The organism is Neochlamydia sp. EPS4, assembly GCF_000813665.1.
GTDB lineage: Bacteria > Chlamydiota > Chlamydiia > Chlamydiales > Parachlamydiaceae > Neochlamydia.
In genome coordinates this window covers 1-57,671 of sequence record NZ_JSDQ01000038.1, presented here as the reverse complement: position 1 = coordinate 57,671, position 57,671 = coordinate 1, and the positions used below count along the sequence as shown (strand labels likewise).

The window sequence follows — 57,671 nt, the reverse complement described above, 5'->3', positions numbered from 1 at the left end:
CACATTAAGAGGCGGTTGATATCTACAAGATAAGAGCAGTAATTAGTGAGGGTAAAATATCTTTTTTCCTCGGTTTTCCACTTAAATTCTAAAGGAGAAAGAGAGGTAACTTGAGTAAAGATTTGGCTGAAGATTGCATAGACTTTTTCTGTCTCTGAAAGCTTTTCTTCTAGCTTATAAATCCTATCTAAAATAAAAGCCTGCTTATTAACATCTGTATGAGGAGCATGCATCTTACCTATTTGCTTATAAAGGGAAGGCATGATTTCCGTAACCAGCAAATGTCGCCATCTTGTACAAACGCTAGATAAGGAAGGGTTAACACAAGCTTCTAAAATAGGGGCTAGTATCTCATTAGGTAATTGTTCTAAGTTGATGGAAGAAATAGGATTCATTATACCGCCTTTTGTAATAAGTTTTATTTATGCTTTTATTAGCTAATAATCTAGAAATATATCTAAAAGAAAACAAATTTACAAGAAAATAAGGAAGTAATTTATTTAGATTATCAAGTGTAAAAGTTTTACATGAACCTATCCCGATAATATTGAAAAATTTAAACTTGTGATGTAAGGTCTTCTTTTTTAGAAAGGAAAAGACTTATGCTAGGACGATTTGAAGGATTTACAGATATTCAATGGATAATTTTAAAACAGTTTTTGCCACAGAGCCCTCCAAAAAATTTAAAGGGAAAGCCTCATACTCCCTGGAGAAAGATTTGTAACAGCTTACTTTGGATTGTGGCTACCGGCTCGCGTGATTGTGATCTTCCTAAAAGCCCGAACTGAGAATCAAGATCTGCCACTCTTCGATGGTTAGGTAGATGGCAAGAAGATGGCACGTTAAATAGAATCCTACAAACCTTGCTTGATACAGCCGACCTTGCCGGAAAGTTAGATTGGCAACTTCTAGCAGCTGACGGCTTTTTTCAGCGCGGAAGGGAGGGGGCGAGAGATTGATTTAAGGATATAAAGGAAAAGGAGCGACCACTTATTGATTAGTAGAAGGAAAGGGCTGACCTGTAGCTTTTAAGAACAGGGCTGCCAATGGAGATAAACGCCAAATGGTGGAACCTTTAATTAATCAAATTCAGCATCGCAAAGATAAGATAAAACATGGATTAGAGCTTTTTCCTCTAGTTGAAGCAGATAAAAGAGATGATGCTGAGTACTTAAGGGATAGATTATTAATACGAAAATTTTTTCCGTAAATTTATAGGCGGAAAAAGCCTGGGAAAATGGCTAAAGAAGGCTAGCTTTACTTTAAAAAGAGTGAGATAGCAAGTTGAACGAGCAATATCTTGGCTGTAAAGAAAATTTCGGCGTCTCATAGCTAAAGGGGAAAGAAAAGTAAAATATGGGCAAGCATTTCTTACCATTTACTTAATAGGTTTTTGGATGGATCAATTAGTGAGCTAGGCTCATGCTATCTAGGCTTGTCGCCACCTCAAGAAAATGATTTGAATAAGGCTCATTGACTGGCTGGCTGCTACCTATTCTTTCCATGGAGAAGTTAGTGATACTAGAGACAACGGTCCTAAAAAGATTCCCATTCCATTTAACTTACTATCTTTTTACTAGTTTCTTTGATGATTTACACTAGGGTTAGCTTATGAAGAGTCCTCAAAAAGGGGAGCTTCTAAAGCCTTTTCTAGCAAGCATGCAGATAAATTTTCCCGCTTGCATTAGATCCTTAGTAAGCAATACTTTTAAAACTTAACAGGAAACACCTGCTAATCTTTAAATTTTTAGCCTTTCCCCTCTTCCCTTCTTTACAAATAAAGATTGCGTGGAGCCTTACTAAAAATGTTTATGAGCGACTTAAGAGTTAGTAGAGTATTTTAAAAATAGAAGCACAAAGTGCTCTTCCTTATAGATGAAAACTCTTTGAAAAAATAAAAACCTTACTTAAAATAAGCCTTGATTGTTACCTTAACAATCAATATTTATATCTAATCTTTACTTTGAAAATAATGAATAAATGTACGGACAAAGACCCTTTTTTAAATAGCCAAGCTTTAAGCCTTAATAATATGATGGTAGCAGAGAGAGGGGCAGGCAAATGGAGACGAATCGTTATAAAATGGAACCAAGTCTGTCCTCACGATTCTACAGCCAGAATCCAGCATTGTTATGCCGCGGTTATTCATACCAAAAATATGAATATTTATGGGGATGATGAAAAATCACTTTTAGCTTGGAAATTTGGGGCACTCACTCTCTTCAGCCCAATTTTTTATATAACCAAAACTATTTTTCATCTTTTTTTTCCGTTATCTATTTACAAGTATTACACTCTTGAAAAAAAGAACTGGGAAGCACTAAAGGTAAGGGCTAAACACCATCCATTAAACCTTTCGCCTTCTCTTCACCAAAAACAACCAAAGATAATAAAAATCATTTTAAAAAACTGCTTAGATATTTGTAGAACTCCTCTTTATGCTTTGACTATTTCTATTGCATCTTTAGGAACCCTTATTTTATCCCTTTTTAATTCGAACTACTTATATGAAGGGCGAGAAATTCTAGGAAATTTACAGTTATCTCTTAATTGGGAACAGCGAAAACCTTATTATTTTGAAACCATAGCTCCATGTATGCTCCCTATTGATAACCTGCAAGATGTTGCCTCTAGACGCTCCTACACACAACGTGATACGGATTATGAAGGTCCACCAGGTACTCTTGTGCATGGGCTTAATAATTTGGCGCGCTGCCATGTTCTTTATTGGAAAAGTTTTAACAAGAAAGAAAAAACTATTAAGCCTTATAGGAGCAGATTTTTAGAGAAAAAATCTTTATAAATTTGATAAAGTCTTAAAAAACAGGAAGGACTAAATCTCTTAACTTAAGCCGCTTTACTTGTATTGTTTTAACAATCAAAGTAAAGCCAAACAAGGTAGTAATAGTGCAAACCACTAAACCTGATGTAGAAAGAGGTATGTGGTAGACAGTTAAAATATGGCGTGCCAGGGCGACACCTATAACTGAGGCTAGACTACCTAAAGCAGCAGCTAAAAATAACAACATTTTAAGATTGTGAGTTATAAGCCTAGCTGTTAATACAGGCCCCGTAATAAAAGCCAATACCATTAAAACCCCCACCGCTCTAAAAGCTCCCATCGTAGTAGCTGCCACCTGAACCATGAGTAAATAATTAAAGAACACCGTCGATATTCCTAAAGCTTTGGATAGATAGGGATCAAAGGTAGTAATCTTAAATTCTTTAATAAACAAAATGATTGAAAGAACATTTAAAAACACAATAACCCATACAAATTTACAATCTTCCTTTTGCAAAGCATCTACATTTCCCATTACGACTTCTATACCTACATGGGCATTACGTGTCAACAAGGTAACTAACACGATTCCTAAGGCGAATAAGCTGGTAAATACAATGCCCATGCTGGCGTCTTCTTGTAGGCGGGCAATTTTAGTCAGGCAGTCAGTTAATAAAGCAGTCAATAAGCCTACAGCCAATGAAGCCAAAAGCATGATTTTAATATCAATAGGAGAATAATAAGCCTCATTTTCTAATAAACTGTTTTGCGTCAATACAAAAGTAATCACAATCCCTAATAAGATTGTATGAGATAAAGAATTGGCTAGCATTGTCATTTTACGCAAAACCAGAAAAGTTCCTACTAAAGCTGCTGAAATGGCCACGCCTATTAACACAACCATTTGAATTTCATCCGAAACCATTTCACTTAAAGAAATTTTACCAACAATAAAACTGTATAGACGCACGAACAGCTGCAGAAAAAAGCCAAAAAAGTTTTGATTGGTATAGGGATTGAAATAGGTAGAGTTTATACTATTCATAAGTTAATTTGGGCAGGAATAAGTTGATGATGCGGGTCTTGCTTGGGATCATTTAATAATATGATTAATTTATCTTCCAACTCAGGAGTGATAACATGCTCCATCTCTTCAGCATTCAAGTGTACTTTTTCTGCCCCTATTCCTAGATAGTCTACCAGATAAACCTCCCAAAGGCGATGCAAGCGAACAATTTTAGCCGCCCAAACATTTCCTTCTTTGGTTAGCTGATAAGCTTTCTTGCCAGCTTTTACCATCCAGCCATTGCGTACAAGCCGCCAGAGAGCAAAACGCAAATATAGCTTGGAAGCACTTTGATGCTTAGCAATTTGCTCAAAAGATACAGGATGGGGCCCTTGAATACGCCAAATAGCTTTAAGAAGATTTTCACACATGCAGCGGTGGCGGAATTTGGCTATGCGTAGTACCCGTAAAAGCACACCTCGCTCAGGAGCTAATAGAAGGGAAAGCAAGCAAATACAAGAGGAGACTAAAACAACCATGGGACCTGTAGGAAGCGCTAGCCGAGCTGAAGGATAAAGAGAAGCTAAATAGTTAGAAATTTCTATGGAAAGATAATTGCCCAAATACCCACTAATCAACCCAAAACAGGCTGCCCAAACAAACATTATTGAAAGCCTGTTCGTGTATTGCCGAGCTGCCGCTGCAGGGCTAATCAACATAGCAGACATTAATACTACACCTACTGAACGAATGCCAATTACCACGGCTAAAACGATCAAGACAAAAATAATAGCATCGATTCCTGAGACATTTATTCCTAGACTTTTGGCATAATCTTTATTAAATAAAATAGTTTGTATCTCTTTATAAAGAAAGATAAGGGTTAAAGTAATCAATAATGCCAAAGTCCCATAAACGAATATATGGATATCTGTCATGGTAGCAGCTTGGCCGTAAAGATAGACTTGCGCCTGTCGATAAAGAGTGGAAAAAGAAAATTGAACTTGGCTAGCCAACGTTAGGCCTATCCCAAAAAAAGCCGCTAAAATAAAACACAATGCTGAATCGCTAGGGACCTTTAGAGAGTTTTCTAACCAGCGAATAGCCCACAGGCCTCCTAAAGCTGTCAGTCCAGCGGCTACCATAATCAGGCTGGCCACCACCATCTCTTGATCTTCACCTAGGTGAAGTATTCCTGCCAAAATAACACCTATCATCACACCTGGGTAGGCTGCATGTGAAAGACTCTCTCCTAGTAAAGACTCTTTACGTAAAAAAACTAATACACCTACTAGAGAAGCTCCTAAACACATCAGCATCGAACCAATTGTAGGAGCTCTAAGAACAGCGTCGGTAAAATAATAGTAAGGTGAGTTAGCAAATAACATATGTTTATGAAGCAGCTCCCTTGATTTTATCTTGGGATAATTTCACTGCTTCATCAAATAAAGAAAAGCTTTTGCCATAGGTAGCTTGTAAATTATCAGCTTTGAATATTTTTTCCACAGGACCACATGCGACTAAACGCATATTAAGTAATATGGCCCAATCAAAGTAATTTTCAACATTGTTTAAATCATGATGGACAATAAAAACACTTTTTCCTTGAGCTTTCAGTTGAATTAGAATTTTCATAATAATTTTTTCTGTGGCTATATCTATACCAGCAAAAGGTTCATCCATAAAATATAAATCTGCTTCTTGCAACATAGCACGAGCAATGAATACCCGTTGTTGCTGCCCACCTGATAGCTGGCTAATTTGCCGATCGGCATAAGCTCCCATTCCAACCATTTCTAGATAGCGATTGGCAGCCATTCGATCTGCTTTACGCGGCCATCTCAATAAGCCTAGCCTTCCATAACATCCCATTAAAACCAAATCGCGCACTGTAATGGGAAAATCCCAATCTACACTTTGACGCTGGGGAATATAAGCAATCCTTTTACGGGCTTCTTTTAAAGGCAAACCAAAAAATTCAATTTTTCCTGAAATAGGTTTTACTAGCCCTAGAGCAGATTTTATAAGAGTACTTTTGCCAGCGCCGTTAGGACCTAGAATACCTACAAGCAAACCTGGAGGCACTTTTAAATTAATATCCCATAGTACAGGTGTTTTGTCATAGTTAACGGTAAGCTGATGAGCTTCTAGTACGGAAGGTTGTGTCTGCGCTTTTTTCATCCATCAACCTTTAAGCATTTTTTAATCCAATCGGCATCATGTTGAATCATTTTCTGATAAGTTTCCCCGCTAGAACCAGCAGCACCCATAGCATCAGCATAGAGACAACAAGGAGCAATAGTGATGTTTAATCCTTTTTCCTTACCTGCTGAAATGATTTTACGCAGAGAATCCTTGCTAACATTAGATTCTGGAAAAATAACCTGTATTCTATGTTTAGAAAGATAATCTATAATCTCTTGGATATGGCTGGTACTCAATTGACTCTCAGGTGCTAAACCTTCTGGGGACGCAACCCTTTGAACCCATTTCCCATTTATTCTCTCTTCTTGTGTAGCTAGATAAGCTCTGGCAAAATAGTTAAATGCATCATGACTGGTTACTAAGTAACGCCTCTCAGAAGGAATTAACCCTAGCTCGTATTTAATCTCTTGATCACTCTGAAGTAAATCCTGCATAAGTTTTTCACCATTAGTATGAAATACATCAGCGTGCATGGGATCATTAATGCTTAATACTTCAACAATATAGGGAATGATTTTTGCCCATATAGCCATGTCCATCCAGATATGAGGATCAATCTGCCCTTGACTATAAATAACTAAAGAAGGGTAATCTTTAATTATCTTATTTCCTAAACCCACTGCCTTTTTATTACTCTCTAAGAATCTTTGTAAGCTGGGTCCATGCTCTAAACCTAATCCATTGTAAAACACCACATCCGCATAAGCTAACTTTTCATCATCCCCTTTCACAAGCTGATAAGTATGTGGATCTAAATCTCCTCTCATTAGGGTTAAATTATCGACATGTTCTCCCCCTACTTGTTGCACGATATCGCCAATCATGGCAATGGTCGACAAAGCTTTAATTTTACCATTCTTTAGACCAAAGCCCTCTCTTTCTATACGACGATGTTGGTCCTCAGAGGTACAAGCTACCATCAGAAACACGCTCATCCATATACCCATTTGTAGCCACGATTTCATGAATTTTGCTCCTGAGCCATTTGACGCAAAAAACTAAAGGTATAGATGCCTTGATTGCAACCAGACGTAAAATAAATGCGTAAAGCATAATGCCCTACCCTTTCAATCGTAGAGACCCGCAGCTCGTCGCGATTAGTTTTTTTATCCCCTACTTTGTTTTCTACGCTTTTTTCTATACATCCAGCACAAGGACAACGACGTTGCAAATCAGACAAATAGAAGTCTGCCATTAAGCCATCGCTCCATTGCAAAGTAAAGGTAGCTGGATCTTTTTGAAAAAACTTTTCCACTTCCGCAGTTTCACGCTTTTTTATTTCTACTAATTGTTCCATTACTTTCTTTGCTAAATTTATAAAAATCTTACTAATCGCTTGGGCGTCTGGGGTCTTTTCCTCAAAAAGTGAGTTCCCCTTATCGCCACTATGGGAAATTTCAGAGCTTATCGGGATTTGGCCTAGAAGAGAAAAGCCTGCTTCTTTAGCTAAACGCCCCCCTCCCCCTTGACCCAAAGGATAAACACGTTTTAAATTTGGGGAGATCTGATAATAACTCATGTTTTCTATAACACCTATGATAGGAATTTTCATTTGATAAAACAGGTCCATGGCTTTTCTTACATCCATTAATGCAACTTCTTGGGGAGTTGTCACCAAGATGGCAGCATTCAATTGAGCATTTTGGCTCAAGGTTAGTTGAATGTCACCCGTTCCCGGTGGAAAATCAATTAATAAAAAATCTATTTCTCCCCAATCTACATTTTTAATGAATTGTTGAACAATAGTGTTAGCTATGGGAGCACGAATGGCTGCAGCTTCATCTTCGCGCCTAAAATAAGCCATGGATATAACCTTAACTCCCTGGCATATAGCTGGTAGAATACGTTCATTGCATTGCTCAGGCATTTTATCTTCGGGTAACATGCGACGGATGGAAGGACCGTAAATATCAGCATCCAGTATTCCCACCTTAAAGCCTAAATCCTTTAAAGCTCTTGCAAGGTTAACTGTGACGCATGATTTTCCAACTCCGCCTTTCCCAGCAGCAATACCAATAATAGCATGCACAAAATTTGCTGAAGCCTTAGAAGTAGCTGGAAACATAGGTAGTGGCATGATGCACCTAGCATATAAGGTTTTACAGACAAAGGAAGTCGCTAGCCATTCTTTAAAAGCATATAGTACTAAATGAACAGATTACCTTCAAACTTTTAAAAAAACATATTCTTACTCTACTATTATTTGTACGGGTAGTAATGAGGCAGAAATTATATGTTTATGAATAAATTTTAGGTTGCACAAAATTCATATAAATCTATAATTTTCATTAGTAAATAAAGAAATCAAAACTTTTCCTCTTCCCGCTCCCCTATAAACAAAGTTTAGGAAAAATCAAGGTTTCGGAACGCAATAAAAACCAGCGTTATTTATAACTCTAACGAAAAATAAAAATTAAGTAGGTATATCAATGAGTACAAACTCAAAATCCGATTCAAAACAATTGGAAAGTCTTATTCAAACGGCTGTTAAGAAGTTAGGTGCCAAGAAGGAAAATGATATTTGTCGCTACATTCCTTCTTCAACAGGTGGCTACATCCATCATTTTACCATGCGTAAAATGAAAACAGAAGATCCTGAACAGCTCACTGATATGATTTTAAAATACATTATCAATGTTGACAAACCCTCTCCTGTAACACCCAAGCAACGAGCTGCTAGAGGCTCACGCAAGCGTAGAGACCAGATTCTATTTTCCAAACAGGACATTGAACGCATGTTAAACATGGCCCGCTTAGCAGGTGATAAAGAAATGATTCGTAAACTAACCCCAAAAAAAGACTTACGTTCTATTAAGAGAGAGCTCATTGCATCAATCAGGCACGGTAAAGTTGAACAAGACCTTTGGACATCTTATGTTGAAGCCATCAGCTTAAACAATAATCTTGCTGCCTCTGCCAACTCCTTGGCCCCTCAATATAGCTAAATCATTAGGCCTTCGAAATGTACATGATTACTTATGCTTCGAAGGCTTTTCATCCACTTATCTTCTCTTTTATATTTTTAGCTTTTAAACCTAGCCGTGCTCAATCACAAAATTAAACATATTTTGTCTCTTTTCTAGATTTTCTTTTAAACACCTTAGCAAAGCTCCTTTCCGCTTCTAAGAGCTTTACATTTACTCCTAACAAAAGTTCAAAAGATTGCTATATAGTGAAAGATAGACTCAACCCTGTTTTCAAACAATTCTTCAACCTATCAAAGGTTAACAAGGCCATATTATTAGATAGATAAACCCATTTTGTCTAAATGCTTTTTAAATCCTACGGATTGCAGAATTTCAGCGTAAATTATAAACCTAACAAAAAAGCCAACCCATAGCCTATTATACGCTTTTGAGCTACTTCTTATGCAGCTCCCTAATTTATAATATCTCTCTCGTTAAGCAGAGAGATATCTTTTAGAGGGTTGGGTATGCAGACTAAGTTTTTTTAAAGCGTATTATTTAAGGTTTAGCAAAAGCTTTTTTGCTTTAACCTACTTTGTGGAGCCACGTTGATGTAGGTTATTTTAACAAAATGGAAGTAAGTTGTGGATCATCGCCCTCTTTCCAACCCCTTATCCTTTCCCTTCTTTACTCTTGCCTATTAATTAAAAATGTTTTACATTGTGCATTCTCATTATAAACAAAAGTGTTTTTTATTAAATTCTTAAGTGTTACAAGTGGATGCTAATTAAGCACATATAACGCTTATTTTACAATCAGAGGTTTTGATATATGGCACAAAATGCTGGACAAGAATTTAGTAAGGCGCGGTCATTTTTTTGGCCCGTCCATAACTATGAGCTTAAAAAGCTTTTACCTATGTTCTTGATGTTTTTCTTTATTTCTTTTAACTATACTATCCTGCGTGATACAAAAGATACGCTAATTGTAACAGCTTCTGGAGCTGAAACCCTCCCTTTCTTAAAAGTATGGGGTGTGGTTCCTGGTGCAATTATTTTCATGCTCTTGTATGCTAAGCTAAGCAATATTCTTAGCAAAGAGGCCCTTTTTTATACGGTCCTTGCACCATTCTTGGTCTTTTTCGCTCTTTTTGCTTTTGTTCTCTATCCCAATAGAGAGATTCTTCATCCCACGACCTCAGCAGATTATTTGCGGTCAATCCTACCTGCAGGTTTAAGCGGCTTAGTCGCTTGCTATAGAGATTGGACATTTTCTCTGTTTTATATCTTAGCAGAACTATGGGGAAGCGCCGTGTTATCTTTGATGTTTTGGGGCTTTGCCAATGATATCATGCGTGTAACTGAAGCGAAGCGTTTTTATACTCTACTTGGCCTTGGAGCAAACGTTGCTTTGCTTGTTTCTGGCCCTACGATTGTCTATTTTTCTAACATCCAGAGCCGCATTCCCGCTGGTGTAGATCCATGGCAAGTTTCTCTTAACTATCTAATGACTTTTGTTGTTTTAGCTGGTGTATCGGTGCTTGGCATTTACTATTGGATGAATAGAAACGTTTTGACAGATCCACGCTTCTACAACCCAGAAGAAGAAAAGAAAGGAAAAAAATCTAAACCTAAAATGGGTATTTTAGAAAGTTTTGCTTTCCTAGCTAAATCCAAGTACATCCTCTGCATTGCTTTGCTTGTCATTTCTTATGGTATTTGCATTAATTTAGTTGAAGTAACTTGGAAAGGACAACTTAAGCTACAATACAAAAATCCTAATGATTACAATGCTTTTATGGGCATGTTTTCTACCATCACAGGATTGGTGACAATTATAATGATGTTCTTAGGCGGTTGGATTACCCGCAAAAAAGGCTGGGGCTTTGCCGCTATGGCAACACCTATTGTTTTATTAATAACAGGGATCGGTTTCTTTTCTTTTGTTATATTTAAGGACCACCTTGCCGGCTTCATTAGCTACTTTGGCACTACTCCACTCATGCTAGCAGTAATCTTTGGCATGATACAAAATATTATGAGTAAATCGACGAAATACTCTTTATTTGATCCTACCAAGGAGATGGCTTACATTCCTCTTGACCAAGAATCTAAGGTCAAAGGCAAGGCTGCTATTGATGTGGTTGGTGCGCGTCTTGGTAAATCTGGAGGTTCTTTTATTCAACAAGGTCTGCTTGTTGCCTTAGGATCGCTAGCCGCCATCACTCCTTATGTAGCTATCATTATGACCTTCTTTATCCTTATTTGGTTAGCGGCAGTAAGATCGCTAAACCGCCAATTTATAGCTTTAACTCATGAAAAAACTGATACTTCTGAAGGGTCTACTCTGGTAGAAACAGAGGGAACTGCAAAAATATCGGGTTAATTTAAAGCTTGGCCTTAATGCAAGCCACCTGCTTGAACCTCTGTTCAAGCAGGTGGCTTTCTTATTTATGGAAGATTTAAAAGAAATCAATATCTATCATTTGTTTATCTAGCCACTTTTCTTAGGCCATGCATTCTATAGACACAGCTAGCACTAGATAAGATAGATAATAACAATAGATTTATTGATTAGAGTTTACTTATATAACCACTGATCAAGCCTTTTTAGACTTCAAGGGTAACCGCATCGATTAAAGTTGGGTTAAGCGACAACTTGGAGTTCTCTTTCAATTTTATAGACAGAATGACCTTTTCTTTGTTATCCTATCTGCTTACCCTTTTCTATCAAATGAAAGCTTTAAATAAGGAAACGAATTGTCATGGAAAAACAAAAGCGCTGGCAATTATATCTGATATTAGCGGTCATCTTTTTGACGCTATTCAACATTTTGCCAACAATTTTTTACTATACTAAACCTCTTAAATCCCCTATCGACGCAACTCGTGCCCAAAAAATTGCTGTTGCTATCGCCAATAGGACGAATGAACTTGAGCAGGATGCTACTGATTGGCTGCATTCGTTTGCTAAGCTACTAGGTGTAAAGCCTCGATCTATCGAGCTACAAAAAAACAATCCTCAATATGTCGAAGTAAATTTTAGTAATGCGCAAGATGCTTCTCTTTTCAGGCGTTTTTTACCTAGAGCTGGAGCATTAATCCCGTTTGTGCCTGCTCAACTCGAGCTGTATCCTCAGGTAGATGAGCAAAACACACAAGTCATCGTTTCTCGAAAAGTAAACATTCATTTTAATCCTCAAGATTTACAAGAATTTTTTCAGTATGCTTACAAACAAAATGCCGAGGGACAAATTACTGACTTTTATCGTCAATTAGTTGAAGACCGCGTGGCCCAGTTAGCTCTAGCTTTTGGCAGCACAAGCAAACCAGCCACTCTTTTGCAAGCAATTAAAGATAATCCTACTAGCTCTTACGATGATCTTGTGCTCAATCTTGCCACTGAAATTGTAGAAGCAAATAAAGCCTTACAAGCTAATCAGGCAATGGCTAAACGTTATTTTGCTAGCTTTACACAGATGGGTGCTCCCTCTAAGGATAATCTAGTTAGCAAATTTTTATCTCGCGCAGAAGCTCTGAAGGCAGGCTTAGGAGCTAAGAAAGAAACCTTGACTCAAGAAATAAAAAAAGCTGAAGAGAGCAAGCAAACAGTTGATTCTAGCCAACGACAAGCTTTAACTCTTTTAGAAGGACAACGCCATACTTTAAGCCAAGCCATTTCTATCCTTCATCAGCGGGCAGCTGATTTTAAAGTTAGCCAACAAGCTTTAACGCCAGAAAAAGTTAAAGATTTAATCCAAACTAGCCAAAAAGCCTCTAAAGCTAATGATAAGTTACAAATAGTCTCTCTAGATGGAAGTAATCCTTTTGTCCAAGGGCTGGTTATTGATTGGTCAAATGAGAAAATCTTTCTTCAACTTTATCCAGATATTCAAGCCATCCGCCAAGCTCCTAGCAAAGATGAAGAAGCTGATGTCCAGAGAGATAAAATAAACAATTTAATAATCAACGATATAGCACGTGCAGGCCGTTTAACGGATGAAAATTTAATACCTTGGGAAGAGACTTTTGGTGTTAATCTTTCCCAATTAACCAATCCTCGCAGTTTTTTAGCGTTAAATTTAACAGCCGTTGCTAAAAAACAAATCCAGCAACTGCTGAATCAGTTAGAAGAAATATGGCTACCAAAACATACTGAGCTAACCCGTGAAGCCTATCCTCTGAGAGACTATGCTTCGTATACAAAATCAAAGCCTGAAGAGCAAAAGCTAGGCTTACTCGTATACGCACCTTCTGCACAGCAGAGCCCTACCTTACCAGGTTTTAACAATGGCTCTATCTATGTGATTGCTAGAGGAATGGATAGCATCATGCAAAAATATCGCCAAATGCCCGATTCTCCTGAAAAACAAGAGTTTCTTCATGATATCGAGCAGCTGCATTATACCTTGCAAGCAAATGGTTTCGTAGGCTATTCAGGGGCCACCTTCGGATTGCCTGCCGAATTTAGCAAAGATTATATTTTTGAGCTTAATGATTACTATGATACCTTGCTTAAAGCTACACGCGAAGATTTCTATGCTAAAGGCAGCAAGCGTCACGCTTTGCTAGACTTTACAGATGTCGAGCAGCGCATGCTAGCTATAAACGCTATCGAAGATCATCAGCAAGAAGACTTACTTAAATGGGAAGAAGAATATCGCTCTGCTCAGGTAGACTTGGATATTACTAACCATTATCTAGTTCCTGCCCCTACCAAAAACCCCTACTGGCAAAATTTCAAGCTTAGCATCGCAAAATTTTTCCGCGGTGATGATCGCAAGATTCTTAAGCTTGGCTTAGATCTTTCTGGGGGTAAAACAGTGCGCATAGGCCTCAGAGACCAAAATGGGCGAGAAGTCACCAATCCTGAAGATTTAAAGCAAGCTGTTAATGAATTATATACACGTATTAACAAAATGGGGGTCTCAGAACGTACCATTCATCTAGAAGGCAATAACATTGTTTTAGACTTTCCTGGCTCGCAGAACATGTCAGCTACGGATCTTGTTAAAGCTTCTGCCATGTATTTTCATGTAGTCAACGAGAAATTTACTCCTAACAATCCTGCTTTAAAAGAGGCTGTCAACCAGTTTTTACAAAATGTATGGAATGAAGCGGTAGTTACTAATCGTACAGACATTGATAGTGTGAATGAAATTGCCTGGCATCACTTAGGAGGTGACTTGGCTACAGGTGAGCTGACAGGCCCACGTTCAGAATATGCCACTCTGCTTTATGAGAGCGGCTTGCGCCTAGCTGATCCTAAGCATAAGGAAGTAAGCAATACTTACAACGATACGCTTTCTTCAGTAGCCATTTTACGTGGTAAGGATTTCTCAGAATGGAATAACCAAGCCCATCCCTTGCTAATAGTTTTCCACCATTATGCATTAGAAGGTTCTAGCCTAACAAACATTCAAGTGGGCTATGATTCTTCTGAAGGAAATACACTTTCCTTCAGTGTAAAAAGCTCATATGATGGTTCACGCATAGGCAGCCCACGCGATGACTTTTATACCTGGACCTCACAATTTGCCGAAGATAAAATTGTCGGCACTCCCAAAGAAAGTTATTCTCGAGGCAAAGGGTGGCGTATGGCAGTGGTTTTAAATGGGACGATCATAAGCTCGCCCAGCCTTCGTGCCGCTCTAAAAGATTCTGCGCAGATTACTGGTCGCTTCACCCAACGTGAAGTTAATCAACTAGCTGCCGACTTAAAAGCTGGATCATTAAGCTTTACACCAAAAATTCTTTCAGAAGAAAATGTAAGCCCTGAACTAGGTCAAGAAGAACGCACTCGAGGAGTAGTAGCCTCTGTTGTAGCACTTACTTTGGTGGTTATCGCTATGATTGGCTATTATCACTTCGCTGGAGTAGTCGCTTCTACAGCTGTTCTTTTTAACATCCTCATCCTTTGGGGAGGGATGCAAAATATCGGCCAGCCCTTAACATTGCCAGGACTGGCGGGTATTGTCCTCACCATTGGTATGGCAGTCGATGCGAATGTGCTAGTTTTTGAAAGAATTCGTGAAGAGTTTAAGCAATCCGGACGTTTAGCTTCAGCTATTCAAGCCGGCTATCGTAAAGCTTTTAGTGCTATTGTTGATTCTAATATCACCACTATCATTGCTGCCCTCATTCTTATTCAATTTGATTCTGGACCCGTCAAAGGTTTTGCTGTAACTTTAATCATTGGGATTATCTCCTCTATGTTCACGGCCCTGTTCATGACGCGTTACTTTTTTGCTGGGTGGGTACAAAATCCTAAGCATAAATCCTTGTCTATGTCCCAGCTAATCGGCAATACTCACTTTGATTTCTTAAAGCATGCTAGAAAAGCTATAATAATCTCTTTAGCTATGATAGCAATAGGAGGCTATTTTTTCTCTGTGCAATATAAAACAATGTTGGGTATGGACTTTACGGGCGGTTATTCATTAAATGTTGAACTTGAAGAAAAGCCGGAGGAAGTAAACTATCGTCAGTTGGCAGCAGAAGCTTTACTCACCCATGGAGCCACTGCTAATGATTTCCAGTTGCGCACCTTAAGTAAGCCTAATCAATTACGTATCCAATTAGCCACAAGCATGGAACAAAAAGGCCATCCTTTTTATCAATTGCCGGAAACCTTCGTGGAAGACAAGTTTGCTCATGAATACCAAAAAAATCCTCGAATTGTTTGGCTGGTTAATACTTTAACAGATGCAGGATTAAATGTAGCTTCTTCACAATTGGACCAGTTGCATACTCATTGGACAGTCATTAGTGGTCAGTTTTCCGAGGCCATGCGTAACAATGCGGTCATCGGTTTAACCATTGCTTTAGCAAGTATTTTGCTATACATTACCTTCCGCTTTGAATTTAAATTTGCCCTAGGAGCTGTAGTAGGGCTAACCCATGATGTGATTATTACTCTAGGTATTTTGGCAATCTTTCAAGCAATGGGCTTTGCCGTCCAGATTGATTTGCAGGTTGTAGGAGCCATTATGACAATTATTGGTTACTCTTTAAATGATACAATCATTGTATTTGATAGAATTCGCGAAGATATGAGGCTTATGCGTAAAATGAAGTTTAAGGATATTGTCAATCATGCTTTAAACATTACTTTGAGCCGTACGCTCATGACCTCGGGTACTACTCTACTAGTCTTGCTATCATTAGTATTGCTAGGAGGCCATTCTATCTTTGCTTTCTCACTAGTTATGACGATTGGTGTCATAGTTGGTACACTCTCTTCACTATTTATCGCATCCCCAGTAATGCTTTATATTCACAACCGTGAAATAAAAAAATTAGAAGAGGAAATGCATCCTACCAGAAGACTATCTTCTTAGAAAGAAGGCTCTTTTAAGAGCCTTTTATTGCTTAAACAACTCCCTAAAATCACTTGGCTAAAGGGATCTTTTTGGAGTTGTTTAAGCTTCTAAGGGTCCAGTATATGACCTTCTTTTTTATAGCAAAATTCCTTCAAGTAAATAAGCCTACCGCCGATAACTTCATAGACGTCCATGGATATTTGCAAAAGAGTTCGGAATTATGGTTTTTAATAACTCCTTGAGTGTGAAAGTTAAAAAAACTCTTAGTTTTTAAATTTACCCATCGATTAGCTAAGAGCTTTTTCCCTTTCTTTCATAATTTTTTATGCAAAAACAACCTCTTTAGTAATTATTAAGAAAAGGGCAAAAGATGAAAGCGGCAACCTTTTGAATATGAGGCCAATAAACTCAAACTTCTTAGGTTAAAATGAAGCTATCCCTGCTGCATAGAGAATCGATAAAAAATGCTCAACCTTTCTCTTTTCTGCTTAGTCATACACTGCTCGTATAGATTTCTTGACAAGAGCTTTTTATAAAGCTAGAATGAAGATTATCATCACCAGGACCATAACTGAATGCATTCCATTTTCCACCATCAAGAAGCACCTGTTTGGATTTATCCGAAAATCGACAACGAGTGGAAAGAACTTATTACTAAAGAATTTAAGATACATCCTGTCACCGCTCAAATCCTCATTGCTAGAGGCTTTACCACGTTAGAGCAAATTCATGACTATCTTTATTCTAAACTCCCTGATCTATACGATCCTTTTTTGATGCCAGAAATGCAACAAGCTGTGGATCGCATTAGCCAAGCCATTAAAAATAAAGAAAATATCCTTATTTATGGGGATAATGATGTGGATGGGATGACAGGCACAGCTTTGCTGACTGAATTTCTACAGTTTGTGGGCGCTAATGTATTCTTCTATGTCTCTAATCGGGGCACTAACCGCCAAAGCTTGATAGTAGAAGCCTTAGAATATGCGCTGAAAAATGAATGTAAACTATTGATTACCGTAGACTGTGGAATTACAGCAGCTACAGAGATTGCCAAGGTTGTGGAAAGGAATGTCGATGTAATCATCACTGACCACCATGAGCCTACCGATAAAATACCCCATTGCGTGGCTACCCTTAATCCTAAGTTACTCAATAGCTCCTATCCTAATCGAGACCTAACAGGTGTAGGTGTGGCTTTTAAGCTAGCGCATGCAGTCACTCTCCAAATGGTAGCCGAGGGGCTTATCTCCCCTAAAAAAATTGATCTTAAACGTTATCTGGACCTGGTTGCTCTGGGAACGGTGTCTGATATGGGCTCTCTGCTTGGCGAAAATCGCATTCTTGTAAGTTATGGTTTACGTCAGCTTAAGAAGAATAAACGCATTGGCCTAGCTAAACTCATTTCTATATCCGATGCAGATCTGAATGAACTTTCCACTTTTATGATAGCCTCCAAGCTAGCTCCTCGCTTAAACAGCTTAGGACGTATTGCTGACCCCCAGAAAGGCGTTCAGATGCTTTTGGCACGTAACGTTATTGCAGCTGAGAAACTTGCTGTAGAACTCGATCTTAACAATATGGAACGCCAAAAAATTGAACGTACCATGTCCTTAGACATTGAAAATACGGTAGCCATACATCCTGAAATTTTCAAAAATAAAGCTATTGTTTTACATTCTGATAAATGGCATCCAGGAGTAATCGCTATCCTATCTACACGTATTTCAAAGCAATACAATCGCCCAACTGTCATGATTGCCATTGACCATGGGGTCGGTAAAGGTTCTTTGCGCTCTATTCACGAATTCCCTCTTCTTAATGTATTAAAAGATTGTTCAGATATTCTTGTCAATTTTGGAGGACATGATTTTGCGGCAGGCTTAACAATTAAAGAACAACATATCGAAGAGTTTAAAAGACGTTTTATCAAGGCAGCCGATGAGAAACTACGTGATCATGATGTAATGGCCAAACTGATGTTGGATGCAGAAGTTAACTTTCATGAGCTTACTTTTGATTTTATGGAATCCATTCGCCTACTTGAGCCTTATGGCAATGAAAACCCTCAGCCTATCCTTTATACCATCGCCAAGCAAGCTTGGCCTCCCAAAGTGGTAGGTAAAACACATTTGAAGCTCTATCTAGAGCAAGATGATCGTATGTTAGAGGGAATTGCTTTTGGACAAGCTGCACAAAGTCCTCTCCTGCGCAAAAAGAATTTAAAGCTACGTATAGCTTTTACTCCCCAGATTAATAATTTTCAAGGCCCCAGTATTCAACTGCTGATCCGCGATTTCCAAATTATTGATGAAAACAAGCCATATGTCTGAGATTCTCGTTGGCAAGGTGATTGCTCTTAACTCTGAGGGGCAGGGAATCGTTCGTGAAGACAAATTGGTTGTTTTTATCCCTTTTACTACTCCCGGCGACACGATTCGTTATCATATTGTAAAGCGTAAAAAAAACTTTGCGACAGGAAAATTACTAGCTGTGCTTAAACCAAGCTTGCAACGAGTAAAACCCCTTTGCCGTTACTATGGCGAGTGCGGTGGATGTCAATTGCAACATCTAACTTATGAAGCTCAGTTAGAAAACAAACGCCAGATTATTGAAAATGCTTTAATACGCATTGGAAAATTTTCAAAGCTTACGGTTTTACCTGTGGTTGCTGCTCAGATGAACTGGATGTATAGACGTCATATCACCCTCAAAATTATTCCCCATCAAGGGTTTTTTAGGGCAGGCTATATAGCTATTGATAACCAAACTCTGCTACCCATTCAGCATTGCCCTTTATTCCTTGCCGAAGATAATGTGGCTCTTGCCGAAGTGCAGACCTTGCTAGGGAAGATATCTTCTCAACAAGCTACTGAAGGAAGAGCAACTCTTTTTAAAACGGAAGTAAACCAATTAATTTTAAGTTTAAATTTTGAGAAGCTTAATAAGATAGAAGCAGAGATTATCGAAGAATTTTTAAAACAATTTCCCCGCTGGAAAGGAGTCATAGTAAAGGGAGGATCAAAAAAATGGGTGTGGGGTGATCCCACCAACTTTCTCGCGGTCGGACACTTAAAATTTCTTTGCTCCCCTGAAGTCTTCATACAAAATCATGCAGAGCAAAGCTTAAAGATCTATCAGCAAATCATTGATTTGTTTTCTAAGAAGAAGCAAGCTACCATTCTTGATCTTTATTGTGGCATTGGTATCTCCTCTTTACTTTTAAGCCAACAAGGCCATCGAGTCATTGGAATAGAATACAATCCTCTGGCGATCGCTATGGCCAAAGAAAATGCCTGCCTTAACAGATTGACGACCCCTCAATTTATTGAAGGAGATGTGGAAAAAGTCCTACAAAAAGAACTGCACGACCAGCACGCCGATATCATTATTCTTAATCCTCCTCGCCAGGGAATCACACCCGCCGTCGGAGTAGAAATTTTACGACGTTGCCCACAAGAAATTATTTATGTTTCCTGTATGCCTTCTACTCTTGCTAGAGATCTTTCTCTTATCTGTGTTCAAGGTTATAGAATCTCCCTTATCCAGCCTTACGACATGTTTCCCCAGACAAGCCATGTTGAAACTCTTGTACATTTGATACGTAGCTAAAAATAAGATTAGCAATGTTAACATACAGGCTCTTGTGATGCCCCTCCCCTTGAAGCATGAGGGAAAAATTTATGGTAGACCTATTTTAAACGATTTTAATGGGGAAAGCTGTCAAAAAAGAGTTAGGAGCTCAGCTAAAAGGGCGCCTGTTTGATCTAGATACTTGCAAGAAGCAAAGTAACATCTTTAGAAAAACAAAGTCCTATCTCGTTTCAAATTAATAACAGCACTTCTTGAGCATTCCACCCTTTGGCAAAGATGCGATTAAATCATTTACTTGCTAGATAGCTCTAGAAGCTCTTCATCTTTCTGCAATTTCTCACTAGCATACTGAAGCGCCCAGCCATCTTGCTTAACAGCCTCAAGAACGACTTTCCTATCGTTCTGAAGCTTTTGGCTAGCATACTCAAGCGCCAGACCGTCTTGCTGAACAGCAATAATTACAACTTCTCTATTATTTCGGAGCCCCAGGCTAGCATGTTGAAGGGCCCGGCCATTACACTGAACTGCAGCAACTACAACTTCTCTATCGTTTTGAAGCTTTTGGCTAGCATACTGAAGGGCCCAGCCGTTTTGCTGCACAGCAGCAAGAATAATTTTTTTATCATGCCGAAATTCTTGGTTAGCATACTGAAGCGCCCAACCGAATTGCCTAACAGCAGCAAAAACAACTTTTCTGCTATTTCGAAGCTCGGGACTAGCATACTGAAGCGCCCAGCCGAATTGCCTAACGGCAGCAAGAACGACTTCTTTATCATTTTGTAGCTCTGGGCTAGCATACTGAAGCACCAAACCCTTATGCTGAACAGCAGCAAGGACAAATTCTCTATTATCTCGAAGTTCAGGACTAGCGTACTGAAACCCTAAATCGTCTTGCTGAATAGCAGCAAGAACGACTTCTCTATCATTTTGAAGCTTTAGGCTAGCATGCTGAAGCGCCAAACCGCTATGCTGGACAGCAGCAAGAACGATTTCTTTATCATTTGAAAGTTCTTGGCTAGCATACTGAAGCGCCAAGCCATTTTTCTGAACAGCAGTAAGAACGATTTCCCTATCGTTTTGAAGCTCTGCGGGAGCAAATTGAAGGGCCAGGCCATTTTTCTGAACAGCAGCAAGAAGGGCTTCCCTATCGCTTTGAAGCCCTTGTAGGGCAGATTGAAGCGTTAAGCCATCTTTCTGAACAGCAGCAAGAGGGACTTTCCTATCTCTTTGAAACTCTTTGGTAGTAGGCTGAAGGGTCAAGCTATTTATCTGAACAGCAGCAAGAGGGGCTTCCCTATCCCTTCGAAGCTGTTTGGTAGTAGGCTGAAGCGTCAAATCACTTTGTTGAACAGCGGTAAGCACAGATTCTCTACCATTCGAAAAGTGGGGGTCAGCCTTCTTAAAGGCTTTGTTATTCTTTTGAGCAACAGTATGCCCAATCTTTTTATCAACTTCTTTCTTATGAGCAACGTCCCAAATCCCCACCAGTATATTTCCTAATACAGGAATTAACAAAACTACACATCGTCTAAAACTTTTCTGATTAAGATGAGCATAGTAAGGATCTTTGGTCTCTTTTTGCTTAAGGAGTAAAATAATAGCTTTTTGAAAGATATCGACTAAATTAGTCACCGTGCTAAAGATAGGTACGTAGTCAGCCTTATGATCTATAAATAGGCAGACTCTAGATAAAGAATTCATTTGCATGGCACCTTATATTGTTTATTAACCTAATGTAGAGGTTATCTTTTTTTAAATAAATAGTTAAATTTAATGCCAGAAATTTCTAATCTATTTAAAAACATTTATTTCTTAAACGCTCTCTAACTACAAAAAATTAAAAATGCACTATCCGAGTATAAGCTACACTGTAATTATTGAAAATCTTTTAGCAAAAAACGGGATAAACATTTCTTAATTTCAATCACATTTAAATATACCCTTCATGGGCATTGTTGCATAAATGATAAGAAGCGTAGACGATAAGATTGCTCTTTAACGCTTAAGAGCTATAAAATTTAGTTTGCAAAAACAAGAATATAGGCAAGCTATCAAAAAAGCTCTCTTCCCTTACCACATACATAATTGGCCCGATTATAACAAAGCTTTAGTACAAAGAGGAAGCATAACTTTATGGTCCTAAGAATGAATCCATTAAAGGATGAAGGAAAAATATAGGTTTAAAGGAAGAAGGAGCGCCCAAAAATTTACTCCGTTGCCGCTATCCTCTGCATACTGATGATTAAAGCCGTTTATCATTTGTTCCTCCTAAGCCTATAATTTACCCTTTTAACAGTACAGGTGATGAGTCAGGTACCTTTTCAGCTATAGCCTAAAACGCTGCTTTAGTTCCTCGGGAATATCCTTAAGCAGATTTCCGCCTAACTTAAAATCTAACCATTCAGGCAGCTGTCCAATCTCTGGGGTAAAAGGGACAGATCGGTTAATCTTAAATTTACTAAAGAGGGGCTAGTATTTCATTAGGTAGGGTTTCACTGGTAATAAAAGAGCTAGGATTCATGGTATATCCGCTTTAATTTGAAGCAATAAGAGCATTTCTGTTGAGTACTCCCTCTCTAGCAGAAGCACAATTAATCATTTACTTGTTACATAGCTTAAGGAACTCTCTATCTTTCTGAAGTTGCTCACTAGCATAACGAAGTGCCATGCCATTTTGCTTAGCAGCGGCCATGACGACTTTCCTATCGTTTCGCAGTGCTTGACTAGCATATTGAAGGGAGCAGCCCTGTTGCTGAACTGCGGCAAGCACCACTTCTGTATCATTCTTAAAATCTTCTCCAGCATACTGAAGTGCCAGACCGTTTTGCTGGACGGCCGCAAGCACAACATCTTTATCATTTCTAAGTGCTTGACTAGCATACTGAAGAGCCTGGCCGTTTTGCTGGACTGCGGCAAGTACCACCTCTTTATCATTCTTAAGATCTTCTCCAGCATACTGAAGTGCCAGACCGTTTTGCTGGACGGCCGTAAGCACAATATCTTTATCATTTCTAAGTTCTTGACTAGCATACTGAAGAGCCTGGCCGTTTTGCTGGACTGCGGCAAGTACCACCTCTTTATCATTCTTAAGAGCTTCTCCAGCATACTGAAGTGCCTGGCCGTCTTGCCGAACGGCCGCAAGCACAATATCTTTATCATTTTTAAGTGCTTGACTAGCATACTGAAGAGCCTTGCCTTTTTGCTGAACTGCGGCAAGTACTACCTCTTTATCATTCTTCAGGTCTTCTCCAGCATACTCAAGTGCCCGAACGTCTTGCTGGACAGCCGCAAGCACAATATCTTTATCATTTCTAAGTTCTTGACTAGCATACTGAAGAGCCTGGCCGTTTTGCTGAACTGCAGCAAGTACCACCTCTTTATCATTCTTAAGATCTTCTCCAGCATGCCGAAGTGCCAGACCATCTTGCTGGACCGCCGCAAGCACAATATCTTTATTACTTTTAATCCATGGGCTGGCATAAAAGAGTAGACTGCCAGCTTGCCGAACAGCGATAAGTAGCAGATATTTATCATCTCTTAGAGACCTGGAGGCATACTCAAGTGCCCATACATTTTGCTGAATGGCAGCAAGCACGACTTTTCTATTATCTTTAATTTCTTCACTGGCATATTTAAGGGCTAAGCCATCCTGCTGAACAGCAGCAAGCATGACCTCTTCGTCGTTCTTAATTTTTTTGCCCCCATACTGGATAGTCAAGCACCGATGCTTAAAATCAACAAGCACAAATCTCTCATTATTTATCACCGTTTTATCAAGGTACTGGAGGACCGGATCTTGGTGATGAATAGCAGCAAGAACGACCTCCCTGTCGTTTTTAAGCGCTTGGCTAGCATATTTAAGAGATGCGCCATTTTGTTTAACAGCAGCAAGCACCACCTCTTTATTATTTTTAAGCTCTTGGCTAGCATACTCAAGAGCTAAGCTATCTTGCTGGACGGCGGCAAGTACGACTTCCTTATCATTCCTAAGTTCTTGGCTAGCATATTTAAGGGCTAGACCATCTTGGCTAACAGCGGCAAGTACGATATTTTTATTATTTTGTAATTCTGGATGAGCATACTTAAGAACTAAGCCGCTTTGCTTAACAGCAGCCAATACGATATCTTGATCTTTTTTAAAATCTTCTCTAGCTTGAGAAAGCTCCCATCCATTTTTCTGCATCTCAGCAAGGGCGGTAGCCTTATCTTTTTTAAACTTCTCGCTGAGATTGTCAAGCGTTAAGTCACCTTTTTGAACAATAACCAATGGAGCCGATTCATTATTAATTTCTTTCACCGCATCTTGGGGTGAGTTAATCGTCTGGTCTGCTCTTAGCGGTTTTGGGTTCTTATTCTTGAGTCTATAGCGATGAATATCCCAAACTCCAACCCATATATTTCCTAAGATGGGGATTAATAAAACAATGCACCTGCCAAAACTTTTTTTATTAAGATAGCGGTAATAACTTTTGCTTACAGATAAGTTTTTTTCTTGCAGGGTCGGTATATAAACACATTTTTGGAAAATATTGACTAGGTTAGTCACTGTACTGATTAAAGGCACGTAGTCAGCCTTACGATCAATCCATATGCATAATTGAGGAAAACCGCTTAGTTTCATTTTGACCCTATTTATTCTTTAAGTTCATTAAATTTTAACAACTATGGCTTATAAAATCAACAGAATTTATTTTAAAAGCTAACCTTCTATACAACTAAAAAACATCGTATAAATTAATATATTAGTACTCTCTTTCTCACTCTAAGACGCACCCTACTAACAAGAGCAAGAGGTAGTTGGTGTTTGGCAAACTTTTATCTTACCTTTTATAGAAGCTACAGCTGCTTATAGAAGCTACATCTGCATAACCCAAAAAGAAATTAGCCTTTTTCCAAAGTGGCTTTCTCCTTAAAAGCAAGCTTTTTATTAAGCATATGATTACATAAAGAGCAGCTCAAAAAACTTCTCACCTTAAATTTGATAGATCCATACCCTCATATAAAGCTGCTTACACCTTCATCTTTTCTTAGCTATATTCTGCATGCGCAAATATTCCTTACCCCCTTAAGCTTTTGCAGGGAAGAAATAAAACAGGGCTCTTAGCCTATCCTTTTCGCTGCAAACTACTCTCTGCTTATCAACATTGCTATTAACAATCCCACCTAGCTCATCCATTCATGCCTTTTCCTACTTTTAACTTTCTTGCCTAAAGTCATACCTGCAAAGCCTTTTTTCTCTAGCTATTTTGATACTTTGGCTATCGGCTATATTTGAGCTTAAGTTATGTTAGCTTGACCCAACTTCGGCGCATCGATCGGCTTAAATAAGTATTAATTTGTTCGAATAAATTACTTTATTTTATTTTAAATTAATGAACCCATCCACTTCCCCCCAAAAAAAGGGATTACGAAGAAGATAGGCCTCTTGATATGCTCTCTTTAAAATGTAAAAAATAGCATTTGCAGCTGCTACCTAGAGTGCTCGGATAGCTTAGCTGCCTCTTTCTTACCTACAATAGGTGCACACACCTGTCACTCGCGATTATTAACTTTTTAGGATAAAGTTAGTTTATCCTTATTACGTTCTTAAGCTAAACAGCTTAAATTATAAATGATTTTGTAAGCGGTCACAGGGAGCATCTCTACTTAAGGCATTGATGCTAAAGACTTACTACAAATCAGAAAGGGCAGTAAATAGGAAAAAACCAGCTATTTGCGAGCATTTTGACATTGCAGATGCCCACAGGATCGCGTCTAAAGCTGGGCATACCCCGTGAACGCTTACATGATTTTGATAATTTAAAAAATCTTTATCAAGAGATAATCTTTTTATAAATTTAGAGAAATCTAGCTCAATCTATAAAATAAAGAGGAGTTAGGACAAAAGAAGCTAAAAAATTATAAAGCTTATTGTGACTTTTTCCCTCTATAAAATTTGTCATTCCTTTTGAGCTTTATCCCATGCATCTAAAGCTAAATTAAGTTTTAGCACGTTGATATAAGGTGCGCCTAGGAAGCCCCAACGCGGCAATTCTATGGAGGCTTCGATGAGTCGAAAAATAGCTTCTTTATTATTTTCATTCCAACCTCTTGCTTTGATTACCCGTTCTGCCTGAAAGTAGGCCGTCTGCGGAGAAATATGCGGATCTAATCCGCTGGCAGAAGCAAAAAGTAGCTCACTAGGAATTAAGAGATCCTTTCTGTCATCGTAGGTTGTTTTTATCTTTACTGTACGTTTTTCAATAACCTTTTTTAAAGTCTCGCTGGTAGGGCCTAAATTACTTCCCCCTGATGCTAAAGGATTATAATTATTTGCCGATGGACGTCCCCAAAAATAGCGATCGCTTTCAAAATTTTGCCCGATCAAAGCAGCCCCTATCCACTTTCCATTAAAAGAAATAAAATCCCCTTCCGCTTTATTTTTGAGAGTTAAATACGCTATAAGAGTAATGAAGAGAGGGTAGATAATCCCTGTTAAAGCTGTTAACCACAGAAACATCTTGAAGCTAGTCCAAATTCTTAACATATAAACTCTCTCACTCTACAAAGCCAAAAAAGGTGATTAAAATATCGATAAGTTTTATTCCTACAAAAGGAGCCACAAGACCTCCTAATCCATAGATGAGGAGATTACTTCTTAACAAAGCCTGTGCCGACTGAGCATTATATTGGATCCCTCTTAAAGCTAGAGGTATTAAAGCCACAATGATTAAGGCATTAAAGATAATAGCACTTAAAACAGCACTCTGAGGTGAATTTAAGCCCATAATGTTAAGTACCGACAAAGGCCCAGAGCCTCCTTCATCTCCTATATACAGTGCTCCAAAGACCGCTGGAATGATGGCAAAATATTTAGCCACATCATTAGCTATACTAAAAGTTGTTAAAGCACCCCTTGTCATCAACATCTGCTTGCCAATTTCTACGATGTCTATTAACTTGGTAGGATTGCTATCTAAATCTACCATATTGCCAGCTTCTCTAGATGCCTGTGTGCCTGTATTCATTGCTACACCTACATCCGCCTGAGCTAAAGCGGGTGCATCATTGGTGCCATCGCCTGTCATAGCCACTAGCCTTCCATTTTCTTGCTCGCTTTTAATTTTTTCTAGTTTTATTTCGGGTGTAGCCTCAGCAATAAATTCATCTACTCCAGCTTCTGCTGCAATAGCTGCAGCGGTCAATTGATTGTCACCAGTAACCATTACGGTACGAATACCCATGCGCCGCATCTGCGCAAATCTTTCTTGGATACCTCCTTTAATGATATCTTTAAGGTGAATGATCCCTACAATTTTATCCTCATCACTGACCAATAAAGGTGTTCCTCCTTTACTTGCTATAGTTTGTATAGCAGCATCTAGCTGATCAAGATAATGCCCTCCTAAACTTGTTAGATGCTTTTTAATGGCTTCTGTAGAGCCTTTGCGTATGCGCCGTATAACCTTTCCTAAACCGTCTACGAAATCGATACCGCTCATGCGTGTAGTGGCTGAGAAAGGAACAACGATAGAGTTTCTTGTATCCAAAGATTCAGCCCTTAAGCCAAATAATTTTTTAGCAAGAACTACAATAGAACGGCCTTCGGGAGTCTCATCAGATAGAGAAGCTAACTGAGCAATTTCTGCAAAAGCTTTTTCATCCATGCCTACAGCAGGTAAAAAAGCTGTAGCCATTCTATTGCCGATAGTAATCGTGCCTGTTTTATCGAGTATCAACAAATCTATATCGCCAGCAGCTTCCACCGAACGGCCGCTTAAAGCTATCACGTTGCGCCTAAATAAACGATCCATCCCTGCAATTCCTACCGCACTTAGCAATGCGCTAATGGTCGTAGGGATTAAGCAAATTAGCAGAGCCACTAAAATAGGAAAGGTTAGGAGTTGGGAAATATCTTGCTTAGAAGCATGGGCACTATATTCTCCAAAAGCTTTCAAAGAAACGATGGTGATAAGAAAAATAATGCTTAAAGCCGAAAGCACGATATGCAAGGCAATTTCATTAGGTGTCTTCTGCCGTTTGGCGCCTTCAATTAAGCGTATCATGCGGTCTAAAAAATTATTTCCGGGCTCTGCAGTCACTTGAATACGCAGGCGATCGCTCAGCACCCTAGTTCCTGCCGTTACAGCGCTTCTATCTCCTCCACTTTCTCTAATGACAGGTGCCGATTCACCTGTTATAGCTGATTCATCAATTGTAGCAGCCCCTTCCACGACATCCCCGTCGGTAGGAATAATATCCCCTGCTTCGCAAATTATTACATCCCCTTTTTTTAACTGGTCTGCAGGAATTTTTATCTCTATTCCATTGATCTCTTGACGAGCATTAGCTTGAACTTTTGTTTTTCTTAAACTTGCCGCTTGTGCTTTTCCTCTACTTTCGGCAATGGATTGAGCAAAATTAGCAAAAAGGATGGTAGACCATAACCAAACGGTAATTTGCAAATTAATCCACGCTAACTGCTGATAAAAAATCTCCTGGATGACATAACTTGTGGTAGCCAGGGCTCCAAGATAAGTCACAAACATGACAGGATTTTTAAATTGATCCTGGGGAGCCAGCATCTTGATTGCTTCTTTAAGAGCCTCTGCAGCAATTTTCAAAGTTAACAAGCTCTTTTGGTTGGACTGCATTCGATCTCCTTTATCCCTAAAGTTTTGATCCCTTATTGGACATTATTTTCATCTCTCAATTTTTCTGAATTTAAAATGTCTGTCCTTTAAGCATTAAAAGATGCTCCGCTAAGGGACCTAACGACCATGCAGGAAAAAATGTTAAAGCTCCTACGATAAGGATCACGCATAAAAGTAAAAAAGCGAACAAAGGAGAGCTAATGGAAAAGTCCCCTGAAGAATGAGGAGAAGCCCTTTTAGAGGCAAGTAAACCCGCTATAGCAAGGCTAGACAAAATTATTGAACTCCTACTTATTAGCATGACTATTCCCAAGAACAGATTGTAATAAAGTGTATTAGCATTTATTCCAGCAAACGCACTACCATTATTACCTGCAGCCGATGAAAAAGCATATAAAATTTCTGATAAACCATGAGGACCTTGGCTTCCTAAGCTAGCAAGGGCTTCTGGCAGTATGCAAGAAAGTCCACTCCCTATGAGAATGAGAAAGCTAGGCATCAAAGTAGCTAGCATTAGCCATTGCATTTCTTTTCTCTCAATTTTTTTACCTAAGTACACTGGTGTCCTTCCTACCATAAGACCTGCAAGAAAAACTGTAAGGATGGCAAACATGATCATCGAGCATAGTCCTACTCCTACCCCTCCAAAAACTATCTCTCCTAGCATCATGTTAAGCATAGCCATTCCTCCGCTTAGAGGGGATAGACTAGAAAGCATAGCATTAACTGAGCCATTTGACGTAGCTGAGGTTGACATAGCCCATACAAGACTAAGGTTAGTTCCTAGCCGGGTCTCTTTTCCTTCGAGGAAAGGAGAGGCATCCATAGCAAGATCCATGAGTTTTTCCGCATAGAAGGAAATACTTAAGCCAACCACCCAAAGAGCTATCATAACAGCGAAAAGATTCCATGCATGCTTTTTGGAATCGATTAAGATTCCATAGGCATATACGGAAGCTGCTGGTATTAGCAAAATAGCAAGCATTTCAAAAAGATTGGTAACAGGGGAAGGATTTTCAAAAGGATGTGCACTATTAGCATTAAAAAAGCCTCCACCATTTGTTCCCAGCTGTTTGATAGCTACCTGTGAGGCTACGGGTCCTAGAGGAATGATTTGCTGAGAATTTTCCAAAGTAGTCACTTCAATATAAGGAGAAAAGGTTTGAACGACCCCTTCGCTAACCAATAATAAAGCTAGTAGTATAGAAAGAGGTAACAGTAGATAGACGATAGAACGAATAAGATCGCTCCAAAAATTGCCTATGTGTTTAGTATTTTTGCTCACAAGGCCCCGAATTAAAGCTAATAAGGTAGCCAATCCAGTGGCTGCGCTCAAAAAATTGTGTACGGCCAGCCCAAGCATTTGCGTCAGATAGCTCATTGTGGTCTCACCTGCATAGGCTTGCCAATTAGTATTAGTAATAAAGCTTATCGCAGTATTAAAGGCTAATGGCCATGGAACTGCTGGAAAATGCTGAGGATTAAGAGGAAGGATATGTTGTAAAAGTTGAAGAAAAAAAAGGCCTAGAAAGCCGATGATATTGAAAATAAGAAGAGCTGTCGCATATTCAAGCCAGCTCATCTCTTTTTTTGCATCTACGCTACTGAGGCGATAAAATAAATGCTCTAAGCCTCCTAAGAAAAAATGCACGGCAGTTCTTTGGCCGGTAAATATTTTAGCCATATATCTACCAAGAACAGGTGTTAACACAATAAGAAGAGCAGGAAAGAAAAGGAGTGTAGCCCAATCGGCATAGGACATAAGTACTCTTCTCTTAGAATTTTTCAGGGTGAAGTAGGGTATATATCAAATAAGCTAAAACGGCAAATGTTAAGGCTCCCGCTAAAATAAAATCCATCGGCATACTCATCCTGCACAATTAAAAGCTATCCTATAAATTGTACATTAGCTATCTCAAAAAAAATTTACAAATAAAATAAGCAAAATAGCAATAGAAAAGTTATTCAGAAAAAAAGCCATTCTTATTTTTTTGTAAAATTTATGATAGCTATTTTTACAATAAAGGAGCTGGATTTTTGATAAGATGAGCATAATAATGAGAAAAGGCTGCCGCTTGATCGCCATCTATGATCCTATGGTCAAAGCTCCATGATAAATTGAGAACATCCCTGAGCACTACTTGATCATTACAAGCCCATGGCTGTTTTTGAATACGATTAACGGCTAAGATAGCTACTTCAGGATAATTGATGATAGGCGTTGCCCATAGCCCCCCATCCCCTAAGACTCCAAAGTTACTGATAGTAATAGTCCCTTCTTTCATCTCACTCGGCTGAAGCTTATTGGTATTAGCTTTGTTTTTAAGTTCTTCATAAGCATAAATCAAATCGATTAAAGAAAGAGCTTGAACATTTTTAAGTACCGGTACAATTAATCCCAAGGGCGATGCCATGGCAATGCCTATATGCTGCTGCTGATGAATGATCAGCTTATGTTGATCCACCGAACTATTAAACTGAGGAAATTTATTTAAAGTTAAACTTAAAGCTTTAAGCAGAAAAGGCATATAAGTGACTTGAATATTCTTCTTAGCCCCCTCTTCTTTAAATTTTTGGCGTAAACGCACAAGCCTTGTCGCCTCAGCTTTTTCAAAATAAGAAAAATGAGGAATTTTACGTTTAGATTCTACCATTTTCTGGTACATTAAATTTTTAATACCTATGATAGGAAGCTCTTTATCTCCTTCAAGACGAAGAACACTGGTATCTAAATTTTCCTTGGGCAAGGGCCGAACATATTGACGTAAATCTTCTGGTCTTACGCGGCCTGCTTTGCCCGTTCCCTGAATCTGAGAGATATCAATTCCCATTTCTTGAGCTAATTTCCTTGTAGAAGGCAGAGCTAAAACATCTGACGATTCAGGTGCAAGAGCAGAGGCATCAGTATGACTAGGAGCAAGTGGAGACAAAGGACAAGGCTTAGGGAGAGAACTTTCTTTAAGCTTAAATTGAGGCGGGGGCACTGCGGTATGCCCTTCAAGTAATTCTATATCGTAAAGAGGTTTTCCTTTAATCGATATCTCTCCAGGCTTATAGTAATGCTTGACGATTTTTCCAGGATAAGGGGAAGGAAGTTCTACAGTAGCTTTATCAGTCATTACAATTACGACAGCTTCATCTTGCAGGACGGTATCCTGGATATCTTTAAGCCATTCAACCACTTCTCCTTCGATAACCCCTTCCCCAATATCAGGCAAGGTTACGGTATGAATTTTAGCCATGGAGTCTTCCGTTTAGTAATCAAGGGTTTCTAAAATTGCCTTTTTAACGCGAGGAGTATCAGGCAGATATTCTTTCTCTAAAGTATGAGGAAAAGGCGTATCTAAGCCGCAGCAACGTTTAACAGGTGCTTGAAGTTTTAGTAAGCAACGCTCATGAATCAACGCCGAGAGCTCGGCACCAAAACCTTGAGTTAAAGGCGCTTCATGACAAACAACGCAGCGACCTGTCTTATTGACTGATGTTACCAAGGTGTGAATATCTAAAGGATTTAAAGTACGTAGGTTTATAACTTCTACATCAATGTTTTCTTGCTGGGCCAGCTCCTCTGCCGCCTGCTTATTTTGATGATGCTGTGCTCCCCAGCCAATCAAGGTTATGTCCCTACCTGTACGTTCCACATGGGCTTGACCAAAAGGAATTAAATATTCTTCTTCAGGTACTTCTTGCTTTAAAGAGCGGTAAATCCTTTTGGGTTCTAATAAAAGGACAGGATCATTGGAGCGAAGGGCAGAAGCAAGCAATCCTTTAGCATCATAAGGAGAAGAAACTACTGCTACCACCAGGCCAGGAATATGGAGAAAGAAAGCCTCTGGCGATTGAGAGTGGTAATGTCCTCCATGAATCCCTCCTCCATAAGGAGTGCGTATAACCATTGCGCTGCTGTACTGGTTACCCGTGCGATAGCGCATCTTAGCCATCTCGTTGACAATCTGGTCAAAAGCTGGATAGATATAATCGGCAAATTGGATTTCGCAAATAGGCTTAAGGCCTTTTTGTGCAATGCCTATGCCAAAACCTATGATGCCAGCCTCTGCCAAAGGAGTATCAAAGCAACGCTCTTCTCCAAATTTTTCTTGCAAGCCTGTGGTTACGCGAAAGACCCCTCCGAAGGCACCTACATCCTCGCCAAAAGTTAGCAAACGTGAGTCACGTGCAAACTCTTGATGAAGAGTGTGATTTAAAGATTGGATAATGTTCATGATTGCCATGTTAACCTACTAAACAAATATGGGGTGGTTTATTCATGATAAAGCGATTGGATGTCTTCGTACTGAGCTGCAAGGCTAGCTGGCACTTCAAAATATACATCTTCTATAAGAGAATGTAAAGCAGGCCTACCGGTCTCTTTGGCCACCTGGATGGCTTCTGTAATTTCTTTATTAATAGAGTCTAAGTAACTTTTTTCTTGCTGCACATCCCATAAACCTTTCTTTTCCAAAAAATTCTTTAAGCGAGTGATAGGACAAGCTAGTTGCTTTTCTAAAACTTCTTTCTCTTGACGATAAACCGAAGGATCATCCGAAGTAGAATGAGCTCCTAAGCGATAGGTCATGGCTTCAATGAAAACGGGGCCTTGACCTTCTATGCATGCCTGTCTAGCTTGGGACACCGCTTCATAAATAGCAAAAAAATCATTACCATCAACGCGATAAGTCGTTACATTTCTTCCTATCACTTGGGGTGCCACTCCATCGCTAGTAAACTGGCATGAGGCTGGCGTAGAAATGGCATATCCATTATTTCGACAAAAGAAAATCGCAGGAGCTTTTCTTACCGCCGCAAAATTCAAGCCTACATGAAAGTCCCCTTCGGAAGTGGCTCCTTCACCAAAATAAGCTACAGCCACTGTATTTTCTTTTTGAATTTTCATGGCATAAGCACAGCCAGCAGCATGAGGAATTTGCGTACCTATAGGGGAAGATACTTGTACAACATTTAAAGCACGAGATCCAAAATGATTGGGCATTTGCCTTCCCAAAATAAGATCTTCTTTATTACAAAACATGTGGTGAATATATTGCTGCGGAGTAAATCCTCGCCAAAAGATAATGCCACTTTCTCTATACTGAGGATAAAGCCAATCTTCAAATGAAAGAGCAGCAGCACTTGCAACAGAGCAGGCTTCCTCACCCAAAGAGCTTAAAGCAAAGGAAATCATTCCTTGCCGTTGAAGGGTTATCATTCTTTCATCTAAGCGGCGTGTTAAAACCATTGTTTGATAAGCTTTAACTAAAACCTCGTCCGCAATATTTACCTTACACTCCGGAGAAAGTTCACCTTGGGCATTTAAATAGGTACGCGTTGGAATGGCCATTTTTATTTATTCCCCCATCAAGCTTGATCGTATTAAGGCGAGCTAAATTCTCCACAATTTTAAATGGCTAGCAAACTCAGTCAACCATTTTAACATAAAAAAATTTATGAAGCTGCTTATTTTATTCTTTCTATTGATTTTGGCCAATTACTGTCCGCGTTAAGAGGGAAATGGATGAGGAGAAGTTTAAAGAGTAAGAAAGCTTTTTTAGGCGATTAAAATCGGTTGAAATATAATCATTTAACCCTAAGCTTCCTTTCGCAGAAAAAGCTTCTCCTAAAAACCTAAATAATACTACTACGTGTCAACCCCCTATGTTGTGTCTGAATTTTTGAATACAATCCTTTAATAATTAAATGCTTAGAAAACAACTGTCAAAGTCGGGATTACCATTTACCCTTTTTGCCAAGCTATTCACAACTCATCTACGACGCTATTTTTTGATTCCTCTTAAATTTAACGTAGTAGTAATAAGGCGACAGGGGCTTAAAATCAACGGTATGCGAAAAAAAGCTGGTTATTTCCCTAGGTGCTCTAAAGGAGAGGGGTTGAATATCATCTTTTAAGCTTTAAGGGTAAGGCCAGCCAACCGACCCTCTTCAGGATTTTCCACCTTGGAAATTAGCCTATCCTTCGGTTTTAAGACGGCAATGAAAGCATTAATCCGCACAAATTAGCTTTTTTTCAAAGTAATCCCTACACAAAGCTTAAGCTAATAGGCCTTAAGTACAGCCATAGTCGATAGCCAAACTGCCTAGGCAACTAAAAACACTTTATAACCAAGCAAGGGGTAAAGAGTTAAAGATAGCAAAAACCTTCAAGAGTATATGCGTTCACCAGCTTTCCCTACCTATTAAATGCTCATTTATCGCCCAATTACCTGCTACCTGGCCAATAAGGTCAATTCTCGCTAAATCGGAATAAAAATGGATTATATTCGGGAGAGGCATGCCAAGAGGCAACCACTAACTTAGTTTGCCGGTCTATTAATTCCCAGCGGCTATAAAAAAGATAACTATTCCTAAAAGTTCGAGCTTTTTTTAGAAAAAAGCTAATATATAAGGGTTTGTCTTTAAAATGCTGGTGATGATGTCTTTTCCACAATGTCTCTTCATCTCCTATTCTTTTCCAGCGTTTACATACTTGCTGAGCATCCACAAGCTCTTGGGGGGAGAGAAAAGAAAAAATATGCACAATCAATTCTTCTGGTATCGTTTTTATTGAGGGAGGAGCCTCAGTAATAAAACGCCAAGGGTGCAGATCTATACAATTAAAAGGATTAAAGTTAAAAAAAAAGCATCCCATTATAATGACTCCTTGATTAATAGAGTTAAAAAATTCCCAAAACAAATTGTCTTTTTAATTTAAAAAAATTTAGCAAACAACAATATTACCTATCTACTATAATTATTCATGCCAACATGGTAAGCGATCGCAGGATAGATAGGGCTTTAGGGGAGATTTTATGGAGCACCTACACCGCCAACAATACTCCCAAATAGCTATTCTTTCTATTCGCTAAGCTTTTTTGATTTGCATTTGTTGCTTAGCATTAAAGGCTTAGTTAGCCTGCACGGGTGGCCGCTTGTCATTTTATACCTTTTGCCTTTCAATAGTTTATGCAAGATGTTATGAAGAATGGACTTAATGACTACTTAGCGAATAATCATCTAAAAATTTATCAGAAGACCTTAAGGACATAACATGTTTATCAGTTATAACAAAGTAAGAATGCATGACACGGATATGGCAGGTATCCTTTATTTCGCTAAGCAATTTCGCTTTGTACATGATGCGCTAGAAGATTTAATGGACCAGGAAGGAATTACTTTAGATCACCTTTTCCACCATTCCTCGTTCGCCTTCGTAGTTGTACATGCTGAAGCAGACTACCTAAAGCCGGTTAAAGTAGGAGATGCATTAGAGGTGCATGTTGAAGTTGCTCATTTAGGAACAACCTCCTTTTCTTTTGCTTACAAAATTTTCAGAAAAGTAGACCATCTGCTGATCGGTAAAGCCAAAACTGTACACGTTTGCCTGGATACTCAGACCCGCTCAAAAATAACACTTCCCGACGAACTAAAAAATATATTTAAGAAATATCAGCCTATCCAGCAAAAAACTTAGCTTTTCTCTTTTAAAAAGTTGTATGAGCGCCTGAATAATAGCCTTAATTTCCAACCTCTCCTTATTTTGGATGAAGCAAAAATGAAAAGTTTTTTGGCGTATTTTTTAGCTTATACGCTTTAAAGAAACCTAGTCTACATATCCAACCCTCTGAAAGCTTTCTTGCTAGTTAAAAAGAGGACTTTTATAAAGTATGGGGCTGCATAATAAATAACTCAAAAGCGTCTTCCTATAAATTTGTTTGTTCTTGCCTAACCATAGGTTTTAAATCTTTTTGAAGTTTGTAGCTAACATGCATAAGTGCTCGGCTGTCTTGCTGGACGGCCGCAAGAACAATTTCCTCATGGTTCCGCAGTTCTTCACTAGCATACTGAAGCGCCAAGTCTTTTTACTTAAATAGCGCTAAGAACGATTTCCCTATTATTCTGTAGTGCTGCGCTGCTATACCGAAGCGCCAAACCATTTTAAGGAAAGCAAGGCTGATTATTGTGGGAACCAATAGACAGGTAGGGGAAAAAACATTAATATTTTAACCTTAGCTATGGCTTATAAAGGAAAAGCCTTTCCTTTGGCGTGGTTTGCAATGAATAAAGCTGGTAATCCTTAGCAGATTAAAATTGAACAGCAGATACATAGGCGAAATTAGAGGATTTCAATCTTTTAAAAGGACTACTTAAAGCCTCTACTCAGACTTCCTAGGCAGGTATTCAATATTTCCTGCGTTAAGTAAATACTTAATGATGCTAAGCATGCAATAAACATGCTCGAGACAACTTTAAAGAATAAAAATCTAGGCTGCTAAAAAGGACAAGCACATTTAAGGCTAGAAACTTTTTGCCTTTTATGTTAAAAGTTTACTTTTTAATAGGATGTATTGATGAAAAACTTATTCTCACTTTTAAGCTTTTGCTTATCTATAGTTGCTTTTCCTTGTTTACATGGAGATTGCCGAGGCAAGATTGATGTTGCTCCTACTTTCGTCCATCTAGATATTGTGAACTTTGGAAAAACTGTTAAAACCATGGACCTCCCTACTATAAAAATCGACGCTAATGCTCTTGTCTATAAAGGGTTATGCATTCGGCCTGGTTTTATGTATGGATCCAATCGAGGCACCTTGTTAACCACAGGTTGTGGCTTAGGCTTTACTATTCCTTCTAAAAGGTGGTGTTTTACTCCTGCGATCGGTGCTAACTACACTCAGCTTAAGACTAAGATTCCCTTAAAAATGGCAGATTTTAAGTTAATAGCTAAAGAAAAATTTCGCTCTTGGTCCCCCTATATTTCTATCGAAGTTTTTTATAGAATTGCAAAGGGCTGCCGAGTAGGCTTAATGGTACAATATGCCTGGAGTCGCAGTCATACGACCATTAAAAGCATGGGCACAGACAAAAGTAAGAGCAACGCTAAAGGTCCTAGCTATGCCCTCCTGATAGAAAAAGACCTTCATGAACAATGGTCACTTAATCTAGGTTTTGCTTACAACATTAGCTTAACACGCGAGAAGCATGGCCTTAGAGGCTATGGCATGAAAACAGGCTTAGCCTACTGGTTTTAGAAGATAGATTCTAATAGACTTGCTTACTTTAGAAAGTCGGGCGAAACTAAACAAATCACCCGGCTTATAAAGAAATATGCTTAGGTAAGGCTTTATTCTGATGGTAATAGGATACTCCTGCCGACTGAATGATTGCTCCTCCTAGGCATTTTTCGCCTTCATAGAATACAATTGACTGCCGAGGGGTGACGGCACGTTGAGGAACATCAAAGACAACCTTTAACTGCCCGTCTGTTTCTGTCATAATGGTGCAGGCTTGATCTGTCTGCCGATAGCGTACTTTGGCTCTGCAAGCCAAGGGCAAGGTTGGCCTTCCATGAGGAGAGACCCAGCTGGCCTCACAAGCGACTAATTCATCACAAAAAAGGGCGGGATGATGAGCCCCCCGTTCAATATAAACCACATTACGCTCTAGATCTTTACCAACAACAAACCAGGGCTCTCCTTGTCCTCCAATCCCCATTCCCCTGCGTTGACCGATGGTATAATAGGCCACTCCATCATGTGTACCTATGACTTGCCCTTCAAGAGTTTCAAAGTTTCCAGGCCGATAAGCAATATATTGACTTAAAAATTGTTTAAAATTGCGCTCACCAATAAAGCAGATGCCTGTACTATCTTTTTTAGCAGAAGTAGCTAAACAATGCTCTTGTGCAATTTTTCGAACCTCTGGCTTGTGAAGGTTGCCAACAGGAAAAAGAACTTTAGAAAGCACGTGGGATTTAATGGTATATAAAAAATAGCTTTGATCTTTACCAGAGTCTATCCCTTTTGCCAGAATGCTTTCCTCATCATGGGTAAAAGATTGGCAATAATGTCCGGTAGCTAGATAATCAGCGCCTAATGCCAATGCCTTTTCAAACATGACTTTAAACTTGATCTCGCGATTGCATAAAATGTCAGGATTGGGTGTATATCCCTGCTTAAACTCTTCTAAAAACTGATTGAAAACATTTTCTTTATATTCTTTGACAAAATTAACCGCATAATAAGGAATGCCTATTTGCTCACAAACGCGTACAACATCTTCATATTCATAAGAAGCTTTACAGGTTCCATGCTCATCGGTTTCTTCCCAATTTTTCATAAACATTCCAATTACATGATACCCTTGCTGCTTTAGTAGCAGCGCCGCTACAGACGAGTCTACGCCCCCAGACATTCCTACAACAACAGTTTTTTGCCTATTTGGTATCATCATAGCCTTATCTTATTAATTTTTATGCTTTGCCGGAAAGAGATGTTAAAGTGTTTTTTTCTTTTTCAGATCGGGCAACTAGCACGGCACAGCAAGAGGTCCCAAAAACGTTAACTACTGCTCTACACATATCTAAAAGGCGTTCTACTGCTAATACTAAACCGATAGCATCTACAGGCAATCCTATCGTATGTAAAACCAAGATAGCTCCTACAAGACAAGCTGAAGGTATTCCTGCCATGCCTATAGAAGAGAAAATAATTAAAAGAAAAATAGTCGCAATCGAGCCGAGACTCCAAGTCACACTATAAACTTGGGCGATAAAAAAAACGGTCACACAAATAAATAAGGCCGAAGCTGTAAGATTTAATGAGGTACCTAGCGGCACGGTAAAGCTGCAAATCCTATTCGACACATGGGCACGTTTTTCTAAGCATTCTAAGGTTAAAGGCAGGGTAGCTGCAGAAGAACTAGTAGAAAAAGCTGTTAACAAAGCAGGAGCCATTGCGCGCACATGAGCCAGAGGGCTAACTTTAGCGACAAACTTTAATAGTAGCGGCAAAACAATCCCCGCATAAATAAATAAAGCAATAAAAAATGTCAAAGTAAACCAAGCTACTGAGCGAAAAGTTTCTATTCCTGTAGTAGCTACTACTTTAGCTACAAGACCAAAAACACCGATCGGCAAAGCACGCATAACCAAATGAGTAATTTTCATCATCACCTGAAAGATAGCATTCCAAAAGCCTAGTATAATCTGACTGGGGTAGGGGTCTATAGTAGAGGTAAAATATCCAAACAATAAACTAAAAAAGATGAGCCCTAGCATCTGCCCTTGGGAGGCAGCAGCTAAGATATTAGAAGGTACAAGCTTCAAAAGGAGCTGTTCAATTTTTTGAAAACTTCCACCTTGCCCTTGAGCATGAAGTTCTACTAATCTGCTTGCTTGTGGATGGCTACTTTTTAACTCTTCTACTGGCTGGCCTATGCCTGGCTTAATGAGCATAACGCAAACCAATCCAACCACTACAGCTAGCACCATAGTCAAAATAAAATAACTAAAAGTTTTATAGCCTAAGGTCCCTAATGCCCCTTCACTTCCCATACGAGCAGCCCCTACAATGATTGAGGAAGACACTAGAGGTACAACCACTAATGTTAGAGCATTCAGAAATAATTGACCTATTAAGTTATATAGCTGGACGAAAGGCACTCCCCCCAACGCTTTATCTGCTCCCGACCAAAGACCAGCCCCCACAGCTAAAAAAATGGAGGCAAAAACTTTAATCAAAACTTTATTTTTCATATAACAACCCAAGTAAAATAAGGAAATTATAAAGAAAAATTTCTTTTTTCAAAATGAAATAATATAAAGGCCGCCTGAATCCAAACCTTTAAAGTCAACCACAAGTTAGCTAAAGATAAAAGCTTTATGCCCACACACTAAGATATCTATCCTCTGCAGGCAAATTAAAAAATCGCTCCCTCATCCCTAGAAAAACAGGAAGATAGGCCCAACCTCTAATCAAAGAGAAGAAAAGTTACTTCTCTGCTTTTTAAGAATGGAGTGGCCAGCTTAATTGAGAAAAATAGCTTTTTATGAGCCCATCCTTTTCTTTTTAAGCCATCTTACTTGCCTTTATGCTTTTTAGGTTAAAGGAATTACCATCCTCCCTTGTAATCAATCATAATGAGGCTTTTATAAAAGATAAGCTCAATTCCTGCGGTTAGGCGTTTTTAAGTTCCATTCAAGAGTTTAAATTGTTAAACCAAGAGATTTAGTTTCTTGATAGATTTCTACATAGCTGCAAGGATTGCAAGCTTACTCTTGCTATAGATAGTTAGAAAATTTTAACCAGCAAATTAGGCATATAAGTGTAGAGAAAAGGCCTTGTATTGGATAACCTACGAGGATAAATGCTAAATCTTTTCCAAAAATTTTTCTAATTTTTCATGATCTCTTATCAAAGGAAAGATTAACATCAAAAGAGGGAGGTTGATTAATTGTAGAAAAAGCTCTTATAATTTACTCCTATGTTTACCCATATTTTTTTCTTAATTTTAGCTCTCCTGCTAATGAATAGCTTACCAGAGACTTCAGCGCCAGCAGTTCACTCTGCCTGGAGTGCTTTTGGCATATCCTTGCTTCTTTATATAGGGTTATGCAGTACCTTCTTTTTTCAATACCCTTTTTTAAAGAAGCTGTTTAAAAGAAAGCCGAGTTTTATTCTCTTCATTATAAATATAGAATTGTTAGCCTACCTTAGCGTTTATCAATATCTCTTAGATGCTGGCCGTCTATTTCATAGAATTCCCTTCATGCAAAACATGCATTTTCCTAACATTCTGTGGGAACTTAGCCTATATTTAGGAGGGCTAGGACTTTTTTATGCTCTTTCATTTGTAAAGTTTTATTCTTACAGCGTTTCGGAGACACGCTTTTATTATGCTCAACGGCAGCTACAGCTATTGATTCCCTTTTTCCTTCCTTTTGTTATCATTACCCTGGTTTTAGACATTTTTAACGCCCTGGTAAGCTCGCAGGTTTCTACAAAAACTCTTGAATGGATGTCTGCCTCTCTCAGTCTCTTCATCGCTATCTTGCTATTCATTTTTCTTCCCTATTTCCTTCAAAAAATTTGGAAATGCAAACCCTTACCTGCTGGAACGCTAAATAATCGCTTAACAATGATTTGTCAAAAGTCGGGATTTAAACATGCAGGCATGAAAACATGGACGGTAATGCACGATCAACTGACCGCGGGCATTATGGGAGTCATATCTCCTTTTCGATATGTGATGTTCACAGAGCGACTTTTAAAAGAACTTTCAACGGAAAGTATTGAAGCCATCCTGGCCCATGAAATCGGCCATAATACTCATCGTCATTTATTGTTTTATCCCTTTATTTTAGGTGGTATCATTCCACTTACCGGTATATTTTTTTATTTTTTTTCTGCCCCTTTGTCCTACATTCTAGCTCAAGAAAAGGGTTGGCCTCTTTCCGTGGCAGGAAATTTTTTCCATACACTCAAGATTTTTTCTTTTTATGCTCTTATTACCTTAGGCTATTTTCGCGGCGTGTTTGGCTTCTTCTCTAGGCTTTTTGAAAGACAGGCAGACTTGCATGTCTTTAAAGTCGGTTTACCTTTGGAATCTATGATTAATGCTTTAGAAGCTGTAGCCTATGCTAATGGAGACTATGCCACTCCTAACTGGCATCATTACAGTATCAAAGAAAGAGTAGAGTTTTTAAAGTCTTGCCTGCTAAACCCTCTATTAATCGAGCAGCATCATTGTAAAGTAAAAAAAGCTCTTCTGATCTATTTTGCCCTTTTCGCCACTGCTTTAACCTTTCTGCTTTATCTCATGATTAGCTTATAGAACTATTCACTAAGCCGCGATTTATACTTCAAAGGGAACTTTTATTGAGAGAAAAACATGAGCAATGGTATAGATCTTTTTAAGTTTCCTTCAACGTTTATCCAGAGGTCAATTGATGCCAAACTCTTTCCCTTCCCTGCATGTTTTGCAGGACTATTATAAAAAGCAGGAAAAAAATGCTTTGGAAGAATATTTTACTTTTTTACGTTTTCAAAGTATTAGCTCAGAGATAGGCTATAAATCCCAGATGGAAGCCTGTGCCCAATGGGTGATGAGCTATCTTAAAAGCATGGGTTTTGAAGCTGAAATTTGGCCTACTAAAGGGCATCCTGTCATCTTTGCCTCTTACATGAGGGCTGGCCCCTCTCAGCCCACCTTATTAATTTACAATCATTATGATGTTCAACCTGTTGATCCCCTAGAGGCATGGCACACTCCCCCTTTTGAGCCTACTATTCGCCACGGAGAGGTCTATGCACGTGGCGCCCAAGACAATAAAGGACAATGTTTTTACACACTTTTTGCCCTCAAAGCTCTCATGAATATTGATGGAAAATTACCAATTAATGTTAAATTTTGCATCGAAGGAGAAGAAGAATGTGGCAGCTTAGGCCTTTCAGAACTACTGGCCCATAAAAAGAAAGAACTTGAAGCAGACTATCTTGCCATTGTTGATTTAGGACTTCGCCATCCTACAGCTCCTGCAGTTACATTAGGGGTTAGAGGAATCGTGACCATGGATGTGGAAGTTAAAGGTACTAAGACAGATTTACATTCAGGTTCATATGGAGGAATAGCTTATAATCCCCTGCATGCGCTTGTAGATATTTTATCACAGCTAAGAGATTCAACAGGCCGTATAAGAATTCCTGACTTTTACAAAGATGTGCAGGAGCTTAGCCCAGAGGAAAAACAAAGAATTACTTTTGATTTTGACGAGCAAGAGTATTTCTCTACATTTGGAGCTAAGCCTACGGGAGGAGAAAAAAGCTATACACCCCTAGAAAGAAGCTGGCTTAGACCGACGATAGAAATTAACGGAATCTCAGGAGGATATGTAGGAGAAGGCTTTAAAACTGTCATTCCTTCTCAAGCTATAGCTAAGTTATCGTGTCGGTTAGTCCCTCATCAATCTCCTGAGGAGGCTGCTAAAAAAATTGCTAATTTTATTGAACAAAAAGCTCCGGAAGGCGTGGAAGTGAAAGTTCATATCCATGCAGGCGGAGGCAAGGCATTAAGAGTAGAGCCTTCATCTAAATGTGTACAAGCTTTCGCTAAAGCTTATGAGGAGGTGTATAAGACTTCATGTGCTTTTACATATTCTGGAGGATCAATACCGATCATCCAGCAGCTTTCTGAAGCCAGCCAAAGCGAGGTTGTTCTCATGGGATTGGGCTTGCCTGATGATCAGATTCATGCTCCTAACGAGCATTTTGGAATCGATCGATTAGAAAAAGGTTATTTAATTATTGCACGAACTCTTGAATTTTTAGCCAATTAGGAAGGTAATTATGCATCTAATTAAACGTAGTTTATGGACCCTGGTATGTTTTTCCTTAGTTTTTAGCCAAGGTTCTCTTTTAAGTTCTAAAGAAATCAGTTCAAATGTTCTTTTACAAGACTTTACGCAAATTGCTGACCAAGCAATTCCTGCTGTCGTTTCCATTCAAGTTAAAACAAAAAGCTTTTTTCCTCCGCGCAGCAATTTCTTTAATGAGGAGTTTTTTCAACCTTTTCAGCCTTTTTTTGGTGCTCCTCTTTATCCTGAACCCTTGCCTGAACTAGAAATCAATCAAGGTTCTGGATTTATTGTCTCCTCTGACGGCTATATTATTACTAATAGCCATGTTGTCAACAAAGCTACTGAAATAGAGGCCATCCTTAATGATAAAAGAAGCTTTACTGCTACTATTATTGGACAAGATCCTAGCACCGATGTAGCAGTGTTAAAAATTGATGCACAAGATTTACCCTACCTTAAGCTAGCCAACTCGGATGAGATTAAAGTAGGCCAATGGGCTGTGGCTATTGGTGCCCCTTTAGGCTTAGAGGCTAGTTTAACTGTGGGCGTGGTAAGCGCTAAAGGTCGGAATAACCTAGATATTGCTCAAATTGAAGATTTTATTCAAATCGATGCTGCTGTCAATCGGGGTAATTCGGGAGGCCCTCTTCTGAATTTAAAGAGTGAGGTGATTGGCATGAATACAGCCATTATATCAAGAAATGGTAGCGGCCATATGGGTATTGGCTTTGCAATCCCTAGCAATATCATTAAAAATGATTTTGAACAAATTTTAGAAAGCGGAACCATCTCCAATGGTTTTATAGGGGTTGCTTTGCAGATAGTCGACAAAGACCTTGCCAAAGCGTTAGGCTTAGAAAAACCTCAAGGAGCCCTTGTAGCAGAGGTAAGTAAAGATTCACCCGCAGAAAAAGCTGGCATTAAACAAGGTGATGTCATTCTCCAATATAATGATCGTTCATTTAACACCATTGGAGAGCTAAGGAATGCGATTGGCTTGATGAAGCCAGGCAGCAACTTAACCCTTACCATTCAGCGCAAAGATATACCACCTTTTACCCTCACTCTAGAAGTTGGCAGGATGCCTAGCTTAGGAGAAAGAACTTCTAGCCCGACGCAAAAAGAAAACAAATTAGGTCTTGAGGTACAGGAACTTACACCTGACCTTTCCCGCTCTTTAGGATATGGCGATCAAAAAGGCGTAGTGATCTCAAAGATTTTGCCTAATAGCGCTGCAGCATGGACGGGTCTAAAAAAAGGAACCTTAATCTTAAGCCTTGATCAACAGCCTGTTAGCAGCGTGGATCAGTTTAATAAGCTTTTGGATACCCATGATAGCAATAAGCCAGTCCTTCTGCTGGTTAAGCAAGGAAATACCACACGTTTTATTTCTTTATGGGTAAAATAAGGGAGATAATTAAGTGCGAAGCTATATTTAGCTTCGCACTTCTTCTAAAGACTTAATTTTTCTTTACATCGTATTTTTGAAGTTCTTGTAGTTCTTCTTCTTCCCCATCTAGCTCTGCTTCGCTAGAGTCTAAAGGAATAGCAAAAACATCTGTTGTATCCGGATTGCTATGTAGATTGAAAGGAACTTTTTCCTCTGTAACAGCTGATTGCTCGGCTGCAGGTGCTGCTGTAACTAACATAGGTATCATCGTATACAATAAGATAGAAACTAATTTTAATTTCATCGGTTCTTCTCCACAGGGTTTAATTTAGAAACAGCACTTTTATAGCAAATTCTTTCAATTTCGGTAAAGGAAAGCTCTATTTCCTAAAAAAATAGAACTTAAAAAAAACTGAAAAGGTAGGAAAAAATCTCCTGGCTATCAGATAAATAACCTCCACAGTGGGCTAAATAGCTTACCTAAATTAAAGGCAGGCTGATCATCTAAGAAAAGATAAGAGTTGGCAAGCAATTGCGGATAAAGAGCTAAGAAGCTAAACTTCTTAGGCCAAAGAGGGAGCTATTTCTTAGGAAAACAGAAAAGCTGCAAGCTAAATTTGATTATTTTTAAGACACTGTCACTTTGCAAGCGTTATTTTTTTCTTTTTCTCTTGCTTCCTTTTCCTCTTTAGCTTTTTTCTCGATAAGGAGATTAGCCACTCCCCCCGACCAATAAAGAGTTTTGTCATCAATTTTTTTGATAAGAAAGCCTATTCCTACCATAGCTAGAGGAGTAGCTACTAATAAAGCAACTCCTAGAGGAGAAGCTAAGGTGAGGCCAGCTACGATTGAACCTACCACAGAAAGAAGCGTTAAAGATAAGGTTCCAATCACAATTGCCAAGGCTATAATTTTTTTTTGCTTAAAGTCGGTAGGATATTTTTCTTTGCATATTTGTATGGCTCTAACTGTGGAGTTCTCTTGTTCCTCTATTTTAATAGAGGGAGGTACCCGGGAGGTTGTCCTTACAGAAGGGTGGATCATGGCTCATCCAAGTTTTATTACTCAAAAAGTAATTATAGTTAATACCTTTAAATAAAACAAGTCATATAAACCAAAAAAAACTCTTTTTTATATTACTTGCTATAAACAAAAAAACTTAATTTAATTTATTAATGCAATTTTTTAACAAATTTTGGAAAGCTGAGCTAGAACGGATAGAATCAAACTCAACTTTAGAAAGAACAGGGGCTGTATAAGGCATCCCGTGCCTAATTGCAGATTCTAACCATCCTACAGCAGGTTTAGCTGCACCTAACTGAGCATAGCTGAGAGCATTGGTAAGAGCTGTTTGGTAGCTAGGGGCCTCGCTAAATATTCGATCACCTAATTGAATGACTTCTTTCCACTCTTGATTATGATAAGCTAAATCTTGTAATAGCTGCCAAATTGGCAGATGAAATTTATTTTTAAGAGGATAAAGAATTTCATAGGCCTCTTTATACTCTCCTTTTTCACTTAATAAAAGAGCTTCATGGTAGGTGGCCTGCCTATATATCACACCTGATTGCGTCACGTTTCGAATATTTCTAAATTTCTCGGAGGCCTCTTGCTTTCTGCCTTCCTCTAGGTCTTCTTCTGCAGCTTTTAATAAATTTTTAATCGCATCGTTTTGATCCTGCTCCTGCATAGAGGAAGTACTTTGCCAGGAGCGATAGCTTTCAAAAGCTAAAATTAAAAACATAGATCCTGCCAAAGTGGCCTGGAAAGCAAAAAAGAATAAACCTACCCCTGTAGCAATAAAAATACTTAAAAGAGAGGCAATCTTAATTCCTCGTAAGCCTAATAAACCTTCCAAAGCTATACTTAAAAGGCGCCCTCCATCCAAAGGCTGTACAGGCAGCAGATTAATGATTGTCCAAAAGGTATTGACATAGAAACAGATTTCCAAAGCAAAAATTCCTAGATTGGAAGAATGTTCACCCCATCTGTTTAAAAATAGATAAGTGCTCCATGCCAGTGCAAAGCCAAAAAGAGGACCCGCAAGGACAATGATAAATTCTTGCCATAGCTTAAGCTTAGGGCCTGTTCGATAGGTTGCTCCTCCTAAGCCAGCAAGCTCTATAGTAGAACTTTGGCCAAAAGCAAGCGCGGATAAAGCATGCCCATATTCATGCACAATTATGGAAAACGTAATAACGATTACCCATAGAACAGTCTTAATCAAAGCAGCATGGATAGAAGTTATCTCTGAAAAACTGTTTAACCAGCCGATAATCAAAGTTAAAATCCAAAAAAAAGGATAGATACGCAGAGGGATTTTTCCAGGAATAGTAACCATTATTTCTTTTATGCCTTTTGCTTCTTTTTAAGACAGCTTGTTATATTATATTTTTTGAGCTTTCCATCTGTTTTATCTTATCAGCAGCTCTTCCTTTTGTGCCACTAGAATTGTAGTCACCTATTTCTCCTAGAAGGAGGCCTAATGGGCCAAAAGTTATGGCTACAAATTTGTTTTCCTAAATTTTCATTTATTAGGCAGCCTTTTCCTCGCCATCCCTGCTCCTTTTTCGCTTATTATTGGGTAGATCCCTTCTTTCTGACTTTTTTCTAAATAAACCTATAAATTTATAAAAGAGAAAGTAGCAAGAGAAAATGCTTTAGCAGCGATGGCTTAAGTTCAGCAAAGAAGGGATATAATTCTTTAAATGTTAAATAAACCGGCAACAAAACTGTCTTCCCTAAGATGGGACTCTTCCTACTTTTCTTGCTCTAATCCTTAAGCTTGCCCTTGCCTCATTTCATCTATTTTACGATTATATCGCCCGTTCTTCCCTTTGCTTAATTAAAGGCAATTACAAGAATGCCTAAGCTAGCCGATATTTTTTAAGATTGAAAGGCATGAAGATCCATCATCAGTCTCCTCAACCTCAAATTACTTAACCCATTTTTTCTTTTTATTCTTCAAGCCCTATGTGGTATACTTTCTCTTTACTTAACCTAATTTACGAAAAAACTTTTTATGATTTTAGATTTTTTAAAAGGCAGCTATACTAGATTAAAAAAAGCCTTATCCAAAACAAGTGCTGTATTAGGACATAAGCTTAAGGCCCTTTTTACCAAACCCCTCAATGAGGAAACTTTAGAGCAAATAGAACGTACTTTATATGAAGCGGATTTAGGGGTTAAAATGTCCGCAACTTTAACGGAGAAAATTCGCCAGTTACACATCAGCCATCCTCTTTTAAAACCGGAAGATTTAGTCAAAGAAATCCAACAAGAAATTATCCAAAGTCTTAAGAGCCCTTCCCTTTCTGTCCCCGCTATGGACTCCTCTATCCCTCATGTTATTCTAGTTGTGGGAGTTAATGGGAATGGTAAAACCACTTCAGCTGCTAAGCTCGCCAAGTTCTACCATAGCCAAGGTAAAAAAGTCTTACTCGCCGCAGCTGATACCTTTCGCGCTGCTGCCGTCGAACAGTTGGAGCGCTGGGCGCAGCTCTTAAATATTCACATTGTTAAAGGAGCTGCCAAAAGTGACCCTGCCTCAGTTGCTTTTGATGCGGTAACCGCAGCCAAAGCAAGGGAAGCAGATATATTAATCATTGATACTGCTGGAAGGCTACATACCAAAGCTAATCTTATGCAAGAACTTGAAAAGATCAAAAGATCCTGTCATAAAGTGCAAAATAGTACACCTCAAGAAATTCTTTTGGTGCTTGATGCGACCACAGGACAAAATGCAATCGATCAGGCCACTATTTTTCATAAACATACCCCTATTACTGGTTTAATTCTTACCAAGGTTGATGGAACAGCAAGAGGAGGAATTGCTATTAGCATTCAACAACAGCTTGGCATTCCTATCAAATATATTGGTTTTGGTGAGGGGGTAGAAGATTTTGAGCCTTTTAATGCTGAACGCTTTGTAAAAGCGCTGTTTGATGAATAAAAAGTTATAAACTCCAATCTTTATATTAAAGTCATTCAATGGGAAATATCATCCTTACCTAAGCAAGATTTAAACTTACCAAATCTTTAAGAGAATTAATTTTTTCTTTTCTCTAGCTTTTCATAATTTCTGAAAAGCAGGCTTCTTATATTCTATATGTTTGAAAGCAAGCATAATAAAATATTTTTACATTCTCCTCCATTACCTTCTTGTTCAAAACTCATAAAATCGTTAAAAGAAATTATAAGTTAAAATGGAGATTAATTATGAAAAAAATCTTAATTCACGTCACAATTTGGAGCGCCACGCTTGCTATTTCATCTCTTAGATTGTTTGCACACGGTGGAGGTGATCATGGAAGCGTTAAGGGAGAAGGGCATCCTTCTTATGAAGGCTTTCATGGAAAACACGATCATGGTTGGGAACATCATCATGAAGATCATCAGTGGCATCATGACCATGGGCATAGCAATGTGTATGTGGTAGATCCCTGGTATAATCCAGGCTTCGTCTATAGTGATACTTCTGTCACCTATCCCTATTATTATAATGGTTATCCTTATTACTACTATCATCCTAATTATTACTGGGATAATGGGATTAATGTTAACTTAAATATAGGTGGTTAATCTTTTTTACATGACTGGGCTTAATTATTATAAACTCTTGCTAGGTAATTTTTAAAATTATTAGAAAAAGATTCCTGCTCATTTAGTGAGGGAGAAGCAGCTGAAAAGAGCGGGTAGAAATTAATTTTCTTATAACCAAGCAGTTATACTAATCAACCTTAGAACATGAATGCAATTTTTAAAAGTTATTTGGTACTCTTTAAACCACAACAGTAAATTAGATAGGAAAAGATTGAATACCTGGATAATGAGTTTATAGTTTAAAGTTAAATTTAATTACTTCAAGAAGTTAGTAGGGAAAATCACACACTTTAAAATAAAGGCAACAGTTAGCTAAATTTTTCTCCTCATTAAGAAAACTTCAAATAAATACGAATGAAAGAGCGTGGCATCAGCCAGAAAAGTGGGAGCCATTTTAAGCCTTTAAAATTTAGTGAATAGGAATGATTAGCGATTGAATTTAAATGTGCATGTTCGATAGCTTGGAAGTTTTTTTTCTTTCCTTTAAGGACTGTTCTATTGAGGAAAAGGCCTGCTTAAAACCTTTTTTTAAGAAGTGAAGCTGAAGGGGTAGATGAAGCTAGCAAAATATTAAGTAAATGTCCCCTAACTTAGAGGTTAGTAAAAAGATCTAAATTTTTGGCTAGTAAGAAAAATTTTGCGGTTATGGCTATCTATAAAAGTACTTACAAGGTGCAAGGTTATCTAACCCAAAGACAGCTTTAGCAGTAAAATAGGAAGCATAGGTTGATTTGATTAACAATCTAGATATTAATTTATAAAAAATTTTAGTTCGTGTCTTAAGAGCTTGAATGGCTACTATTAATATAACCCTGGAGACTCTATGTACAAAAGATATGGCTTTTTTATCGCTTTTTCCTTTCTATCTATGGGAATTTTTTCCTCACTTACTTTGCAAGCTGATGAGAATCAAAAGATTAAAGGTAATCTACTGATAGCTCAAGGAAAGGGACATCATGGGGGCAGGAATGGACACCATAAAGGCGGACATCATGATAGGGATGAAAAACATCATGATCATAGGCATGGAGGAGGAAATAATTATTATTACTATGGTGGATTAGGAATTGGCCTAGGCTTTGGAGCCTCCTATCCCTATTACTATGACTCTTATAGAGGGCCTTCCTCATCCTATTATTACCCCTCTAGCTATACGATTTATCTCAATCCAAGCTATCCTGCTCCCTATGAAAGGCGCCTTGAAAGCCGTTTTCCCTATTAAAAAGAAGGATAATCGTCTTACTTGATTGGATAAAAGAAGCGGATATCAATTAAAAAGTAATCTTAACTTTTAAAAAGGGCTCGATGAAACATAGAAGATTGATTTATTTATTATCCCTCCTTTCTTTTTTTATTCCCTACACTGTGGAAGCGTACGACCGTATAGGCAAAAATTTAAAAATCTATTCCTACACTCAACCGAGACGCCCGAGGCGCCATGGGCGCCAGCCTACTTCTCGTGCTAATTCTCCTTATCCCTCTAAATTTACTCCTCAGCGCTCTTATCGCTATCCCCCTCAAGGCGTTCATCCATCTTCTAAATATCCTTAAAAATTAAGGAAAACATTTTTAAAAAATTAAGTAGCTATCTTTATTTTATAAACTTAATGTAGCTTTCACAAGCTAGCTCAAAGATTACAAATAAAGAGAGAAAAATTAAAGATATACGCCCACCCGGAAAAGTATACTCACCTTTAAATCCATGCACATACCGTCCTATCCATACCATTAAGACAGGTAATAAGCCTAATAAAAGAGCACAACCATACCCACCGGCATAATCTAAGGCTTCTAGAAAAATATGAGGATGACTATAGGAAATTAATAAAGGAGGAACAAAAATAGCTAAGCAAATAAAGAACTTATTTGCGCTACTTTTTTTCAATTGTAATCCATCGGCAAGAAAATCTAGCAGCCCTAACGTCACTCCAAAAAATGAAGTCACTAAAGCAAAAAAGGCAAAAAATTGGCCAATAATATAGATAACAGGAGTGCCTAAAAAATGCTTTAGCGGCACTACAGCATTCTCTCCTTTTTGCAGGGTCTCTATTAATCCTCCTGCACCAAAAGTTGGCACTATGCCTTGAATTAACCATTGCCAAATCATATAGGTCACCAAAGGAATAAAACTACCTATCAAAATAGCTAAGCGTGTTAAACGTATATCGCTATGCATATAGTGCACTAAAGTGGGGATAATTCCTTGGTAGGCAAAGGCAGTAAAAGCAATAGGTAATCCTACCATTGCTAAAGACCAGTTTTGATACAATAGATGTTGGGAGTTTACATGGGGAGCTCCTAAAATCACAAAAGCTGCATAAAAAACAGCTAATCCACCCATGAGCATGATATTTAAATGGCTAATTACTTGAGCGCCAGCATAAACAAAGGGGCCAAATAAAAGCACGAACAGCAAAGAGCCATAGTGAGCAGGAACAATATTGACTAAGAACTGGGAAACCAGATTTCCACACCCTACTATATAAGCCAAATTGAGGCAGTAAAATAAAAATAGATAAATGATCCATGCTGCCCATTTGCCTAAACTTCCCAAAGTAGTGTAGGCCATCGTTACAATATTAGCTTCGCCCTTCATCCAAGTAGAAACTTCTAGAAATAATAAGCCTGTGGACGCCATGAAAACCCAACAAAAAAAATAAGTGAGTAAAGAGGGAACAAAGCCGCCTAAGCTTGTTGCTACGGGTAGAGCAAGCATTCCCCCTCCAATAGAGGTTCCTGCTACTAATAAGGCGCCTTTAAGTAAACTTGCAGTATTATTCATGGGATCATCTTCTTAAATAAGTTAAATTAGGTGCGAGTATAGGGAGGAAGTTTCAAAAATTCAAGATAGAAGCCATAAAAGCAATAATTCCTGAAGAATATACAATTGAATAAAATTTTATACTTTTAGAAGTTATCTCATATAAATTCTAGGAAATTTTTTTCATTTAACGGATTGAAAGCATAGCGGAGGCTATAAAAAAAGTTAATGCTAAATAACGAAGTGCTATATGTGGATACCAGCTTGTGTAGCTTACCTCCTTCTAGCCCTCCCTGCTCAAAATTTTCTTTAGAAACTCTAAAGCATTCCTCTCTTGTCCGGACGTTGCCCGCAGCTTTAACCCTATCCTATAGAATGGCCTCACCAGGACAACAAGCTATATCGCAAGTGCCTTTCATGCTCCGTTTTACAAAAAGCCAATGTACCCATCGATTATCTTAAGTTTATTTTTCCATCGGTCTCTCTTATGATACTGTTCACCTTTTATCCTTTTTCCTTTAATAAACTCTATTCCTTTAGCGTTAAAATCAACAACCAAACTAGAGAAAATAAAGAAAACAAGCCTGGCACATTCCATCTATTTTTCCTCCTTAAAACCTAAAGAGTACTCTATTAATCCCTTAAATAAGTGAAGTGCTTTTTTTGCTTTCCTTCAATATAGATCCTAAAAATACATTTTTTCTTAGATTATTCTATCACCACGCCTAAGATCTTTGCATACGCTAGAATCTTCCAGTGGCTAATCGCCTCATAAGAGGTGATTAAATCGGCTAATAAGGTAGCTAGATAAATTCTTAAGCCCTCTAAGCTCTTTTTCCTACTTTTCATTAAAACAATTTTTTCTCCTTTAAAGCATGGAAGCTTAAAGGGAATTGATCATCTTTAGACCTCTTTTAACCTTCTCCTTTTGAAGAGCATTTTCTCTCTCCTCAAACAATTGGCATGAAAACTGCATTACCTACAGCGAATTACTAAAAATCTAATTCCATATAGGAAAAAGGAGCGTCTTATGAGTAGTCCTATACGTCCTAATTCTTCTTCGTCTTCTGAGTCTTTACCAATAAAGAGCTTAAAAAGGCCTAGAGAAGATGAAGAGAAAGGAAAAGAGAAACAATTAGACGAAAGAGTAACTACACTTTTTGTAAATCGAGTTAAGGAAGAAATTGAAGCAAATCCGCAGTTTAAAGCTCATCTTTATACCTACCTGAAAATGGAAGAAGGAGATAATGATCCTTTGGCAATATTTCAATTTGCTAAAGAAACTTTTTCTTTGCAACTCAGGCCTGCAGGCCCTTTAGATAGCAACCCTGCCACTAGCCGTCAAGTTGTCCTCAATGCCCATGACCTCATTCCTAGTTTAACAATGACGGCCAGGCAAGAGGATTGGCTTAAATTTTCTCATCTTCAACAGCTGATAAAGGAGATGGATGGGTATAATAATGGACAAGAGGGCATCCCAGCCAGCGAATTATCCTCTGCTGTGAAGATGCATGCTGAAACACGCTTGCTACTTTTTTTTCATCTATCTGTCGCTTTCTTTAAATCCGAAAGTAAAATTGAGCCACGTGGAGCAAAGTTTCAACTTCATCAGGGTTCTGAAGCGCAGGGTACGGAGGCTTGCCATCATTCATTATTTCCAGAAACTAAAGACAATTACTTAGAAAAATTAAAATACGAAGTTCTTAAAGCTGTGCGAAAGGAAAGAAAGGAAGGAAAGGAAAAAGAAGACATTCCACCCACTTTGATTTTAAAATTATTGGCTCTTGGTATGCCTGGAGAAGCTCTTCAGGACACTTTAAAGCAAATTATAGATAAAAGAGTAGGAGCTGAGGAAGCCGTTAACGAATTATGGAATAATTTTTTTCCTGCTTCCCGTTCCCGTTCCTTATTTAATGAACAAAGTAAGTTTTACTATTTAAATAATCATACCATAATAGCTCCTGCAACCCTTAACAGAGTGGATGATATCATTGAAAGAAATGTTCGTAAGTTTGCCGGAGAACAATTAGAAAACGTTTCATCGGGAAGAAGCTTGACGCCGATAGCGGCTACAGTGCAGGTAGGTAAAGAAATTGAAAAAGTATTGGTTCACAGCTTACTGCAGACCGATGAAAAACTCAACATGCTTAAAGATTTAGAACAAAGCGTGCGAGCGCTTGATAAGCATCTTTTTAAAAACAAACAACATTTGACTACTCAAATTTCTGCTTCTTTTGATGAAAAGTTTGAAAATCTTGAAAGTATAAATAATTTAACTCTACGTATCCCTGAGTTATTAAATAGCATATCTAGCTTAAATGATTCTCACTCTCTTCCTCTTGTCATTCCTAATTTAGAAGACACGAAAGGATTGCTTGCAAGTTTGCCGCAGGGCTTTCAAGCATTAAGAAATGAATATAACGCTTATGCACAGCATAAAGAAAAAATGTATGCTCCAATAAACATAAAGATTGAAGAGTTTAAGCAAGCCCTACAACGAAATAGAGAGGCAATTAAAAAAGCTATAAATAAACAGAAAGAGCATGAAACTATGAAAGGAAAGGATAATTTTTATCATAAACTGTCCGAACACCTTAGGGAAGTTCAAGCGAAATTAAATAAAGATGAAAAAGGGCTTTCAGCTTGGCAGGAGAAAAGAGCTCGCTTAGCCCATCCTGGAGAGGGGGAAATGCGGAAAATCTTTCAACGGTATTCATTAGGAATAGATAATCATTTCGGCTCTTCAATTTCTTCCCCCATTGACCCCTCTTCTTTCACTAGGCTGGAAGAATCTAGACATTTTATAGATGCTCAGCTTCAAGCCACTTCTCAGCTCACCGAGAAGCTTAGCCAAGAAGTAATGCAAAGAAAATATTCCTCTTATCGTTCTTATGAACAGTTACAATCAATTTTAATTTGCCAAACGATTCAAGTAAAATAAATAGTCTTTCTAAGCATGGGGAGGAGCCACCAAAATACGATCCTTTCCTTGCAGATGAGCAAAGTCCCATAGATGCAGCCAACCATGTTCATCACAAAAGACTAATTTGCGGCCATCATAGCTAGCATGGATATTATGAGAATTTACCCATGGATATGTGTCAGGCAAGAATGGAAATATTGTTCCGCAACATTTTATAGTAGGAGTATGTTGATAAAGGTCAAAGCTCTTGAATTCAGGATGGAAATGAGAGGCTAGAAAATAGCTATCATCTACAACAAGAAAACGCACAGGGGCTACTAAACCTATGTTTGCTTCAGTTAAAAAATTTCCATCATCAGGATCATAAGTTATAATGAGACTCGTACTTAGTCCCACTGCTAAGCGCTTGCCATCATAACTAGAGATAGTTAAGATCGACTTCTTGTTCCAACATTTTTCAACAGGCCGAGGTGTCATGGTAAATTCTATCTTTTTTTCCCCATTAGAAGCATCCCATACATGGCATCTTCTGTGTAAATCATCCTCGCATAAAATAATGACTCGTGCTTCGTCAAACTGACAGAGTTCTTGATTAAGAGGAATTTTAAGAGTGCCTTTCAATGGCATCAAGGTCGTAGCAAAAGAGTTCTCTATATCATTAATAAAATAAAGACTGCCATCTAGACAGTGGATTAAGGCTTGATTATTTCGGCAGAGAATAAAATTGATGGCTGCAGAGGTAGTCTTGTAGCAGCTTAATCCTGTGCGTACATCTACAATTTTAAATTGGGTTTGGGATAATAGATTAGTTAAAAATAAATGGTTTTGAGCCAAGTAAGCATTTTCAAAGTTTCCAAGGTAACAGAGAGAAGTTTGGGGAAAAGCCTCATTAACTTTCCAACGATAGAGCTGCCCTTCTTGCGTCACTTGAATAATATGGCCTTCTTGATAATGAATCAGACGAGAATTTTCCTCTTTCACATTATCATACACTAACTGACAACTTTTTTCGCCCAAATGATAGATTTGCGCTGTACCTGCTGTAGCTTTTATAAAAGCAAATTGTTTTTCTCTTTTAAGTGCAAGAATTTTTCCTGAGAAATTAGGTAATTTGTAGATAGTTTGTTTACATTTGTTTTTTGAATATTCGTCTTTCGTTAGCCTCATCGTTTTTGACATCTGCACTCTTTTCTTACAGATTTTTCGCCAGTTCTTTCCTGGGGAAGAAGAGTGGCTAAGGTTTTTCCAGCGTCGTTGGCAAATAGGCCGCCATAAAGAAGGATCTTGGGCCATTCGCTGCCAATGTTTGTTAACAAGGCCTGCAATCGGTAACTCTTTTTCATCTAAAAGGCTAAGAATCTTTAATTGCACTTCTTCAGGTATTCTTATACTAGGGATTAAGGAAAACAGTGTCATGTTATTTACCATAAATTTAGATTTGTTTTTATTTATTGTGAGATATTAGTGTTTTACTAATTAAAATCCAATAGAATATTTCAAATATTAAATAACCTAGGGCCCGTAAAAAAAATTGAATAAAATTTATCTTTCACCTATGAACGATTTATCTTAAGCAAGTTTTTCCAGAAGTTATTATATAGATTCTGACTCATTAATCGATTTTTATAGTAGCAAGCTTAGCCAAGCTTGAAAGCCACAAAACATCTTTTGGCTCTTCAATTTCTTTATCGGTTGATCCCTCTTCTTCCACTAGGCTTGAAGGATTCAGGCATTTTATAGCCAATCAACTTCAAGCAACTTCGCAACCTCCCGAGGTGCTTAGCCAAGAAATAAGGCAACCAAAATATTTCTCTTATCGTTCTTATGAACGGTTACAATCAATTTTAATCAGCCAAACGATTCAGATAAAATAAATAGTTTTTCTAAGCATGAGGAGGAGCCACCAAAATACGCTCCTTTCCTTGCAAATGAGCAAAGTCCCACAGATGCAGCCAACCATGTTCATCACAAAAGACTAGTTTGCGGCCATCGTAGCTAGCATGAATATGATGAGAATTTACCCCTGGATATGTGTCAGGTAGGAAGGGCAATATTATTCCACAACCTTTTATAGCAGGAGTATGTTGATAAAGTTTAAAGTTTTTGAATTCAGGATGAAAAATTGAGGCAATATAATGGTTATCCTCTAAAGCAAGAAAGCGCACAGGCTCTACGCCGCCTATAGTTGATTCAGTTAAAAAAGCTCCCTCATCCACATTATAAATTAAAACAAGACCTATACTCAGCCCTACTGCTAAACGCTTGCCATCATAACTAGAGGTTGTTAGAATTGACTTCTTGTCCCACAATTTTTCAACACGTCGAGCTTCCAAGGTAAACTCTATCTTTTTTTTTCCGTTAGAAGCATCCCATACATAGCATCTTCTGTGTAAATCATCCTCGCATAAAATAATGACTCGT

Annotated in this window: 43 protein-coding genes and 2 pseudogenes (1 of these 45 running past the window's edge); 19 read left to right on the top strand and 26 right to left on the bottom strand. The window is 38.4% G+C overall.

From position 1 onward, the window contains the following. Positions 1 to 395: the 5' end (the start) of a leucine-rich repeat domain-containing protein gene (locus tag DB42_RS10320; protein WP_052435958.1), read on the bottom strand. The gene continues 808 nt to the left of window position 1, outside the view; only the first 395 of its 1,203 coding nucleotides appear in the window; the start codon lies at positions 393 to 395; its stop codon lies off the left edge, out of view. Between the two features lie 207 nt (positions 396 to 602). On the opposite strand from DB42_RS10320, the gene DB42_RS03700 reads away from it, so the two are divergent. The 3 genes from DB42_RS03700 (at position 603) to DB42_RS03695 (ending at position 2,803) form a co-directional block, all read left to right on the top strand. Beyond that, positions 603 to 788, top strand: a complete 186-nt coding sequence (locus DB42_RS03700; protein WP_044881797.1) for a transposase — start codon at positions 603 to 605, stop codon at positions 786 to 788. A gap of 275 nt (positions 789 to 1,063) precedes the next feature. Beyond that, positions 1,064 to 1,210 (top strand): hypothetical protein, encoded by a 147-nt coding sequence (locus DB42_RS11410; protein ID WP_162180751.1) that lies wholly within the window; start codon positions 1,064 to 1,066, stop codon positions 1,208 to 1,210. A gap of 762 nt (positions 1,211 to 1,972) precedes the next feature. Next, positions 1,973 to 2,803 (top strand): hypothetical protein, encoded by an 831-nt coding sequence (locus tag DB42_RS03695; RefSeq protein ID WP_044881796.1) that lies wholly within the window; start codon positions 1,973 to 1,975, stop codon positions 2,801 to 2,803. A gap of 13 nt (positions 2,804 to 2,816) precedes the next feature. Here DB42_RS03695 and DB42_RS03690 read toward each other — a convergent pair whose 3' ends face one another. From DB42_RS03690 to DB42_RS03670, 5 genes are read right to left on the bottom strand one after another with little or no spacing between them, the layout of a single operon-like run. Next, a complete protein-coding gene (locus DB42_RS03690; protein ID WP_044881795.1) occupies positions 2,817 to 3,827 on the bottom strand; it encodes a metal ABC transporter permease in 1,011 nt (336 codons plus the stop codon). Continuing rightward, complete coding sequence (locus DB42_RS03685; protein WP_042239799.1) at positions 3,824 to 5,176, bottom strand: iron chelate uptake ABC transporter family permease subunit; 1,353 nt, start codon at positions 5,174 to 5,176, stop codon at positions 3,824 to 3,826. The genes DB42_RS03690 and DB42_RS03685 overlap by 4 nt, the downstream gene beginning before the upstream one ends. A 4-nt stretch (positions 5,177 to 5,180) precedes the next feature. Next, on the bottom strand, positions 5,181 to 5,969 hold the full coding sequence (locus DB42_RS03680; protein WP_044881794.1) for a metal ABC transporter ATP-binding protein: 789 nt from the start codon (positions 5,967 to 5,969) through the stop codon (positions 5,181 to 5,183). After that, positions 5,966 to 6,958, bottom strand: coding sequence for a metal ABC transporter solute-binding protein, Zn/Mn family (locus tag DB42_RS03675; RefSeq protein ID WP_044881793.1), 993 nt, complete (start codon positions 6,956 to 6,958; stop codon positions 5,966 to 5,968). The genes DB42_RS03680 and DB42_RS03675 overlap by 4 nt, the downstream gene beginning before the upstream one ends. Then, entirely contained in the window at positions 6,955 to 8,070 is a 1,116-nt protein-coding gene (locus tag DB42_RS03670) for a P-loop NTPase (RefSeq protein WP_080502718.1), read from the bottom strand. The genes DB42_RS03675 and DB42_RS03670 overlap by 4 nt, the downstream gene beginning before the upstream one ends. 352 nt (positions 8,071 to 8,422) lie before the next feature. On the opposite strand from DB42_RS03670, the gene DB42_RS03665 reads away from it, so the two are divergent. From DB42_RS03665 to rlmD, 5 genes and pseudogenes are all read left to right on the top strand, one after another. Further along, the gene (locus tag DB42_RS03665; protein WP_042239796.1) at positions 8,423 to 8,938 is read left to right on the top strand and encodes a hypothetical protein; all 516 of its coding nucleotides are present in this window, start codon (positions 8,423 to 8,425) and stop codon (positions 8,936 to 8,938) included. A 792-nt stretch (positions 8,939 to 9,730) separates the two neighbouring features. Further along, positions 9,731 to 11,212 (top strand): annotated as a pseudogene (locus tag DB42_RS03660) (NTP/NDP exchange transporter); the annotation flags it as partial. 451 nt (positions 11,213 to 11,663) lie between these two features. After that, positions 11,664 to 16,238 carry a protein translocase subunit SecD gene (gene secD / locus DB42_RS03655; protein ID WP_044881791.1) on the top strand — a complete coding sequence of 1,525 codons (4,575 nt, stop codon included), beginning with the start codon at positions 11,664 to 11,666 and terminating at the stop codon, positions 16,236 to 16,238. 557 nt (positions 16,239 to 16,795) lie between these two features. Beyond that, complete coding sequence (recJ, locus tag DB42_RS03650; RefSeq protein WP_039386029.1) at positions 16,796 to 18,553, top strand: single-stranded-DNA-specific exonuclease RecJ; 1,758 nt, start codon at positions 16,796 to 16,798, stop codon at positions 18,551 to 18,553. Further along, positions 18,546 to 19,832, top strand: coding sequence for a 23S rRNA (uracil(1939)-C(5))-methyltransferase RlmD (gene rlmD, locus DB42_RS03645; RefSeq protein WP_044881790.1), 1,287 nt, complete (start codon positions 18,546 to 18,548; stop codon positions 19,830 to 19,832). Before recJ ends, rlmD begins: the two co-directional genes overlap by 8 nt. 273 nt (positions 19,833 to 20,105) lie before the next feature. Here rlmD and DB42_RS03640 read toward each other — a convergent pair whose 3' ends face one another. From DB42_RS03640 to DB42_RS03600, 10 genes are all read right to left on the bottom strand, one after another. Next, positions 20,106 to 21,515 (bottom strand): DUF4116 domain-containing protein, encoded by a 1,410-nt coding sequence (locus tag DB42_RS03640; RefSeq protein ID WP_044881789.1) that lies wholly within the window; start codon positions 21,513 to 21,515, stop codon positions 20,106 to 20,108. A gap of 898 nt (positions 21,516 to 22,413) precedes the next feature. Continuing rightward, a complete protein-coding gene (locus tag DB42_RS03635; RefSeq protein ID WP_044881788.1) occupies positions 22,414 to 24,435 on the bottom strand; it encodes a DUF4116 domain-containing protein in 2,022 nt (673 codons plus the stop codon). A 1,317-nt stretch (positions 24,436 to 25,752) separates the two neighbouring features. Continuing rightward, the gene (kdpC, locus tag DB42_RS03630; RefSeq protein WP_044881787.1) at positions 25,753 to 26,340 is read right to left on the bottom strand and encodes a potassium-transporting ATPase subunit KdpC; all 588 of its coding nucleotides are present in this window, start codon (positions 26,338 to 26,340) and stop codon (positions 25,753 to 25,755) included. 10 nt (positions 26,341 to 26,350) lie between these two features. Further along, complete coding sequence (gene kdpB, locus DB42_RS03625) at positions 26,351 to 28,447, bottom strand: potassium-transporting ATPase subunit KdpB (protein ID WP_044881786.1); 2,097 nt, start codon at positions 28,445 to 28,447, stop codon at positions 26,351 to 26,353. 70 nt (positions 28,448 to 28,517) lie between these two features. Then, positions 28,518 to 30,209 carry a potassium-transporting ATPase subunit KdpA gene (gene kdpA, locus DB42_RS03620; RefSeq protein ID WP_044881785.1) on the bottom strand — a complete coding sequence of 564 codons (1,692 nt, stop codon included), beginning with the start codon at positions 30,207 to 30,209 and terminating at the stop codon, positions 28,518 to 28,520. Positions 30,210 to 30,222: 13 nt separating this feature from the next. After that, the gene (locus DB42_RS11835) at positions 30,223 to 30,306 is read right to left on the bottom strand and encodes a potassium-transporting ATPase subunit F (protein ID WP_368665340.1); all 84 of its coding nucleotides are present in this window, start codon (positions 30,304 to 30,306) and stop codon (positions 30,223 to 30,225) included. Positions 30,307 to 30,462: 156 nt separating this feature from the next. Next, the gene (locus DB42_RS03615) at positions 30,463 to 31,689 is read right to left on the bottom strand and encodes a dihydrolipoamide acetyltransferase family protein (RefSeq protein ID WP_044881784.1); all 1,227 of its coding nucleotides are present in this window, start codon (positions 31,687 to 31,689) and stop codon (positions 30,463 to 30,465) included. Between the two features lie 12 nt (positions 31,690 to 31,701). Further along, positions 31,702 to 32,679: an alpha-ketoacid dehydrogenase subunit beta gene (locus DB42_RS03610; protein WP_044881783.1), complete on the bottom strand. Its 978-nt coding sequence runs from the start codon at positions 32,677 to 32,679 to the stop codon at positions 31,702 to 31,704. 29 nt (positions 32,680 to 32,708) lie between these two features. Continuing rightward, positions 32,709 to 33,785 (bottom strand): thiamine pyrophosphate-dependent dehydrogenase E1 component subunit alpha, encoded by a 1,077-nt coding sequence (locus DB42_RS03605; protein ID WP_044881782.1) that lies wholly within the window; start codon positions 33,783 to 33,785, stop codon positions 32,709 to 32,711. Positions 33,786 to 34,685: 900 nt separating this feature from the next. Continuing rightward, positions 34,686 to 35,090, bottom strand: coding sequence for an F-box protein (locus tag DB42_RS03600; protein WP_044881781.1), 405 nt, complete (start codon positions 35,088 to 35,090; stop codon positions 34,686 to 34,688). Between the two features lie 399 nt (positions 35,091 to 35,489). Here DB42_RS03600 and DB42_RS03595 point away from each other — a divergent pair, with 399 nt between their 5' ends. Continuing rightward, positions 35,490 to 35,912: a thioesterase family protein gene (locus DB42_RS03595; RefSeq protein WP_042239871.1), complete on the top strand. Its 423-nt coding sequence runs from the start codon at positions 35,490 to 35,492 to the stop codon at positions 35,910 to 35,912. 229 nt (positions 35,913 to 36,141) lie between these two features. Here DB42_RS03595 and DB42_RS11830 read toward each other — a convergent pair whose 3' ends face one another. Then, positions 36,142 to 36,294, bottom strand: coding sequence for a DUF4116 domain-containing protein (locus DB42_RS11830; RefSeq protein WP_080502715.1), 153 nt, complete (start codon positions 36,292 to 36,294; stop codon positions 36,142 to 36,144). Positions 36,295 to 36,789: 495 nt separating this feature from the next. On the opposite strand from DB42_RS11830, the gene DB42_RS03590 reads away from it, so the two are divergent. Then, positions 36,790 to 37,470, top strand: coding sequence for a hypothetical protein (locus tag DB42_RS03590; protein WP_044881780.1), 681 nt, complete (start codon positions 36,790 to 36,792; stop codon positions 37,468 to 37,470). A gap of 64 nt (positions 37,471 to 37,534) precedes the next feature. On the opposite strand, the gene mnmA is transcribed toward DB42_RS03590, so the two are convergent. Then, a complete protein-coding gene (gene mnmA, locus DB42_RS03585; RefSeq protein ID WP_193365275.1) occupies positions 37,535 to 38,671 on the bottom strand; it encodes a tRNA 2-thiouridine(34) synthase MnmA in 1,137 nt (378 codons plus the stop codon). A gap of 19 nt (positions 38,672 to 38,690) precedes the next feature. Further along, positions 38,691 to 39,974: a dicarboxylate/amino acid:cation symporter gene (locus DB42_RS03580; protein ID WP_044881778.1), complete on the bottom strand. Its 1,284-nt coding sequence runs from the start codon at positions 39,972 to 39,974 to the stop codon at positions 38,691 to 38,693. A 770-nt stretch (positions 39,975 to 40,744) separates the two neighbouring features. Between DB42_RS03580 and DB42_RS03575 the strand changes: the two genes are divergently transcribed. The 3 genes from DB42_RS03575 (at position 40,745) to DB42_RS03565 (ending at position 44,982) form a co-directional block, all read left to right on the top strand. Next, positions 40,745 to 42,052, top strand: a complete 1,308-nt coding sequence (locus tag DB42_RS03575) for a M48 family metallopeptidase (RefSeq protein WP_162180750.1) — start codon at positions 40,745 to 40,747, stop codon at positions 42,050 to 42,052. 115 nt (positions 42,053 to 42,167) lie between these two features. Continuing rightward, the gene (locus tag DB42_RS03570) at positions 42,168 to 43,553 is read left to right on the top strand and encodes a dipeptidase (RefSeq protein ID WP_044881776.1); all 1,386 of its coding nucleotides are present in this window, start codon (positions 42,168 to 42,170) and stop codon (positions 43,551 to 43,553) included. 10 nt (positions 43,554 to 43,563) lie between these two features. Beyond that, a complete protein-coding gene (locus tag DB42_RS03565) occupies positions 43,564 to 44,982 on the top strand; it encodes a Do family serine endopeptidase (protein WP_044881775.1) in 1,419 nt (472 codons plus the stop codon). 52 nt (positions 44,983 to 45,034) lie between these two features. Here the strand turns inward: DB42_RS03565 and DB42_RS03560 are convergent, their stop codons facing one another. The 3 genes from DB42_RS03560 to DB42_RS03550 all read right to left on the bottom strand — a co-directional run bounded on the left by DB42_RS03560 (position 45,035) and on the right by DB42_RS03550 (position 47,305). Next, positions 45,035 to 45,268 carry a hypothetical protein gene (locus DB42_RS03560; RefSeq protein ID WP_044881774.1) on the bottom strand — a complete coding sequence of 78 codons (234 nt, stop codon included), beginning with the start codon at positions 45,266 to 45,268 and terminating at the stop codon, positions 45,035 to 45,037. 323 nt (positions 45,269 to 45,591) lie between these two features. Then, positions 45,592 to 46,008, bottom strand: coding sequence for a hypothetical protein (locus tag DB42_RS03555; protein ID WP_044881773.1), 417 nt, complete (start codon positions 46,006 to 46,008; stop codon positions 45,592 to 45,594). Positions 46,009 to 46,123: 115 nt separating this feature from the next. Then, positions 46,124 to 47,305 carry a site-2 protease family protein gene (locus tag DB42_RS03550; RefSeq protein ID WP_044881772.1) on the bottom strand — a complete coding sequence of 394 codons (1,182 nt, stop codon included), beginning with the start codon at positions 47,303 to 47,305 and terminating at the stop codon, positions 46,124 to 46,126. Positions 47,306 to 47,986: 681 nt separating this feature from the next. Between DB42_RS03550 and ftsY the strand changes: the two genes are divergently transcribed. The 4 genes from ftsY to DB42_RS03530 all read left to right on the top strand — a co-directional run bounded on the left by ftsY (position 47,987) and on the right by DB42_RS03530 (position 51,117). After that, the gene (gene ftsY, locus DB42_RS03545; protein WP_039386057.1) at positions 47,987 to 48,916 is read left to right on the top strand and encodes a signal recognition particle-docking protein FtsY; all 930 of its coding nucleotides are present in this window, start codon (positions 47,987 to 47,989) and stop codon (positions 48,914 to 48,916) included. Positions 48,917 to 49,182: 266 nt separating this feature from the next. Continuing rightward, on the top strand, positions 49,183 to 49,545 hold the full coding sequence (locus tag DB42_RS03540) for a hypothetical protein (RefSeq protein WP_044881771.1): 363 nt from the start codon (positions 49,183 to 49,185) through the stop codon (positions 49,543 to 49,545). Between the two features lie 844 nt (positions 49,546 to 50,389). Next, complete coding sequence (locus DB42_RS10315; protein WP_052435957.1) at positions 50,390 to 50,788, top strand: hypothetical protein; 399 nt, start codon at positions 50,390 to 50,392, stop codon at positions 50,786 to 50,788. An 83-nt stretch (positions 50,789 to 50,871) separates the two neighbouring features. After that, positions 50,872 to 51,117: a hypothetical protein gene (locus tag DB42_RS03530; RefSeq protein ID WP_044881770.1), complete on the top strand. Its 246-nt coding sequence runs from the start codon at positions 50,872 to 50,874 to the stop codon at positions 51,115 to 51,117. 40 nt (positions 51,118 to 51,157) lie between these two features. Here DB42_RS03530 and DB42_RS03525 read toward each other — a convergent pair whose 3' ends face one another. Continuing rightward, complete coding sequence (locus DB42_RS03525) at positions 51,158 to 52,348, bottom strand: amino acid permease (RefSeq protein ID WP_044881769.1); 1,191 nt, start codon at positions 52,346 to 52,348, stop codon at positions 51,158 to 51,160. Positions 52,349 to 52,555: 207 nt separating this feature from the next. Here DB42_RS03525 and DB42_RS11165 point away from each other — a divergent pair, with 207 nt between their 5' ends. Further along, on the top strand, positions 52,556 to 52,789 hold the full coding sequence (locus tag DB42_RS11165) for a hypothetical protein (protein WP_155117412.1): 234 nt from the start codon (positions 52,556 to 52,558) through the stop codon (positions 52,787 to 52,789). A gap of 246 nt (positions 52,790 to 53,035) precedes the next feature. On the opposite strand, the gene DB42_RS11160 is transcribed toward DB42_RS11165, so the two are convergent. Next, a complete protein-coding gene (locus DB42_RS11160; protein WP_155117411.1) occupies positions 53,036 to 53,176 on the bottom strand; it encodes a hypothetical protein in 141 nt (46 codons plus the stop codon). Between the two features lie 181 nt (positions 53,177 to 53,357). Here DB42_RS11160 and DB42_RS03520 point away from each other — a divergent pair, with 181 nt between their 5' ends. After that, on the top strand, positions 53,358 to 55,268 hold the full coding sequence (locus DB42_RS03520; protein ID WP_044881768.1) for a hypothetical protein: 1,911 nt from the start codon (positions 53,358 to 53,360) through the stop codon (positions 55,266 to 55,268). Between the two features lie 9 nt (positions 55,269 to 55,277). Here the strand turns inward: DB42_RS03520 and DB42_RS03515 are convergent, their stop codons facing one another. Together DB42_RS03515 and DB42_RS11405 are read right to left on the bottom strand one after the other, a co-directional pair. Further along, complete coding sequence (locus DB42_RS03515) at positions 55,278 to 56,666, bottom strand: F-box protein (RefSeq protein ID WP_044881767.1); 1,389 nt, start codon at positions 56,664 to 56,666, stop codon at positions 55,278 to 55,280. A 467-nt stretch (positions 56,667 to 57,133) separates the two neighbouring features. After that, positions 57,134 to 57,671 (bottom strand): annotated as a pseudogene (locus DB42_RS11405) (hypothetical protein); the annotation flags it as partial.

Excerpts from the sequence above, each read along its gene's own strand:
- DB42_RS03680 (WP_044881794.1), bottom strand. The coding sequence starts at position 5,969 with ATGAAAAAAGCGCAGACACAACCTTCCGTACTAGAAGCTCATCAGCTT.
- DB42_RS03690 (WP_044881795.1), bottom strand. The coding sequence starts at position 3,827 with ATGAATAGTATAAACTCTACCTATTTCAATCCCTATACCAATCAAAAC.
- DB42_RS03605 (WP_044881782.1), bottom strand. The coding sequence starts at position 33,785 with ATGGCCATTCCAACGCGTACCTATTTAAATGCCCAAGGTGAACTTTCT.
- DB42_RS10315 (WP_052435957.1), top strand. The coding sequence starts at position 50,390 with ATGTACAAAAGATATGGCTTTTTTATCGCTTTTTCCTTTCTATCTATG.
- DB42_RS03615 (WP_044881784.1), bottom strand. The coding sequence starts at position 31,689 with ATGGCTAAAATTCATACCGTAACCTTGCCTGATATTGGGGAAGGGGTT.
- DB42_RS03560 (WP_044881774.1), bottom strand. The coding sequence starts at position 45,268 with ATGAAATTAAAATTAGTTTCTATCTTATTGTATACGATGATACCTATG.
- mnmA (WP_193365275.1), bottom strand. The coding sequence starts at position 38,671 with ATGATGATACCAAATAGGCAAAAAACTGTTGTTGTAGGAATGTCTGGG.
- recJ (WP_039386029.1), top strand. The coding sequence starts at position 16,796 with ATGCATTCCATTTTCCACCATCAAGAAGCACCTGTTTGGATTTATCCG.
- DB42_RS03595 (WP_042239871.1), top strand. The coding sequence starts at position 35,490 with ATGTTTATCAGTTATAACAAAGTAAGAATGCATGACACGGATATGGCA.
- DB42_RS03700 (WP_044881797.1), top strand. The coding sequence starts at position 603 with ATGCTAGGACGATTTGAAGGATTTACAGATATTCAATGGATAATTTTA.
- DB42_RS03640 (WP_044881789.1), bottom strand. The coding sequence starts at position 21,515 with ATGAATTCTTTATCTAGAGTCTGCCTATTTATAGATCATAAGGCTGAC.
- kdpC (WP_044881787.1), bottom strand. The coding sequence starts at position 26,340 with ATGTTAAGAATTTGGACTAGCTTCAAGATGTTTCTGTGGTTAACAGCT.
- DB42_RS03675 (WP_044881793.1), bottom strand. The coding sequence starts at position 6,958 with ATGAAATCGTGGCTACAAATGGGTATATGGATGAGCGTGTTTCTGATG.
- DB42_RS03685 (WP_042239799.1), bottom strand. The coding sequence starts at position 5,176 with ATGTTATTTGCTAACTCACCTTACTATTATTTTACCGACGCTGTTCTT.
- DB42_RS03515 (WP_044881767.1), bottom strand. The coding sequence starts at position 56,666 with ATGACACTGTTTTCCTTAATCCCTAGTATAAGAATACCTGAAGAAGTG.
- kdpB (WP_044881786.1), bottom strand. The coding sequence starts at position 28,447 with ATGCAGTCCAACCAAAAGAGCTTGTTAACTTTGAAAATTGCTGCAGAG.
- DB42_RS03670 (WP_080502718.1), bottom strand. The coding sequence starts at position 8,070 with ATGCCACTACCTATGTTTCCAGCTACTTCTAAGGCTTCAGCAAATTTT.
- DB42_RS03665 (WP_042239796.1), top strand. The coding sequence starts at position 8,423 with ATGAGTACAAACTCAAAATCCGATTCAAAACAATTGGAAAGTCTTATT.
- DB42_RS11160 (WP_155117411.1), bottom strand. The coding sequence starts at position 53,176 with ATGAAAAGTAGGAAAAAGAGCTTAGAGGGCTTAAGAATTTATCTAGCT.
- DB42_RS03575 (WP_162180750.1), top strand. The coding sequence starts at position 40,745 with ATGAATAGCTTACCAGAGACTTCAGCGCCAGCAGTTCACTCTGCCTGG.
- DB42_RS03635 (WP_044881788.1), bottom strand. The coding sequence starts at position 24,435 with ATGAAACTAAGCGGTTTTCCTCAATTATGCATATGGATTGATCGTAAG.
- DB42_RS03520 (WP_044881768.1), top strand. The coding sequence starts at position 53,358 with ATGAGTAGTCCTATACGTCCTAATTCTTCTTCGTCTTCTGAGTCTTTA.
- DB42_RS11835 (WP_368665340.1), bottom strand. The coding sequence starts at position 30,306 with ATGGATTTTATTTTAGCGGGAGCCTTAACATTTGCCGTTTTAGCTTAT.
- secD (WP_044881791.1), top strand. The coding sequence starts at position 11,664 with ATGGAAAAACAAAAGCGCTGGCAATTATATCTGATATTAGCGGTCATC.
- DB42_RS03540 (WP_044881771.1), top strand. The coding sequence starts at position 49,183 with ATGAAAAAAATCTTAATTCACGTCACAATTTGGAGCGCCACGCTTGCT.
- DB42_RS11165 (WP_155117412.1), top strand. The coding sequence starts at position 52,556 with ATGCTAAATAACGAAGTGCTATATGTGGATACCAGCTTGTGTAGCTTA.
- DB42_RS03695 (WP_044881796.1), top strand. The coding sequence starts at position 1,973 with ATGAATAAATGTACGGACAAAGACCCTTTTTTAAATAGCCAAGCTTTA.
- DB42_RS03590 (WP_044881780.1), top strand. The coding sequence starts at position 36,790 with ATGAAAAACTTATTCTCACTTTTAAGCTTTTGCTTATCTATAGTTGCT.
- rlmD (WP_044881790.1), top strand. The coding sequence starts at position 18,546 with ATGTCTGAGATTCTCGTTGGCAAGGTGATTGCTCTTAACTCTGAGGGG.
- DB42_RS11410 (WP_162180751.1), top strand. The coding sequence starts at position 1,064 with ATGGTGGAACCTTTAATTAATCAAATTCAGCATCGCAAAGATAAGATA.
- DB42_RS03600 (WP_044881781.1), bottom strand. The coding sequence starts at position 35,090 with ATGGGATGCTTTTTTTTTAACTTTAATCCTTTTAATTGTATAGATCTG.
- DB42_RS03550 (WP_044881772.1), bottom strand. The coding sequence starts at position 47,305 with ATGGTTACTATTCCTGGAAAAATCCCTCTGCGTATCTATCCTTTTTTT.
- kdpA (WP_044881785.1), bottom strand. The coding sequence starts at position 30,209 with ATGTCCTATGCCGATTGGGCTACACTCCTTTTCTTTCCTGCTCTTCTT.
- DB42_RS03610 (WP_044881783.1), bottom strand. The coding sequence starts at position 32,679 with ATGGCAATCATGAACATTATCCAATCTTTAAATCACACTCTTCATCAA.
- DB42_RS03570 (WP_044881776.1), top strand. The coding sequence starts at position 42,168 with ATGCCAAACTCTTTCCCTTCCCTGCATGTTTTGCAGGACTATTATAAA.
- ftsY (WP_039386057.1), top strand. The coding sequence starts at position 47,987 with ATGATTTTAGATTTTTTAAAAGGCAGCTATACTAGATTAAAAAAAGCC.
- DB42_RS03525 (WP_044881769.1), bottom strand. The coding sequence starts at position 52,348 with ATGAATAATACTGCAAGTTTACTTAAAGGCGCCTTATTAGTAGCAGGA.
- DB42_RS03530 (WP_044881770.1), top strand. The coding sequence starts at position 50,872 with ATGAAACATAGAAGATTGATTTATTTATTATCCCTCCTTTCTTTTTTT.
- DB42_RS03565 (WP_044881775.1), top strand. The coding sequence starts at position 43,564 with ATGCATCTAATTAAACGTAGTTTATGGACCCTGGTATGTTTTTCCTTA.
- DB42_RS03580 (WP_044881778.1), bottom strand. The coding sequence starts at position 39,974 with ATGAAAAATAAAGTTTTGATTAAAGTTTTTGCCTCCATTTTTTTAGCT.
- DB42_RS03555 (WP_044881773.1), bottom strand. The coding sequence starts at position 46,008 with ATGATCCACCCTTCTGTAAGGACAACCTCCCGGGTACCTCCCTCTATT.